Source organism: Brevundimonas sp. GW821-FHT10E09, assembly GCF_058809375.1.
In genome coordinates, this window is the sequence record NZ_JBXASO010000011.1 from 72,936 (window position 1) to 128,570 (window position 55,635).

The 55,635-nt window shown below is 68.0% G+C and carries 55 protein-coding genes and 3 tRNA genes (2 of these 58 running past the window's edge); 34 read left to right on the forward strand and 24 right to left on the reverse strand.

From position 1 onward, the window contains the following. On the reverse strand, positions 1–517 hold the 5' portion of the coding sequence (locus AC1RSI_RS11640; protein ID WP_008259403.1) for an anthranilate synthase component II. 74 nt of this gene lie to the left of the window's left edge; 517 of the gene's 591 nt are visible here — the first part of the coding sequence; it begins with the start codon at positions 515–517; the stop codon falls past the left edge of the window. A gap of 88 nt (positions 518–605) precedes the next feature. Here AC1RSI_RS11640 and AC1RSI_RS11645 point away from each other — a divergent pair, with 88 nt between their 5' ends. Then, the gene (locus AC1RSI_RS11645) at positions 606–812 is read left to right on the forward strand and encodes a hypothetical protein (protein ID WP_035307384.1); all 207 of its coding nucleotides are present in this window, start codon (positions 606–608) and stop codon (positions 810–812) included. On the opposite strand, the gene trpE is transcribed toward AC1RSI_RS11645, so the two are convergent. Then, positions 809–2,341 (reverse strand): anthranilate synthase component I, encoded by a 1,533-nt coding sequence (trpE, locus tag AC1RSI_RS11650; RefSeq protein ID WP_154726160.1) that lies wholly within the window; start codon positions 2,339–2,341, stop codon positions 809–811. The two genes, AC1RSI_RS11645 and trpE, sit on opposite strands and share 4 nt — an antisense overlap. Beyond that, complete coding sequence (locus tag AC1RSI_RS11655; protein ID WP_008259785.1) at positions 2,338–4,245, reverse strand: peptidylprolyl isomerase; 1,908 nt, start codon at positions 4,243–4,245, stop codon at positions 2,338–2,340. Before AC1RSI_RS11655 ends, trpE begins: the two co-directional genes overlap by 4 nt. Positions 4,246–4,383: 138 nt before the next feature. On the opposite strand from AC1RSI_RS11655, the gene tpiA reads away from it, so the two are divergent. The 4 genes from tpiA (at position 4,384) to AC1RSI_RS11675 (ending at position 7,729) form a co-directional block, all read left to right on the forward strand. Beyond that, on the forward strand, positions 4,384–5,133 hold the full coding sequence (tpiA, locus tag AC1RSI_RS11660) for a triose-phosphate isomerase (protein ID WP_154726159.1): 750 nt from the start codon (positions 4,384–4,386) through the stop codon (positions 5,131–5,133). A gap of 76 nt (positions 5,134–5,209) precedes the next feature. Beyond that, on the forward strand, positions 5,210–5,674 hold the full coding sequence (gene secG, locus AC1RSI_RS11665; RefSeq protein WP_154726158.1) for a preprotein translocase subunit SecG: 465 nt from the start codon (positions 5,210–5,212) through the stop codon (positions 5,672–5,674). Between the two features lie 124 nt (positions 5,675–5,798). After that, positions 5,799–7,451, forward strand: coding sequence for a CTP synthase (gene pyrG / locus AC1RSI_RS11670; RefSeq protein WP_008263745.1), 1,653 nt, complete (start codon positions 5,799–5,801; stop codon positions 7,449–7,451). A 116-nt stretch (positions 7,452–7,567) separates the two neighbouring features. Further along, positions 7,568–7,729: a hypothetical protein gene (locus tag AC1RSI_RS11675; protein WP_196066367.1), complete on the forward strand. Its 162-nt coding sequence runs from the start codon at positions 7,568–7,570 to the stop codon at positions 7,727–7,729. Positions 7,730–7,733: 4 nt separating this feature from the next. Here AC1RSI_RS11675 and AC1RSI_RS11680 read toward each other — a convergent pair whose 3' ends face one another. The 4 genes from AC1RSI_RS11680 to hemB are packed head-to-tail and all read right to left on the reverse strand — an operon-like array spanning position 7,734 to position 11,083. Next, positions 7,734–9,071, reverse strand: a complete 1,338-nt coding sequence (locus tag AC1RSI_RS11680; protein ID WP_447941490.1) for a hypothetical protein — start codon at positions 9,069–9,071, stop codon at positions 7,734–7,736. Positions 9,072–9,122: 51 nt separating this feature from the next. Continuing rightward, complete coding sequence (locus tag AC1RSI_RS11685) at positions 9,123–9,476, reverse strand: hypothetical protein (RefSeq protein WP_008259487.1); 354 nt, start codon at positions 9,474–9,476, stop codon at positions 9,123–9,125. Positions 9,477–9,515: 39 nt separating this feature from the next. Then, positions 9,516–10,085, reverse strand: a complete 570-nt coding sequence (locus tag AC1RSI_RS11690) for a GNAT family N-acetyltransferase (RefSeq protein ID WP_154727089.1) — start codon at positions 10,083–10,085, stop codon at positions 9,516–9,518. Then, the gene (gene hemB / locus AC1RSI_RS11695) at positions 10,085–11,083 is read right to left on the reverse strand and encodes a porphobilinogen synthase (protein WP_291752367.1); all 999 of its coding nucleotides are present in this window, start codon (positions 11,081–11,083) and stop codon (positions 10,085–10,087) included. The genes AC1RSI_RS11690 and hemB overlap by 1 nt, the downstream gene beginning before the upstream one ends. Positions 11,084–11,248: 165 nt before the next feature. On the opposite strand from hemB, the gene AC1RSI_RS11700 reads away from it, so the two are divergent. Then, positions 11,249–12,049: a class I SAM-dependent methyltransferase gene (locus AC1RSI_RS11700; protein ID WP_230307744.1), complete on the forward strand. Its 801-nt coding sequence runs from the start codon at positions 11,249–11,251 to the stop codon at positions 12,047–12,049. Here AC1RSI_RS11700 and AC1RSI_RS11705 read toward each other — a convergent pair. Continuing rightward, positions 12,033–12,326 carry a hypothetical protein gene (locus AC1RSI_RS11705; protein WP_008260443.1) on the reverse strand — a complete coding sequence of 98 codons (294 nt, stop codon included), beginning with the start codon at positions 12,324–12,326 and terminating at the stop codon, positions 12,033–12,035. The genes AC1RSI_RS11700 and AC1RSI_RS11705 overlap by 17 nt on opposite strands. A 756-nt stretch (positions 12,327–13,082) precedes the next feature. After that, the gene (locus tag AC1RSI_RS11710; RefSeq protein WP_008262047.1) at positions 13,083–13,625 is read right to left on the reverse strand and encodes a DUF924 family protein; all 543 of its coding nucleotides are present in this window, start codon (positions 13,623–13,625) and stop codon (positions 13,083–13,085) included. Between AC1RSI_RS11710 and ilvC the strand changes: the two genes are divergently transcribed. Further along, positions 13,624–14,658 carry a ketol-acid reductoisomerase gene (gene ilvC / locus AC1RSI_RS11715; RefSeq protein ID WP_154726984.1) on the forward strand — a complete coding sequence of 345 codons (1,035 nt, stop codon included), beginning with the start codon at positions 13,624–13,626 and terminating at the stop codon, positions 14,656–14,658. The genes AC1RSI_RS11710 and ilvC overlap by 2 nt on opposite strands. A 67-nt stretch (positions 14,659–14,725) precedes the next feature. Here ilvC and AC1RSI_RS11720 read toward each other — a convergent pair. Then, positions 14,726–14,802 (reverse strand) — tRNA-Pro (locus AC1RSI_RS11720). Between the two features lie 199 nt (positions 14,803–15,001). On the opposite strand from AC1RSI_RS11720, the gene AC1RSI_RS11725 reads away from it, so the two are divergent. The 6 genes from AC1RSI_RS11725 (at position 15,002) to AC1RSI_RS11750 (ending at position 21,086) form a co-directional block, all read left to right on the forward strand. Beyond that, positions 15,002–15,075 (forward strand) — tRNA-Gln (locus AC1RSI_RS11725). Between the two features lie 157 nt (positions 15,076–15,232). Beyond that, positions 15,233–15,718, forward strand: coding sequence for an RNA polymerase sigma factor (locus AC1RSI_RS11730; protein WP_050771639.1), 486 nt, complete (start codon positions 15,233–15,235; stop codon positions 15,716–15,718). Then, on the forward strand, positions 15,715–16,680 hold the full coding sequence (locus AC1RSI_RS11735) for a FecR family protein (RefSeq protein WP_008263178.1): 966 nt from the start codon (positions 15,715–15,717) through the stop codon (positions 16,678–16,680). Before AC1RSI_RS11730 ends, AC1RSI_RS11735 begins: the two co-directional genes overlap by 4 nt. Before the next feature lie 137 nt (positions 16,681–16,817). Continuing rightward, positions 16,818–19,736: a TonB-dependent receptor gene (locus AC1RSI_RS11740; protein WP_198004279.1), complete on the forward strand. Its 2,919-nt coding sequence runs from the start codon at positions 16,818–16,820 to the stop codon at positions 19,734–19,736. Positions 19,737–19,743: 7 nt separating this feature from the next. Further along, positions 19,744–20,352 (forward strand): biliverdin-producing heme oxygenase, encoded by a 609-nt coding sequence (locus AC1RSI_RS11745; RefSeq protein WP_447941491.1) that lies wholly within the window; start codon positions 19,744–19,746, stop codon positions 20,350–20,352. Next, positions 20,349–21,086: an energy transducer TonB family protein gene (locus tag AC1RSI_RS11750; RefSeq protein ID WP_447941492.1), complete on the forward strand. Its 738-nt coding sequence runs from the start codon at positions 20,349–20,351 to the stop codon at positions 21,084–21,086. Before AC1RSI_RS11745 ends, AC1RSI_RS11750 begins: the two co-directional genes overlap by 4 nt. Before the next feature lie 60 nt (positions 21,087–21,146). Here AC1RSI_RS11750 and AC1RSI_RS11755 read toward each other — a convergent pair whose 3' ends face one another. The 5 genes from AC1RSI_RS11755 to AC1RSI_RS11775 form a co-directional block, all read right to left on the reverse strand. Next, a complete protein-coding gene (locus AC1RSI_RS11755; protein ID WP_447941493.1) occupies positions 21,147–22,451 on the reverse strand; it encodes an aminotransferase class V-fold PLP-dependent enzyme in 1,305 nt (434 codons plus the stop codon). A gap of 104 nt (positions 22,452–22,555) precedes the next feature. Beyond that, complete coding sequence (locus AC1RSI_RS11760) at positions 22,556–25,222, reverse strand: TonB-dependent receptor (RefSeq protein ID WP_291753272.1); 2,667 nt, start codon at positions 25,220–25,222, stop codon at positions 22,556–22,558. An 89-nt stretch (positions 25,223–25,311) separates the two neighbouring features. Beyond that, positions 25,312–26,262 (reverse strand): FecR family protein, encoded by a 951-nt coding sequence (locus AC1RSI_RS11765; RefSeq protein ID WP_008260080.1) that lies wholly within the window; start codon positions 26,260–26,262, stop codon positions 25,312–25,314. Continuing rightward, entirely contained in the window at positions 26,262–26,870 is a 609-nt protein-coding gene (locus tag AC1RSI_RS11770) for an RNA polymerase sigma factor (protein WP_052004839.1), read from the reverse strand. Before AC1RSI_RS11770 ends, AC1RSI_RS11765 begins: the two co-directional genes overlap by 1 nt. Before the next feature lie 284 nt (positions 26,871–27,154). Beyond that, positions 27,155–27,670 carry a hypothetical protein gene (locus AC1RSI_RS11775; RefSeq protein ID WP_050771635.1) on the reverse strand — a complete coding sequence of 172 codons (516 nt, stop codon included), beginning with the start codon at positions 27,668–27,670 and terminating at the stop codon, positions 27,155–27,157. Between the two features lie 179 nt (positions 27,671–27,849). Between AC1RSI_RS11775 and AC1RSI_RS11780 the strand changes: the two genes are divergently transcribed. From AC1RSI_RS11780 to AC1RSI_RS11790, 3 genes are all read left to right on the forward strand, one after another. Next, positions 27,850–28,365: a Dps family protein gene (locus AC1RSI_RS11780; protein WP_197019716.1), complete on the forward strand. Its 516-nt coding sequence runs from the start codon at positions 27,850–27,852 to the stop codon at positions 28,363–28,365. An 82-nt stretch (positions 28,366–28,447) separates the two neighbouring features. Continuing rightward, positions 28,448–28,816, forward strand: a complete 369-nt coding sequence (locus AC1RSI_RS11785) for a hypothetical protein (protein WP_008258840.1) — start codon at positions 28,448–28,450, stop codon at positions 28,814–28,816. Positions 28,817–28,876: 60 nt separating this feature from the next. Further along, a tRNA-Leu gene (locus AC1RSI_RS11790) sits at positions 28,877–28,961 on the forward strand. 146 nt (positions 28,962–29,107) lie between these two features. On the opposite strand, the gene AC1RSI_RS11795 is transcribed toward AC1RSI_RS11790, so the two are convergent. Next, positions 29,108–30,682: an amino acid permease gene (locus tag AC1RSI_RS11795; protein WP_154727009.1), complete on the reverse strand. Its 1,575-nt coding sequence runs from the start codon at positions 30,680–30,682 to the stop codon at positions 29,108–29,110. A 166-nt stretch (positions 30,683–30,848) separates the two neighbouring features. Here AC1RSI_RS11795 and hrpB point away from each other — a divergent pair, with 166 nt between their 5' ends. Together hrpB and AC1RSI_RS11805 are read left to right on the forward strand one after the other, a co-directional pair. Further along, positions 30,849–33,284 carry an ATP-dependent helicase HrpB gene (hrpB, locus tag AC1RSI_RS11800; RefSeq protein ID WP_447941494.1) on the forward strand — a complete coding sequence of 812 codons (2,436 nt, stop codon included), beginning with the start codon at positions 30,849–30,851 and terminating at the stop codon, positions 33,282–33,284. A gap of 63 nt (positions 33,285–33,347) precedes the next feature. Further along, positions 33,348–34,634, forward strand: coding sequence for an MFS transporter (locus tag AC1RSI_RS11805; RefSeq protein ID WP_291753286.1), 1,287 nt, complete (start codon positions 33,348–33,350; stop codon positions 34,632–34,634). Here AC1RSI_RS11805 and AC1RSI_RS11810 read toward each other — a convergent pair. Genes AC1RSI_RS11810 through AC1RSI_RS11820 form a run of 3 tightly spaced genes read right to left on the reverse strand, consistent with a single transcriptional unit; the run spans position 34,631 to position 37,752 of the window. Continuing rightward, positions 34,631–35,440: a TrmH family RNA methyltransferase gene (locus AC1RSI_RS11810; protein WP_035309507.1), complete on the reverse strand. Its 810-nt coding sequence runs from the start codon at positions 35,438–35,440 to the stop codon at positions 34,631–34,633. The genes AC1RSI_RS11805 and AC1RSI_RS11810 overlap by 4 nt on opposite strands. Next, on the reverse strand, positions 35,437–36,348 hold the full coding sequence (locus tag AC1RSI_RS11815; RefSeq protein WP_035309509.1) for an RsmD family RNA methyltransferase: 912 nt from the start codon (positions 36,346–36,348) through the stop codon (positions 35,437–35,439). Before AC1RSI_RS11815 ends, AC1RSI_RS11810 begins: the two co-directional genes overlap by 4 nt. An 18-nt stretch (positions 36,349–36,366) precedes the next feature. Next, positions 36,367–37,752 carry a glycosyltransferase family 2 protein gene (locus AC1RSI_RS11820; RefSeq protein ID WP_035309511.1) on the reverse strand — a complete coding sequence of 462 codons (1,386 nt, stop codon included), beginning with the start codon at positions 37,750–37,752 and terminating at the stop codon, positions 36,367–36,369. A gap of 131 nt (positions 37,753–37,883) precedes the next feature. Here AC1RSI_RS11820 and AC1RSI_RS11825 point away from each other — a divergent pair, with 131 nt between their 5' ends. From AC1RSI_RS11825 to AC1RSI_RS11840, 4 genes are read left to right on the forward strand one after another with little or no spacing between them, the layout of a single operon-like run. Beyond that, positions 37,884–38,513 (forward strand): TetR/AcrR family transcriptional regulator, encoded by a 630-nt coding sequence (locus AC1RSI_RS11825; RefSeq protein ID WP_154726183.1) that lies wholly within the window; start codon positions 37,884–37,886, stop codon positions 38,511–38,513. Further along, positions 38,510–39,310 (forward strand): ABC transporter substrate-binding protein, encoded by an 801-nt coding sequence (locus AC1RSI_RS11830; protein ID WP_419178332.1) that lies wholly within the window; start codon positions 38,510–38,512, stop codon positions 39,308–39,310. Before AC1RSI_RS11825 ends, AC1RSI_RS11830 begins: the two co-directional genes overlap by 4 nt. Further along, on the forward strand, positions 39,307–40,296 hold the full coding sequence (locus AC1RSI_RS11835) for a FecCD family ABC transporter permease (RefSeq protein ID WP_154726184.1): 990 nt from the start codon (positions 39,307–39,309) through the stop codon (positions 40,294–40,296). The genes AC1RSI_RS11830 and AC1RSI_RS11835 overlap by 4 nt, the downstream gene beginning before the upstream one ends. Further along, positions 40,296–41,051 (forward strand): ABC transporter ATP-binding protein, encoded by a 756-nt coding sequence (locus AC1RSI_RS11840; RefSeq protein ID WP_230307630.1) that lies wholly within the window; start codon positions 40,296–40,298, stop codon positions 41,049–41,051. The genes AC1RSI_RS11835 and AC1RSI_RS11840 overlap by 1 nt, the downstream gene beginning before the upstream one ends. Here AC1RSI_RS11840 and AC1RSI_RS11845 read toward each other — a convergent pair. Continuing rightward, complete coding sequence (locus tag AC1RSI_RS11845; RefSeq protein ID WP_230307627.1) at positions 41,045–43,105, reverse strand: lytic transglycosylase domain-containing protein; 2,061 nt, start codon at positions 43,103–43,105, stop codon at positions 41,045–41,047. The genes AC1RSI_RS11840 and AC1RSI_RS11845 overlap by 7 nt on opposite strands. 125 nt (positions 43,106–43,230) lie before the next feature. On the opposite strand from AC1RSI_RS11845, the gene dapA reads away from it, so the two are divergent. Together dapA and smpB are read left to right on the forward strand one after the other, a co-directional pair. Beyond that, positions 43,231–44,115, forward strand: coding sequence for a 4-hydroxy-tetrahydrodipicolinate synthase (dapA, locus tag AC1RSI_RS11850; protein ID WP_008260157.1), 885 nt, complete (start codon positions 43,231–43,233; stop codon positions 44,113–44,115). Beyond that, positions 44,115–44,588, forward strand: coding sequence for an SsrA-binding protein SmpB (gene smpB, locus AC1RSI_RS11855; protein ID WP_008259266.1), 474 nt, complete (start codon positions 44,115–44,117; stop codon positions 44,586–44,588). Before dapA ends, smpB begins: the two co-directional genes overlap by 1 nt. A 10-nt stretch (positions 44,589–44,598) precedes the next feature. On the opposite strand, the gene AC1RSI_RS11860 is transcribed toward smpB, so the two are convergent. The 3 genes from AC1RSI_RS11860 to AC1RSI_RS11870 form a co-directional block, all read right to left on the reverse strand. After that, positions 44,599–44,727 carry a hypothetical protein gene (locus AC1RSI_RS11860; RefSeq protein WP_447941495.1) on the reverse strand — a complete coding sequence of 43 codons (129 nt, stop codon included), beginning with the start codon at positions 44,725–44,727 and terminating at the stop codon, positions 44,599–44,601. Between the two features lie 166 nt (positions 44,728–44,893). Continuing rightward, positions 44,894–45,532, reverse strand: a complete 639-nt coding sequence (locus AC1RSI_RS11865) for a uracil-DNA glycosylase (RefSeq protein ID WP_154726186.1) — start codon at positions 45,530–45,532, stop codon at positions 44,894–44,896. After that, positions 45,529–46,071: a LabA-like NYN domain-containing protein gene (locus AC1RSI_RS11870; protein WP_154726187.1), complete on the reverse strand. Its 543-nt coding sequence runs from the start codon at positions 46,069–46,071 to the stop codon at positions 45,529–45,531. Before AC1RSI_RS11870 ends, AC1RSI_RS11865 begins: the two co-directional genes overlap by 4 nt. Here AC1RSI_RS11870 and folK point away from each other — a divergent pair. The 10 genes from folK to AC1RSI_RS11920 all read left to right on the forward strand — a co-directional run bounded on the left by folK (position 46,070) and on the right by AC1RSI_RS11920 (position 55,095). Continuing rightward, entirely contained in the window at positions 46,070–46,645 is a 576-nt protein-coding gene (gene folK, locus AC1RSI_RS11875; protein ID WP_154726188.1) for a 2-amino-4-hydroxy-6-hydroxymethyldihydropteridine diphosphokinase, read from the forward strand. The genes AC1RSI_RS11870 and folK overlap by 2 nt on opposite strands. An 84-nt stretch (positions 46,646–46,729) precedes the next feature. Next, entirely contained in the window at positions 46,730–47,089 is a 360-nt protein-coding gene (gene rpoZ, locus AC1RSI_RS11880; protein WP_008259724.1) for a DNA-directed RNA polymerase subunit omega, read from the forward strand. Positions 47,090–47,226: 137 nt separating this feature from the next. Next, positions 47,227–49,380, forward strand: a complete 2,154-nt coding sequence (locus AC1RSI_RS11885) for a RelA/SpoT family protein (RefSeq protein ID WP_154726189.1) — start codon at positions 47,227–47,229, stop codon at positions 49,378–49,380. 38 nt (positions 49,381–49,418) lie between these two features. Further along, positions 49,419–50,003 carry an orotate phosphoribosyltransferase gene (gene pyrE / locus AC1RSI_RS11890; RefSeq protein WP_154726190.1) on the forward strand — a complete coding sequence of 195 codons (585 nt, stop codon included), beginning with the start codon at positions 49,419–49,421 and terminating at the stop codon, positions 50,001–50,003. 24 nt (positions 50,004–50,027) lie between these two features. Next, positions 50,028–50,768, forward strand: a complete 741-nt coding sequence (locus AC1RSI_RS11895) for a pyridoxine 5'-phosphate synthase (protein ID WP_154726191.1) — start codon at positions 50,028–50,030, stop codon at positions 50,766–50,768. Further along, positions 50,765–51,166 (forward strand): holo-ACP synthase, encoded by a 402-nt coding sequence (acpS, locus tag AC1RSI_RS11900; RefSeq protein WP_492322674.1) that lies wholly within the window; start codon positions 50,765–50,767, stop codon positions 51,164–51,166. The genes AC1RSI_RS11895 and acpS overlap by 4 nt, the downstream gene beginning before the upstream one ends. Positions 51,167–51,224: 58 nt before the next feature. Beyond that, the gene (lepB, locus tag AC1RSI_RS11905; RefSeq protein ID WP_230307628.1) at positions 51,225–52,190 is read left to right on the forward strand and encodes a signal peptidase I; all 966 of its coding nucleotides are present in this window, start codon (positions 51,225–51,227) and stop codon (positions 52,188–52,190) included. Continuing rightward, positions 52,190–52,900 carry a ribonuclease III gene (gene rnc / locus AC1RSI_RS11910; RefSeq protein ID WP_008260468.1) on the forward strand — a complete coding sequence of 237 codons (711 nt, stop codon included), beginning with the start codon at positions 52,190–52,192 and terminating at the stop codon, positions 52,898–52,900. Before lepB ends, rnc begins: the two co-directional genes overlap by 1 nt. Then, positions 52,897–53,844, forward strand: coding sequence for a GTPase Era (era, locus tag AC1RSI_RS11915; RefSeq protein ID WP_008260354.1), 948 nt, complete (start codon positions 52,897–52,899; stop codon positions 53,842–53,844). Before rnc ends, era begins: the two co-directional genes overlap by 4 nt. Before the next feature lie 15 nt (positions 53,845–53,859). Then, entirely contained in the window at positions 53,860–55,095 is a 1,236-nt protein-coding gene (locus AC1RSI_RS11920; protein WP_230307629.1) for a serine hydrolase domain-containing protein, read from the forward strand. 7 nt (positions 55,096–55,102) lie between these two features. On the opposite strand, the gene scpC is transcribed toward AC1RSI_RS11920, so the two are convergent. Continuing rightward, positions 55,103–55,635: the final stretch of a succinyl-CoA:acetate CoA-transferase ScpC gene (scpC, locus tag AC1RSI_RS11925; protein WP_154726194.1), read on the reverse strand. The gene runs 979 nt beyond the window's last position; only the last 533 of its 1,512 coding nucleotides appear in the window; its start codon lies beyond the right edge, outside the window — the gene reads right to left on this strand; the stop codon is at positions 55,103–55,105.

Sequence of the window (55,635 nt, forward strand, 5' to 3'; positions counted from 1 at the left end):
CGATGGATTCCGGGTGGAACTGGACGCCATGGATCGGGCGGCTGCGGTGCTGGAGCCCCATGATCTCGCCGTCGGCGGTCCAGGCGGTCACCTCGAGGCAGTCAGGCAGGGTTTCGCGCTTCACGGCCAGCGAATGATAGCGGGTGGCGGTGAAGGGCGACGGCAGGCCGGCGAAGACGCTCTTGCCGTCGTGCAGAATCGGCGAGGTCTTGCCGTGCATCAGGGTCTTGGCGCGGATCACGTCGCCGCCGAAGGCCTGGCCGATGGCCTGGTGGCCCAGGCAGACGCCCAGGATCGGCATGGAGGCCGGGGCGCTCTCGATCAGCGGCAGGCAGATGCCGGCCTGGTCCGGCGCGCAGGGGCCGGGCGACAGCAGGACGGCGGCGGGGTTCAGCGCCCAGGCCTCGTCCGCGGTCAGGTCGTCGTTGCGCACCACATGGGTCGGCGCGCCCAACTCCGCGAGGTAGTGGACGAGGTTGTAGGTAAAGCTGTCGTAGTTATCGACGACGAGGATCATGATCTGGCTTCTAGGCGTGACAAGCCGCCGCGCCAAGCGTGCGCGGCGTTAAAGCGCATCTTAACATTGGTGCGGGCAGATGGGGGTCGTGAAACTGAGCGCCGAAAAAGACATCGCCGACAAGATCGCCGCCGCCAAGGCGAAGCTGGTCGTGGTCGAACCGAAGCCGATCAGCCCCTATGCGGCCCTAGGCGCCGCCGCCCTGGCCGCCACGGCGGCCGTGGTCATGGCCGGCGTGGTGGTGCTGGGACCGGGCGTCCGCTTTGACGAACCCCCGGCGACCTACGGGCCCTAGCGATTGCCTGTGCGGAAGCGCCAGGCGTCGTCGGCGGCCCGCATCGGCGCGCGCGCCTTGTGCTGGGTCTCGGCGTATTCAGCCGCTGGATCACTGTCAGAGACCACGCCCGCGCCGGCCTGGACGAAGATCTGGTCGTCCGCAAACAGGGCGGTGCGCAGGGTGATGCAGATGTCCGCCTCGCCGCCCGCCGAAATATAGCCGACGCCGCCGCCGTAACCGACGCCGCGCTTCTCGGTCTCCAGCTCGTCGATGACTTCCATGGCCCGCACCTTGGGCGCGCCCGACAGGGTGCCGGCGGGAAGGGCGGCCAGCAGGGTGTCGACGGCGTCCAGTTTCGGATCGGCCTTGCCGCGCACATTGGAGACGATGTGCATGACCTGGCTGTAGCGTTCGACGACGAAGCTCTCGGTCACCTCGACCGTGCCCGGCGCGGCGACGCGGCCGACGTCGTTGCGGCCCAGGTCCAGCAGCATCAGATGTTCGGCCCGCTCCTTGGGATCGGCCAGCAGCTCCGCCTCCAGGGCCTTGTCCGCCTCGGGCGTGGCGCCGCGCATACGGGTTCCCGCCAGCGGCCGGATAGTGACCTGGCCGTCCTTGAGCCGGACCAGGATCTCCGGGCTGGACCCGGCCAGCTGGAAGCCCTCGAAGTTCAGGTAGAACAGATAGGGCGACGGGTTCTGGCGACGCAGGGAGCGGTAGAAGGCGAAGGGATCTTCGGTCCAGGGGGCCGAGAAGCGGTGGCTGAGCACGACCTGGAAGATGTCGCCGGCGGCGATATAGTCCTTGGCCCTGGCCACCATCTCGCCGAAGCCGGCCTCGTCCACGGGCGAAGCGAAGGTCGGGGCGGGCGTCGGCTGCGGCGCGGCGCGCACCGGCAGGGGGTCGCGCAGGCCCGTCTCGAACGCGTCCAGCCGGGCGACGGCGGCGTCGAAAGCCTCACGCGGCGCGGCGCCAGCGTCGGGATAGGCGGCCGAGACCAGGATGATCTCCTGCCCGACGGAATCGAAGATGGCGACCAGGGACGGACGGGTGAGCACGGCGTCCGGCAGATCCAGCGGATCCGGATTGGGCTCGCCCAGCGGCTCGAGCAGGCGCACCATGTCATAGCCGAAGACGCCGAACAGACCGGCGGCCATCGGCGGGAGGTCCTGCGGCAGGTCGAACTTCGACGCGGCGATCAGGGCGCGCAGGGACTGAAGCGTGGGCAGGGGCTCGGCTATGAACCGCCCCTCGACCACCGCCGGGCCACGCGCCAGTTCCGCCGCGTTCGCCCGGCAACGCCAGACCACGTCCGGGTCCAGCGTCAGGATCGAATAGCGGCCCTTCACGGCGCCGCCTTCGACGGATTCCAGCAGACAGGCGTAGGGGCGATGGCGACCCAGCTTCAGATAGGCCGAAACCGGCGTCTCAAGGTCGTCGATGACGCGCCGGACCAGCACCTGCGGCCGACCGGCCGAAAGGCCGGCGGCGAAGGCGTCGTAGTCGGCCCCGTTGAAACCCGAGGCGTCTTGGCCGGCCGTGGTCATTGCGCCGGTGCGGCGGGAGCGGTCGGCTCGGCGGACAGGCCCAGGGCCTGACGCGCCAGGGCGACGTCGTTCTTGGCCTTGGAGCGCTGGGCGCCGGCGGTCATCTCGGTCTGGACCATGGCCTGGACCAGTTCCTGGGTGATGCGCGGACGGGCCTGTTCAGCCAGAGGACCGGCGACGGCCGGATTGGCGGCGTGGACGCCATCGACGCGGCCAACCAGATAACCGCCTTCACCCGGTTGGGAGAAGACCTGGCCCTTGGCCTGACCGAACAGGCCCTGAAGCACGCCCTGGCCCAGCGATTCCTGGGTGGCCTGGTCGCGGACCACGCCGGTGCGGACGGTCAGGGGCGCGTTCACCGAACGGGCCACGGCGGCGATGTCCTGGCCCTGGCGGACGCGGCTCGCCAGCTCTTCAGCCTTGGCGGCGAGACGGCGCGAGATTTCGCGCTGGGTCCACTGGGCGGCCAGGGGCGCGCGGACTTCGGCCAGGGTCGGCAGGGCCGAGGGACGGATGTCGTTCACACGGACGGCGAAATATTGGCCCTGGCCGGCGTCGATCACGTCGCTTTCACCGCCCTTGGTCAGGCTCCAGGCCGTCTCGAAGACTTGCGGGGGGGCGTTCAGGGCCTGGCCGTTGGGCAGTTTGCCGTCCTTGGTGAAGGGGGGCAGGTCGATGACGCGGCCGCCGGCCTCGCGGGCGGCGTCGGCCAGGTTCTTGCCGGCGGTGCGGGCGGCCTCATACTTCTCGACCTTGGCGTAGGTCTGGCCCTTGACGTCCTCGGCGCGCAGTTCCGCGACGATCTGCTCACGCGAGTTTTCCAGGGTCGCGGGCTGACCGGGCTGGATGGCGGTGACCTTGGCGACGGCGAAGCCGACGCCGGCCTGGACCGGGTCTGAGACCTGGTTGACCTGCAGGCCGAACACGGCGGCGGCGGTGGCCGCGTCGCCGACCGCGGCGCGGGGCGTGACGTTGAAACTCGCCGGCTGGATGCTGTTGGCGCGGCCGACATCGGCGGGCGACTGGCCGGCGCGCAAGGCGGCGGCGATCTTCTGGGCCACGTCGCGGCTGGGCGCGGTCAGGGTCACGAAGGTGCGGGTCTCGGGCTTGCCCAGGCTGTCTTTCTTGAACTCGAAACGTTCGCGGATACGCTCATCCGACACGACGGGGGCGGCGCCCGGGTCCGGCGTGAACAGGACGACGGACACCATGCGGAACTCCGGCGCGCGCAGACGTGCGGCGTTTTCCTGGATGAAGGCGTTCAGCTGGGCGTCGGTCGGGGCGGGGATTTCGCCGGCCATGGCGGGCGTGACCTCGAACCAGCGACCGTCGCGGGTCTCGAAGGCGGCGCCGGCCAGCAGGGCGCCGTAGATGCGCGGCGCACGGGCGCCGGCGAAGATGGCGGCGCCGAAATGCTCCGTCGCATACTGGTCGCGCAGGTCCTGCTCCAGCATGGCGGGGGTCAGGTTCTGTTGCGCCAGGGCGCTCTCATAGGCCTGCTGATCGAACTGGCCCGTGACCGAGTTGAAGAAGGCGGGGATCTGGCGGATCTGCTTGACGATCAGTTCCTTGCCGGGGCGGATGCCCGCTTTCCAGGCCCAGTTCAGGAAGCCGAACTGTTCGGTCTGGCTGTCCAGGAAGCGGGTGTGGATGTTTTCCGCGATCAGGTCCTCGTTGGTCACGGGACGACCGGCCTGTTGCTGGATGTTTTCGCGCACACGCCCGAAGGCGGCGCTGAACTCGGCCTCGTTCATCGAACGGTCGCCGGCGTCGATCACATGTTTCGGGCCCAGGTTGGCGAAGACATCCATCCGCGCGCCCACGATCACGAAACTGATGGCGATCAGGACGAGCAGGGCGGCGGCCCACTTGGAGCGCGAGAAGGCGCGGAAGGCGGTGATCATTCGAAGACCCGTAGACTTGCCGACGTTGGCGTCACCCGGCGTATAGTCGGGCCGGGCGCGCCCCCGCAAGGACGGCGTGATGGCCAGATTGCGGCGGCCCCTCTTGGCTTGCCGGTTTGAGGCCCCTAGACAGGGGGCATGAAACAATCCGTGAAGTTGATCGTCGGCAACTGGAAAATGCACGGCGTCTCCGCAGACGTATCCGAGGCCCTGGCTTTGAAGGAAGGCCTGGCGGGGGCGCCGCCCTCATGCCGCATCGCCCTGTGCCCGCCCGCCACCCTGACGGATCGGCTGCGCCGCGTCCTGGCGGACAGCGCGGTCGAAGTGGGGGGACAGGATTGCCACGAAAAGGCGTCGGGCGCCTTCACGGGGTCGGTGTCGGCGGACATGCTGGCGGACGCCGGCGCCACCCTGGTGATTCTGGGCCATTCCGAGCGACGGGCGGCCTTCGGGGAAACAGACGCAGACGTCGCCGCCAAGGTCGAGGCGGCCATGGCGGCCGGTCTGGAGCCGATCGTCTGCGTCGGCGAGACCCTGGAGCAACATGAAGCGGGCCAGGCGGTCGCCGTCGTCAGCGCCCAGATCGCAGGCTCCCTGCCGGACGGTTTGTCCGAGCGTGACTTCGCAGTCGCCTATGAGCCGGTGTGGGCCATCGGCACGGGCCTGACGCCCACTCTGGAACAGATCGCGGAGGTTCACGCCGCCATACGGACCGCCATGATCCAGCGCCTGGGCGAGCCCGCCCGCCGCGCGCCCATCCTGTACGGCGGCTCGGTCAAACCTGACAATGCGGCCGAGATTCTGGCCGTGCCGGAAGTGGGCGGCGCCCTGGTCGGGGGCGCCTCGCTGAAGGCCGATGATTTCCTGAAGATCGTCCACGCCGCCTGACGGGCCGCTTCCGGTTTGCCCCCCGGCGGCTTCGGTGATAGAGGCCGCCGCTTGATCGGCGCAGCTCCGCGCCCACATGAATGACGCCATGCTCCAGACCATCCTGCTCGTCGCCATCATCCTGGTCGCCGTCTCCCTGACGGGCGTCGTGCTGCTGCAGCGGTCCGAGGGCGGCGCCCTGGGCATGGGCGGCGGTCCTTCGGGCTTCATGACGGCGCGGGGCGCCGGCAATCTGCTCACCAAGATCACCTGGGTGCTGGCGGCCCTGCTGTTCGGCCTGACCATCATCCTGACGGTCGTCGGCAATATGGACCGCGCCTCGGTCTCGGTGATCGACGCCGACGCCGTGGGCTCTCTGGCCACGACGCCGCAGACCCAGACGCAACAACCGGCCCAGCAACAGCAGCCGGCCGCGCCCGCCCAGCCGGCCGCGCCCGCCCAGCCGACCGCGCCGTCGCTGGACGACCTGGAAGCCAGCCTGCCGTCCGCCTCGGCGGCCCGGTCGCCGGCGTCCGCTCCGGCCCAGCAGCCCGCCCAGTAACGGGCAGGCGACCGACCCGACTTCCCGAAAGCGCGCCGCAGGGCGCGCTTTCTTCTTTTGATCAACAGTTCGATTCGCGGCGGCCCATGCGTCGTTCGCGAATCATGGAGTAAGGTGTCCGCCCATGGCTCGCTATGTGTTCATCACCGGCGGCGTGGTTTCCTCGCTAGGAAAAGGCCTCGCCTCCGCCGCTCTCGGCGCTCTTTTGCAAGCGCGCGGCTACAAGGTCCGGCTTCGCAAGCTCGATCCCTATCTGAACGTCGATCCGGGCACGATGAGCCCGTACCAGCACGGCGAGGTCTTCGTGACCGACGACGGCGCCGAGACCGACCTGGACCTGGGTCACTACGAGCGGTTCACCGGGGTGTCGGCGGCCAAGTCCGACAATATCACCACCGGCCGGATCTATTCGACCATCCTGGAGAAGGAGCGTCGCGGCGACTATCTGGGCGCGACCGTCCAGGTGATTCCGCACGTCACGGACCAGATCAAGTCCTTCTGCCTGACCCCGGCCCTGACTGACGACGGCGAGGATGTGGACTTCGTCCTGGTCGAGATCGGCGGCACGGTCGGCGACATCGAGGGGCTGCCCTTCTTCGAGGCCATCCGCCAGCTGGGCCAGGATCTGCCGCGCGGTCGGTCCTGCTTCGTCCATCTGACCCTGCTGCCTTTCATCAAGACGGCCGGCGAGATGAAGACCAAGCCGACCCAGCACTCGGTCAAGGAACTGCGCTCCATCGGCATCCAGCCGGACATCCTGCTGTGCCGCTGTGAATTCCCGATCCCGCCCGAGGAAAAGCGCAAGATCGGCCTGTTCTGCAATGTGCGCGAAAGCGGCGTGATCCAGGCGATGGACTCGGCCGACATCTACGCCGTCCCGCTGGACTACCATCGCGAAGGCCTGGACCGCGAAGTCCTGGCCCATTTCGGCATAGAGGATGCGCCGGAACCCGACCTGACGCGCTGGCAGGAGATCGCGCGCCGCCGTCTGCACCCGGACGGCGAGGTCACCATCGCGGTGGTCGGCAAGTACACGGTTCTGAAGGACGCCTATAAGTCCCTGATCGAGGCCCTGCACCACGGCGGGGTCGCCAATAACGTCAAGGTCAATATCGACTGGGTCGAGGCCGACACCTTCGAGGGCGACCCGGAGGCCTGCGAGGAGCGGCTGCAGGGCGCCCACGCCGTTCTGGTGCCGGGCGGCTTCGGCGAGCGGGGCTCGGAAGGCAAGATCGAGGCGGCGCGGTTCGCCCGCGAGCGAAACATTCCCTATTTCGGCATCTGTTTCGGCATGCAGATGGCGGTGATCGAGGCGGCGCGGAACCTAGCCGGCTATCCCAAGGCCTCGTCCACGGAGTTCGGTCCGACCGCCGAGCCGGTCGTGGGCCTGATGACCGAATGGACGCAAGGCAATCAGCGCGTCCTGCGCCAGCAGGGCGGCGACCTGGGCGGCACCATGCGGCTGGGCGCCTATGATTCGACCCTGGCCGAAGGCTCCAAGATCGCCGAGATCTACGGTTCCACCGCCATCAGCGAGCGGCACCGCCACCGTTACGAGGTCAATATCAACTATCGAGAGGCGATCGAGCAGAAGGCCGGCCTGGTCTTCGCCGGACTGTCGCCGGACGGGGTTCTGCCCGAGACGGTGGAGCGGCCGGACCATCCCTGGTTCATCGGCGTCCAGTATCACCCCGAACTGAAGAGCCGACCGTTCGCGCCGCACCCGCTGTTCGCCAGCTTCATCGGCGCCGCCGTGGTTCAGAGCCGTCTGGTCTGATCAAGGCCTGGGATCAAACCGTGTTCACGGACCTGCGATTACTATGGGTCCGCCTTTTGCAGTAAACTGTCCTGAACGGATCGAATTGGCACGACCTGACGGGACACGAACGATCGATGATCGGCGAGTTGCTCTATCATCTGCACCGGCATTTTCGCCTGCTGCTGATCGCAGGGGGGCTCGTGATCGCCGTGTCTGCAGTCGCGCTCGGCTACGAGGCCGTGCGGCACATGGGTACGCCGTCGCCGGCCCGCCCGGCCGAAACCGGACGGGCCTGAGCCGTCAGTCGATCTTCAGGCGCATGAAGATCATTCCGCCGTCCGGATCGCCGCCGTAGATAGGCTCCAGCGCGTCCGGCACGCGGTTCACTGCATAGAGGGCGCCGAGGCCCAAGCGGACGCGGGGGGCGATCCGCCAGTCGCGGACGGCGCCCAGCGAGGCCTTGCCGACGGTGTAGAGCGGGCCGTGGCCGCCATGGTCGCCGGGGACCAGTTCGTCCGTCTCGATCCACTCGGCGCGGGCGAAGACGGTCCAGCGGTCGTTCGGATGGACGGCGGATTCCAGCAGCCAGCCGTCCTTGGATTCGTCGTGACTGTTGGTCTTGCGCCCCCAGGCCAGGGTCGAGGACCACCAGCCGGTCTCGCCCAGGCGGCGGGTATGGATCGCGCTGGCCGACCATTTGGTCTCGTCCTCGTCGGGCTCCAGCTGTTCCGGGGCCGAGACGTCGGCGTAGGAGGCCTGGAAGGACCAGTCGGCCGTCGGGTTCCACGAGCCCCGCACCGACCAGCTGTCCAGTTTGGGCTTATCGATGCCCCAGCGTTCCTCGTCGGGTTCACGCCCCTTGAAGGCCGAGGTCTCGATCTTGAACCGGTCGTGGGCCCAGCCCAGGGTGGTGACGCCGAAGACGATATGGGTCGAATCCAGCCAGTGGTGGGTGATGGGCGCCTCTGGACTGTCCATCGCGCTCATCCGGTGCATGAAGGCGGGCGGGCCGAAGGCCGGCTCGCCGGGCAGGCCGATGTAGCCGTAGAGGCTGTCCTTGTCCGACAGGCGTTTCGAATAGCTGGCCGACAGCTCCATGAAGAAGTCGTGCGGATGCTGGCGATCGACCAGGGGATCGACGCCGTTCGCCGTCTCGCCGGCCGCCAGCAGCAGGGGGTAGCCGGACTTGCCCATCAGGGGGTCGGGGCTGAGCATGGCGCGCAGGTTCAGGGTTGAACCGTCGTCGAAGTCGCGGCGAGCCGTGCTCATCAGCATGCCCGAGACGAAGGTCTTGTCGCCGCCGCGGGGCCCGGACTGGGTGTCATAGGTCAGGTTCAGCAGGGCGTGGGTCATCACCGTCCAGTCGCCTCGGACGGTGTGGATCCCGGCGTGTTCGCCGGAGTCGGGCTGCCAGCTGGTGCCCGAGGCGTCCCGGCTCATGGGCCAGGGGCCGTAGGGGCTGGTCATGGCGTGTGCCGGGGCGTGTGAGGCGGCCGGCATGTCGGCCATGTCGTGGCCGGCGTGAGGATCGGCGGCCGGTGCGGCCGAGTGGTGGGAATGGTCCTGCGCCGTCGCCACCTGAGCGAGGGCGAGCAGGGAGACGCCGGCGAGGGCGCCGACGAGGGTATGGGGAGCCATGATGGCCTCCTGGAATGATCGTGACTGAAGGCGCCGCGAACGGCGCAGGGCTCAGGCGATCAGGAGGCGGGGCGGGCCGGGTTCGGGCGAGAGCAAAAGTCCGGCCGGGACATCGAACAGGGGGGCGGTGAGGCGGGCCGGGGCGACGGTCGGGCCGGGACGGGAAACGGGCTCCAGCGCCGGCGCCGTGACGCAAGCGGCGCAGCAGGCCATGGCCTTCATCGCCTTGTTCTGGTGAGCGGGCGTCTGGTCCGGCGCGGCGTGACGGGCGTCGGGGCGGGCCTCGGCGCTCGTTTCGTGGCAGGGCGCCTCGGCCATGGCCGGTCCTGCCGAGACGCCGAGGGCGCCCAGGGTCAGCACCGCCAGGGCGCCGATCAGCAGCAGAAGGGACGAGACGATCTTCACCGCGTCAGGATAGGGGCGGGCGCGGAGCGCGGCAATGGATCATCGCGCCGGCTTCTTGTCGACCAGCGGCAGGCCCGGGGCGTCCGGCGGCGTCTGCCCGCCGGCGCCCAGTTCGCGCTGCATGAAGACGACGTCGCGCCAGTCGTCATGTTTCCAGCCGGCCGCCTTGAAGACCCCGGCGTCGGCGAAGCCGCGTGCGCGGTGCAGGGCGATGGAGCCGGCGTTGTCGGAATCGCCGATCACGGCGACCATCTGGCGCAGGCCCAGGGCTTCGCAAGCGACGATCAAGGCGTCCAGCAGGGCGCCGGCGACGCCGCGGCCGCGGGCTTCGGGGGCGACATAGATCGAGTCCTCGACCATGTAGCGATAGGCCTGGCGGGTGCGGAACGGGCCGGCGTAGGCGTAGCCGACCACGGCGCCGTCGATCTCGGCGACCAGCCGGGGCAGGCCCAGGGCCTGGACGGCGGCGAAGCGGGCCGTCATCTCGATCTCGTCGGGCGGCTCCAGTTCGAAGGTGCCGCGTCCGTTGGCGACGCTTTCGGCATAGATGGCGGTGATGGCCGCCATGTCGGCCGGGGTCGCCGCGCGGATCTGGACGGCGGCGCTCATCAGCCCAGCAGCCGCGCGGCCTGGGGCGCGAAATAGGTCAGGACGCCCGCGCAACCGGCGCGCTTGAACCCGTGCAGGGTCTCCAGCACGGCGCGGTCGTGATCCAGCCAGCCGTTGGCGATGGAGGCCTGCATCATCGCGTACTCGCCCGACACCTGATAGGCGAAGGTCGGGACGCGGAAGGTCTCGGACACGCGGCGGACGATGTCGAGATAGGGCATGCCCGGCTTGACCATGACCGCGTCGGCGCCTTCCGACAGGTCCATGGCGACCTCCTTCAGGGCCTCGTCCGAGTTGGCGTAGTCCATCTGATAGGTCTTCTTGTCGCCCTTCAGCGCGGTCGAGGAGCCGACGGCGTCGCGATAGGGGCCGTAGAAGGCCGAGGCGAACTTGGCCGCATAGGACAGGATCAGGGTGTCGTGGAAGCCGTTGGCCTCCAGCGCCTCGCGCACCGCCTGGATACGGCCGTCCATCATGTCCGACGGAGCGACCACGTCGGCGCCGGCGTGGGCGTGGATGAAGGCCTGTTCGGCCAGCCGATCCAGCGAGGCGTCGTTGACGATCCGGTCGCCTTCCAGCACCCCGTCGTGGCCGTGGTCGGTGTAGCAGTCCAGCGCGACGTCGGTCATGACGCCGATCTCCGGCGCGGCGTCCTTTATGGCCTTGATGCAGTCGGGGATCAGGCCGTCGGGATCGGTCGCCCCCGTGCCGACCGCGTCCTTGATGGCGCCGTCCACGTTCGGGAAGAGGGCCAGCATCGGAATGCCCAGGTCGCGCGCCTCAACCGCCGCTGCGGCGGCCGCCTTGGGCGACAGGCGGAAGACGCCGGGCATGGAGGCGACGGGGACGCGGTCCTCGGCGCCGTCGTGGACGATAAGGGGCCAGATCAGGTCGGCGGGGGTCAGGACGGTCTCGGCGACCAGACGACGCACCCAGGGGCTGGCGCGCAGACGCCGGGGACGGGCGAGCGGGAAGGGGGCGGGTTGGTAGGGAAGCATGGACGGATGACCTTGAAAACCTGGCGACGGACTAGCGCCGCCGGGGCGGAGGCGCAAATCGCGTGATGCGTCAGATCGTTTCGCGCGTGATACCGGCTTGCGCGGAGCGACGAAATGCGAGCCTATCGCAACGAAATCAGGCGCGACGAAATCAGGGAGACGGCGATGATGAAGCGGTTGGCGGCGGGCGCGGCGGTTCTGGCCCTGGCGGCGGGGCTGTCCGGCTGCATCATCATCGCGTCGGAGGGCGGCGAGCGGACGGTGGTCGTGGACAGCGCGCCTCTGGCCGCCCCGGCCTATGTCTCGCTTTATACGGACGCGGTGGCTGATCCGAAACGCCCGGCCGAAGAAGTGGCGCGCGATCCCCTGCGTCATCCGGCCGAGATCCTGGCCTTCGCCCAGCTGGCGCCGGGCGACAAGGTGGCCGATGTGCGCCCCGGCGCCGGCTATTTCACCCGGCTGTTCTCGGACGTGGTCGGGCCGACGGGGCGGGTCTACGCCTTCGTGCCCGAGCGGACCATGGCGCGGGAGAACCCGATGGCCGACGCCCTGGTCGCCGCCTATCCCAATGTGACGCGGGTCAACGGCCTGCTGGACGCCATGACCTATGACCAGCCGTTGGACATGGTCTTCATGAGCCAGGAATATCACGACTTCCATATCCCCGGTTTCAACACCGATGTGGCCCGGATGAACGCGGCCGTGTTCGCGGCCCTGAAGCCCGGGGGGCGCTATATCCTGATCGACCACCAGGCGGCGGCGGGGACCGGCATTTCGGCGGTCCAGACCCTGCACCGGATCGAGGGCGATTATCTGAAGCGCGAGGTCGAGGCGGCGGGCTTCGTCTTTGAGGGCGAGAGCGCGGCCGTGGCCAATCCGGCCGACGACCACAGCCTGAACGTCTTCGACGCCGCCATTCGCGGCAAGACCGATCAATTCGTCTATCGCTTCAGAAAGCCGGGCTGAGGTCTTCAGGTTCGGGAGCGTCGGTCGAGCGGGCGCTCGCCTCCCGCGCCTCCCGCGCCCGTCTGAGGGCGCCGGTCTCGGCCCGGAGAAGCGGGCCGGGGACGATATAGTCGGCATAGGCCGGACGGCGACGGGCCTTGACCTGCCGCAGGAACAGGCGTTCGCGCTCCGTCAGGGGTTCGGCCTCGCCCGAGGCGATCAGCTCCAGCCGATGTCGCTGAAGCGTATAGACGAAGGCGTCGTCATGGCGGGCGCTGGACGGACGGCGAGGGCGCATCGGAGGCTCCTTCCGGGGCTCGGGTGAATTGGCTCTGTCTTCGCGGCGGACCAGCGAAGTTCGGGGAGGGCTCGGGACGCCGGGACTGCGCCCGGAGTGGATATGTTTTTACCGTTTCGGCGCAGGCGTCGTCCCGAGAGGCCGTTTTCCACACGCGCTCCGGCTGGCGGCCCTATTCTTCGAGCCTTGCCGGATCGGCGGGCCGCCTTGCGACGGTTTCGCCGGGGCGGACATGCCGACAAGGATCGACAGCGGTCCGCTTTCCTAAGCGTGCGGCGAGCAGGAGACGGCATCCATCGCCGCCCCTAAGGACCCCGGCGGTCTCCTTCCCGCCGGCTTCATCGCTCGACCACAGCCCCGCCGCCGTCAGGGCGCTGGATCCGACGCCCTCCCCATCGGCGGGGATGAGAGGATGATACGGGCGCCGGCGGGTATGGCGGGGAAGTTGGGGTGAGAATCTTTTAGGGCGTTGAAATCGTTCGATTCAGACCAGCGTCATTGTGACAGTTGGCCTAGGTTGTCGATCATCACTTTCGTCATTCCGGGCGGAGGGCCGCTTGGCCCGCAGACCCGGAACCCAGCGGCGCGCGAGAGCGCGAACCTGTCGCGGATTAGGTCGTCCGGCATTGTGCGGCGGATGGATTTCGCCTTTGGCGCCGCTGGGTTCCGGGTCTCCGCTGCGCTTCGCCCGGAATGACGAAAGAGGGAGGGCGGCGTCACCTCTCCGCGCGCGAAGGCGCGTGGGGAGGTGAGACGTCAGCCGCCGAAGCCGCCGTCGTCGAGGAAGGCCTGTTCCTCGGGCGTGGTGGCGCGGCCCAGGGCGGGGTTGCGGTGGGGGAAGCGGCCGAAGCGGACGATGATGTCGCGGTGGAGGCGGCCCCATTTCTCGAGCTCGGCGTCGCCGGCGACCAGGGCCATGTAGCGGTCCTGATCCTCAAGCCGTTCGGAATGTTCGAAGGGGAGGAGGAGGAAGTTCTTCAGTTCCGGCGCGACCCGGAGATGGTGGCCGCGCGCCACGGCCTGGTTCGCGAACATCAGGGCCAGAGGATCGGTGGCGAACTGGTGCGCCGTGCCGCGGAAACTGTTCCTCGGATACTGATCGAGCAGGATCAGCAGGGCGAGGGCGGTCTCCGCCGTCTCGATCCAGTCGTCGCGCTCGCGCCGGGCGGCGGACAGGTGCAGATCATGGCCCCGCGTGCGAAACGCGGCGTCGAAAGCCTCGTCCTTGGCGAACCACTTGTCGGGACCGGCCGCTTTCCAGAAGGCGACGACGTCGGATGGGGCTATGAAGGCGGTCATGACACAGATCTTAGCCAATCCGTTGCCCGTCTTCCATGACCGCGACTGCGACCTTTCGATCATTCGCGGCAAGCGCGTGGCCATGATCGGCTACGGCAGCCAGGGGCGGACCCATGCGCTGAACCTGCGCGATTCGGGCGTGACCGACATCGTGGTGGGCCTGAAGGCCGGGTCGAAGACGCGGGAACGGGCCAAGGCCGACGGATTCGCCGTGATGACCGCGGGCAAAGCGGCGGCGGGCGCGGATGTGGTCGCCGTCATGACCTCGGACGAGGCGCACCGCGACCTGTGGCGCGACGAACTGGCGCCGAACGTGCGGCCAGGGGCGGCCTTGGTCTTCGCCCACGGCCTGTCGGTGCGGTTCGGCCTGGTGGAGCCGCGCGCCGACCTGGACGTGATCCTGGCCTCGCCCAAGGGGATCGGGCCGCGCATCCGCGACCTGTACGAGGCCGGGGAGGGGGTCTTCTGCCTGTTCGGGGTGCATCAGGACGCCACGGGCGGCGCCCACGCCCTGGGCCTGTCCTATGCGGCCGCCCTGGGGTGCGGGCGCAAGGGCATCCTCGAGACGACGATGAGGGACGAGTGCGAGAGCGATCTGTTCGGCGAACAGGTGGTGCTGTGCGGCGGGATCGCCGAACTGATCGATTCGGCCTTCATGAAACTGGTCGAGGCCGGCTATCCGCCCGAGGTGGCCTGGTTCGAATGTTTCTACGAGGCCAAGCTGGTCACCGACCTGATGTACGAACGCGGCATAGCCGGCGCCTTCGCCAAGATTTCCAATACGGCGGAGTACGGGGCCTATCTGACCGGGCCGCGCATCATCAACGCCGCCTCGCGCGCGGCGATGGACCAGGTGCTGGCCGAGGTGCAGGGCGGGGGGTTCGTGCGCGCCCTGATGGCGGATTACGACGCCGGCTCGCCCGACCTGCTGGCGCGGCGCAGCGCCCTGGGCCGGCGGCCGATCGAGGCGGTGGGGGCGCATCTGAACGAAGTGGCGCGGCTGGCCCGCGAGTCGGCGGCGAACGACGACTGACGTCTGGCCGCGCGGGGGGAGGCGGGTCTGAAACCCGCCGTCCTGCCGTCGATGTCAAAAGAGAAGATGGTCGGAGTGAGAGGATTCGAACCTCCGACCCCTGCGTCCCGAACGCAGTGCTCTACCAGGCTGAGCCACACTCCGACCGTGGGGGCTGGCCTGGCGGCGTCGCCCCGAAGTGAGGACGCGGCTTATAGCCATGGGTTTCGGACCCCGCAAGCATCCATTTCGACCTTCTTCGCACGGGGCGAAAATAGTCCTGAAAGAGGGTGTTGCATCCGAAAACGGTTTGGCCTATCTGACCGCCTCCGCCGCGCGAGAGCGCTGCGGTCGCCGGACCTGCTGGGGAATGGTGTAATGGTAACACTCCGGTTTTTGGTACCGTCATTCTAGGTTCGAGTCCTAGTTCCCCAGCCATCCGCCCCATAAGGGTTTAAGCCCTTTCGGCGCCGAGTCACCTTGGCAGGGCGAGTTCGACCCACGCGCCTCACGCTGTTGCGAGCAATTCGCAGGGCGTGTATCGCGCTGGACAATGGCACAGTCAGACTCACAGCCGGGGCAGAGTTTCGCGCAATTGCTGATGATCGAACGTCCGTCGCTGGTGCGGCTGGCGCGACGTATTCTGGGCGACTCCAGCTTGGCCGAGGACATCGCCCAGACCCTGTGGCTGCGTGTGCAACGGATCGCCGACCCTGCGGCGATCCAGGACAAGCGCGCCTATCTCTATCGATTGGCCCTCAACCTGGCCTCGGACCAGATGCGCCGCCGCAAGCGTGGCGCGGTCCTCTTCGAGGGCCAGATCGAGGATCCCGGCGTGATCGACGCCGCCCCCACGACCGAGGCCCGGATCATGCATCGGCAAAGGCTGGACCTCCTGGCGGAAGCCATCGACGAGTTGCCGCCGCGTTGCCGCGAGGTCTTCCTGCTGCGGCGTATCGAGGAGCTGTCGCCGGCCGAGGTCGCCGAACGGTTGGGCATCACGCCGAACGCCGTAGCCAAACACGTCCGCCACGCCTTGCACCACTGCCAAACGCGACTGGCGGAACGGGAGGCTGGATGATGTCGCGAGCGCCCAGACACGTCGCCCCCATAGACCGGGAGGCCGCACGCTGGCTGGCTGAGCAGGACGGCGGCCTGCTGGACGCCGTCGGCGAGGACCGGCTGAAGACATGGCTGGAAACGCCGGCGAACGCCCGCGCCTTCGCACGTGCGCAGTCCCTTTGGCGGGACATGGGCCAGGCGGCTCGCCCCGCCGCGCCCGCATGGCGCGCGAGGTCGGAACGGCGTTCGCGACGCACAGCGATTCCGCGCATCGGCCGGTCAGGACTACCGATCGCAACCGGGCTGGCGGCCGCCGTGGTTCTGGCCTGCATGATGCTGGACGTTCCGACCCGTCTGCACGCCGACGTGCTCACCCGGCCGGGGGAGCAAAGGACGGTGAGGCTGGACGACGGCTCGGTCGTGCAGGTGAACACCGACAGCGCCATCGACGTGGCCTATGCGCCTGACCGCCGAACGGTTCGACTGCTGCGCGGAGAAGCCGCCTTCACGGTCGCGCCCGACGCCCAGCGGCCCTTCACGGTCGAGGCCGGCGGCGGCTCCGCCACAGCCCTGGGCACGCGGTTCGTCGTTCGCCGTCGCGCCGCCATGACCCAGGTCTCGGTGACCGAACACAGGGTTCGAATTGCGACCCGCTCGGGATCGGTGACGACGCCCGAGACCATGACCTCGACCTACCGTCCGGATCAGGCGCCGTCCGCCCCGACGCCGTCGTCGCCGGACGTCGACGCCTGGACCCAGGGCTGGCTGGTGTTCGAAGATCGCCCCCTGGCCGAGGTGGTCGAGGAGATCGCCCGCTACTCGCCGACGCCGATCACGGTGTTTGGACGCGCCGTTCGAAACCGTCGCGTCAGCGGCGCCTTCGGGATCGATCAGCCGTCCCGCACCCTCGCGCGATTGGAACAGACCCTGGGTGTTCGCGCCACGCGCCTGCCCGGCGGCGCGGTGATCATTCACGGCTGAGCGGATCTCCAGGATTTTTTTTGAATTCGGACAGTCCCGGTTCGGCCTCCTAGTGCGTCTATCTAAAGAGAACCATTCTCATTCGCATGGCTTGCGAACCAACCGGACCGGCGCGGAGCGCGCCACGAGAGACGAAATTGACTAAGGCGAGACACGAACTGGGGGCCCTGCGTCTCTTCCTCATGGCCACGGCCGCCGTGGTTCCGGCCATCATCCTCGCACCGGCCGCCCAGGCGCAGTCTGCAGCGACGCAGTTCGACATACCGGCCGGCCCCCTGTCGCCGGCCCTGGCCGCCTTCGCCCGCCAGGCTGATATCGAAATGGCCTACGACGCCGGCCTGACGCGCGGCGTTTCGACACGCGGACTGCGGGGGCGATACGGCGCGTCAGAGGGGCTGTCGCGTCTGCTGTCCGGCACCGGCGTGACCTATCGTCTGTCGGGCCGCACGGCGACCCTGTCCGCCGCCCCCGCCATCGCCGACGGAACCCTCGCCCTGGGTCCGATCAGGGTGCAGGGCGCGACCGAAGGCGGCGCAGGCGGGCTCAGCGCCACCGGCGCCGGCGAGGCGGGCGATCCTGTGGAAGCGCCCTACCGCACGACCGGATCCAGCGCCTATATCGCGCAGGACACCATCGAACGGTTTCGCGGCGCCTCGACCGCCGACATCATCAAGGGCGTGGCGGGCGTGACCGCCGGCGACCCGCGCGTCGCCAACGCTCTGGACGTCAATATCCGCGGCATTCAGGGCCAGAGCCGGGTGCCGATCATCATCGACGGCGGCCAGTCGACCATGGACGCCTACCGCGGCTACGCCGGTCAGTCGCAGTGGACCTATCTGGATCCCGATCTGATCTCCAGCATCACCATCAACAAGGGCCCCAGCCTGGAGGCCAACGCCTCTGGCGGCATCGGCGGCGTGGTCGTTATGGAGACGCTGAACGTCGACGACGTCCTGAGCGAAGGCCGCGACCTGGGCCTGCGCGTCCGCACCGGCGTGTCCGACGCCAGCGCCCGCAGCCTTCCGGCCTATAGCGACAAGTCGCGGACCGACCGGGGCGACCTGACCCGTCCGGGCGGGCAATTCTTCAACATCGCCGGCGCGGGACGCTGGGATCGGTTCGACCTGGTCGCCGCCTACGCCTGGCGCGACACGGGCAACTATTTCTCGGGCCACCGGAACTACAACGACTTCCCCCAGGGACGGCGGGTCCTGGCGACGCTGAACCCCACGAACGCTGAGGTTTTCAACACCTCGTCCCAGTCGGAATCCCTGCTGCTGAAGGGAACCTGGCGCGTCACCGATCACCAGACGCTGGAGGCCGGCTATCGCCGCTATCAGGGCGAGCAGGGCGAGATCATGGCCTCGCAGATCATTCGGGTAGATCGCGACCAGGTCCCGCAATGGGACCTGGGGACCGTCGATATGGACGCCTATAGTCTGCGTTACCGCTACAAGCCCCAGGGCGATCTGATCGATCTCAAGGTCAACGCCTGGTACACCCACGCCGACAGCCTGATGTACAACGGCCTGACCGGCATCACTCCCTGGTATTATGACCGCCGCACCGAATGGTACGACGGCCCCTCCTTCAACACCGACCCGGGGTACAAGGAGGCCTATCGCAACGAACTGACCCAGAAACGGTTCGGCGGCGACCTCACCAATACCTCGCTCCTGTTCACCGGCGCGGGCAAGTTCACCTTGAACTACGGCCTGTCCTTCAGCGACGAGGACATCGCTCCCGGTCCGAACTCGCCGATCATGCACGACGATCTGGTGAACAACCGCTTCCTGCGCAACGCCGAACGTCAGGAATACAGCGCCGTCGCCTCGGTGAAGTGGGAGCCCGACACACACTGGGAGCTGATGGCCGGCGGGCGCTTCAACCGTGTCGAGGTCAAGGACCGCAACCGTCTGGCCACGCCCGCCACCTACGAGGTGATCGGTCAGTATCGCTATACCGAACTGCTGAACGGCGACCCGAGCCGCCCCGCCTACCTGGCGAAACGGATCGCCCTGCTGAACTGGTATCCCGACGCCAGCGGCCAGTTCACCAAGGCCTCGCTGCTGGCCTCGCCCTACGAACACGGTACGGTGGCCGATATCGTCGGCTGGAACTTCTACGACGCCGACGCGCCCGAAGATCTCAAGGTCCCGGCCACCTGGACCTGGTCCGACCCCATCCGGCGCACCGACGACGCCTTCATGCCGACCGGCAGCGTCACCTACCACTTCGACGAGGACACCCTCGTCTATGTGAAATACGCCGAGGGTGTGAAGCTGCCCAGCCTGTTCGAAACCACCCTGGGCCTGTTCAGCGCCGCGCGTCCGACCGAGGGCATGAAGCCTGAGCGCGGCCGAACATGGGAAGTCGGCGCCAGCGCCATCCGCCGCGACCTGCTCACCGGCGGCGACCGCACCGCCTTCAAGGTCGCCTATTTCAACACCGTGATCGACGATCTGATCACCCGCGACTACCGGAGCATTTCGGCGGGCCTGATCCGCAACATCGACACGTTCAAGGTGTCGGGCGTCGAACTCCAGTCGAACTACGACAACGGCGTCGTCTTCGGCGACCTGTCGGCCCACTATTATTTCGAGGCCAAGACCTGCGCGCCCGACATCGCCGCCGAACGCCGCGCCTATGGCGCCAGCCGCAAGAACGCCGAACTGATGGCCACGCCCGACTGCGTCGACGGCGGCTTCGTCGGCGCCTACACCAACACCCAGAACCCGCCGCGCTTCAATCTGAACCTGACTCTGGGCGCGCACCTGTTCGACGACCGCCTGACCCTCGGCGGTCGGGCGGTCCACAACTCGGGTCCGATCAGCAAGCTGGACAAGGCCTGGAACGTCGGCCTGTCGGCGATCCAGCAACTGTATCTTGAGACGACCGTCTATGACGCCTTCGCAAGCCTGAAGGTGACGGACCAGACGGCGCTGGACCTCAACATCGACAATGTGATGGACGAATACTACCTCGACCCGCTGGCTCTGGGCGTCATGCCCGCGCCCGGCCGCACCGTTCGCCTCGCCCTGACCTATCGTTACTGAGGCCGCCATGATCCAAGTCGAAACAAGCCGCGCGAAACGTCTGAAGTCCGCCAGCCATGGCGTCCACGAAGGGCTGGACAAGGCCATCATGGCCGCCAAGCCGTTCAGCAGCCGCGAGACCTATGCCGTGTTCCTGCGTATCCAGCAGATGTTCCACCGCGACATCGCCGCCCTGTACGCGGCGCCGGAATTGGCGGCCCTGTTCCCGGATCTGTCCGGACGCCGCCGCTACGAACAGGTGAAGGCCGATCTCGCCGATCTGGGCGCTGCGCCGGCCGATGAAACGCCGGTCCCGCGCTTCGTGGCGGGCGCATCGGTGGATCTGCCGACGGCCCTGGGCTGGCTCTACGTCGCCGAAGGGTCGAACCTGGGCGCCGCCTTCCTGAGCAAGGCGGCGGCGGCGCTGGGCCTGTCGGCCCAATTCGGCGCCCGCCATCTGGCCGCCTCGCCCGAAGGCCGCGCCAACCACTGGCGCAGATTCACCGCCGCCCTCGACGCCCCGGATCTGACAGACGAGGAAGAGGCCCGCGTCATGGCCGGCGCCTCGGCCGCCTTCACCCGCGTGCGCGGCCTGGTCGATGTCGGCTTTCGCCATGGAGCCGCCGACCCGGCATGACAGCCGTGCCGCGCGCCACGATCCTGAACGACGTCGGGGGCCTTGCCCCCCGGCGTCCCAGGGCGCGCGCCCGTCGCGCCCTGGCCCTGGGCGCCGCCCTGGCCCTTCACGCCGCGCCCCTGCTGCTTCTGATCCATTTCGTCGTCCCGGCGCCCATGCCGCTGGAGGAGCCGCCCGTAATCGTCGTGGCTCTGGTCCGCAGCAACGCCGCACCGCCCCGACCGCCATCCGAACAGGTCGATGGTCCCAAGCAGATCCAGGCCGCGTCCAGCCGCCCCCTCCCGCGCCCGCCAGTCCCGCTCCGCGTTCACGCCGAGGCGCCCGAAGCCGTGGCCATCCCGGTCGCGCCTCCCGTCCCGCGCGCAGCCGAACGCCAGACGCCGGCGCCCGCCACCACGGCCCCCGTCTCGCGCCCTGCGCCGCCTTCGCCCAGCGCCTCGACCGCCCCGCAAGACTGGAAAGCCCGCCTCCTGGCCCATCTGGACAGCAAGAAGCGCTATCCGCCCGGCGCCCAGCGCCTGCGTCAGGAGGGCGTGGTCCATGTGCGTTTCACGATGGACCGCGCCGGCCGCGTCCTGGCCTCAAGCATTGAACGCAGTTCCGGCCGCGCCCTGCTCGACCGCGAGGCCCTCGCCATGCTGGCGCGGGCCCAACCTCTGCCCGCGCCCCCGCCTGAAATCTCCGGCGCCACGATCGAGCTCACGACCCCGGTCGAGTTCTTCCTGTCGCGCTGAGCGGCAGCCCCAAGACGTGTCCCGCGCCTGGACATCTTTCGACAACGCGCCAGTTCATCTTCAACCCTTGGAGTCCCGCGACGCTTTCGGAGTTGGCAAGTCGGGAAGGGTGCGAACGACATTGGCGATCGCGCCTGCCAGGAAGTCCATCTCCTGCATGGTGTTGAACAGGTTGGGGGTCACCCGGACGCAGCCGCCTCGATCGACGCCTCCTCGAGCCACGGTGAAGATGCGGTGGCGATCCAGCAGCTGGCGCGCGATGGCCTCATTGGCGCGCATCGAGGTCTGTCCTGTGATTCTGAAGGCTGTGATCGCGCCATACAGGCCGGGCTCGTCAGGGGTGAGAATTTCGATTCCTGGAATAGCCCGTGCGGGTTCGACCCAGCGATCGCGCAGGGCGCGCAGGCGCGCGCTCTTGCGGTCCAGGCCGATGCGGGTCTCGAACGCGAGGGCCGATGGCACGGTCAGGAAGGCGGCGGCGTTCAGCGTGCCGGTATGGATCCGTTCGCTGATGACGTCCGGAGCGTCGGACGCTGTCGCCAGGTCATGGTCGATGCGATCAAGGGCGCTCTTGCGAATGTGCAGGACGCCGACGCCCAGGGGCGCGGCCAGCCATTTGTGCCCGTTCAGGCCGACGAAGTCGCAATCCAGGTCCGGCAGGGCGAAGTCGAGTTGACGCCAGCTGTGGGCGGCGTCGACGATCACATCGATGCCGCGTTCACGCGCCAGGGCCGCTATTTCCCGGACAGGCAGGACGAGACCGGTTCTGTGACTGACATGGGTCAACAGCACCAGGCGCACGTGCGGATGTCTGTCGAAGGCCTCGGCATAGGCGTCGATCAGCCGCATTCTTGTGGCCGGTTCGGGCAGGGCGATCCTCACGACCTCGGCCCGCTCGCGCAGGGCCAGTCGATCCATGCAGTGCTGCATGCTGTCGTAGTCCAGATCCGCATAGAGGACCGCGTCGCCGGGGGTGAGACGGTTGTAGCCGCCGATCAGCGCCTTCAGCGCCTCTGTCGCATTCCGCGTGAAGGCGATCTCGTCGTCGGGGACCCCCAGGGTCTCGGCGAGGCGGCTTCTGACGTCCATCAGATCCCGCCCCATGCCGCGGCGGGCGTAGTAGCTCGTCTCGCGGTTCACACGGGACAGGACCTCGACATAGTGCGCGTGGACCGGCCTGGGCATCATGCCCCAGTTGCCGTTCTCGAGCTGGATGACGTCCCGGGTGACGTCGTACTCGGCGGCGATGTCGCGCCAGAAGGCGTCGTCGTCGGAGGCTGCGCGGGCCGGCGTGGGCGTCAGTGCGGCTCCGGCGGGGAGGACGACGCCGCCAGCCAGCAGCGCACGACGGTTGAGCTCAAGCATGGAAATCTCGGCGATGGCCCGGACGCTGCTGCAACGTCGGGAAGAGCGGGAAGGGCGTGGCGGTCCAGCCGCCACGCCCCATGGGATCCTGATCGGGATCTGCGTCAGAAATTATAGCCCAGACGCATCCAGTATTGCCCGCCGTCGGTGTCGAACGGGGCGTTACGCGAGTAGAGCAGGCCGCGATTGGCGTCGAGCGTCGCCCGGTCGGGATAGGAATCGAAGATATTCTCCCCCCCGACTTTGACATTCACGCCGTTGGCGAAATCGTACGAGACACTGAGATTGGCCAGCACCATCGGATCGAATTCCTGCCACAGGCGGTCGGCGTCGTCCGGGTCGGTGCCCATGTCGATCCAGGTCCCGTAGTAGCGGATGCGCGACGAGACCGAGAGCGAACCCAGGTCATAGCCGAATCCAGCAGAGACGCCCGCGCCAGGCCGCGAACGGCGGGCGAACAACTCCTTGTTGAGCGGGTTCAGCGGCGCGAGACGGTCATCGAGGATCTCGGTCTCATTCTGATTGTAGGACAGGCTGGTGTTGAACCGACCCGGACCGATGTCGCGGCGGTAGGCGGCGACGATGTCCACGCCCTGGGTGCGCGCTTCATAGGCGTTCATGAAGTAGCTGAGGGACGTGAAGTTCTGGGGGTTCGGCGTGCCCGCCGGAACCGACATCGAACGGGTCGTGAGGCGGTCCTTGGAGTCGACACGATAGACGTCGATGCTGAGCGTCAGCCCGTGGTTGTTGTAGACGACGCCCAGGGCGCTGTTCTTCGAAGTCTCGGGCTTCAGCGGCTGGGCGCCGAGCGAGATCGCCAGCGGATCGTTGACGTTCAGGCGGCCGCTGTTGTTCACCGAACCGTTGGTCAGGTTCAGGCTCTGGGTAAAGGCCGACGAATACAGGTCGAACGGCTTCGGGGCGCGGAACCCGGTGGAGTAGGTGCCGCGGACCGCCAGACCGACCGGCAGTTCATAGCGGGCGGCCAGACGGTAGTCGAAATTGCCGCCGAACGAATCGTGGTCCTCGTAGCGGCCGGCGGCCCCGAGCGTCAGCGCTTCGACAGGCCGCCATTCCAGGTCCACATAGGCGGCGTAGCTGCGGGCGTCCCATTCCCCGGCGCGCGCCGGGCTGTAGCCCGGCATGCCGTTGGATCCCACGGCCAGACCGTAGGCGGCCCCCGGTCCGATCTCCCACGAGGCCTTGTCGCCGACCTGTACGCCATAGGTCACGACGCGGGCCTCGGCGCCGAAGGCGATGTTCAGCGGCTCGCTGCCGCCAACCGGAAGCCGATAGACGAAGTCGGCGTTGGCGACGAAGTCGTCCTGATACTCGCGGCCGAGGAAGAAACTGGTCGGGCTCTTCGGACCGAGCGAGGCGTTGACCGTGTCGTCCAGGCTGAAGGCGACGCGGCTGGTGCCCCAGGTCAGGGCGAGGTCATAGGTCAGGCGATCCGACAGGTCGCCCCGGACGCCGCCTGACAGATGGTAGTCCTCGATCTTCGACCCGAACTGGGGCGTGAAGCCGCCCGGGAAGATCGACAGGAAGGAGAAGCCCGGGAAGGCGGCCGTCGCCTTGTAGACGTTGCTGGTGGCGTCCGGATTGCGCCAGTTGAAATCCGTCATCCCCTCGCTGTCGTTGAACAGGCCGAACGCGTAGAGTTCGTGGTTGCCGGACAGGCGATAGTTGGCGTTGAGCGAGCCCTTGAGCCGTTCCTCTTCCGGCTGGCCCCACTTCTGCACCGGATCGCGCAATTCAACGCCGGGGTGGGCGAGTTCAAAGGCGAGGGCGTCCGGCCGCTGGACCTGCCGGCCCGTGCGGCCCTGCCGGTTGTACTCGAGAGCGCCGCTGATCGAGCCATTTTCGCCGAGCGCGAGACCGCCGCCGAGACCGAAGCGATACTCTTCGCCGTCCCCCTGATAGTAGCGCGAGAACTGGCTGAAGGCGCGCAGCCCCGGGCGGTCGTCGAGGATGATGTTGATCACGCCGGCGATGGCGTCCGAGCCGTACTGGGCGGACGCGCCGTCACGGAGGATTTCCGTGCGACGGATCGAGGCGGAGGGGATGGTGGACAGGTCGGGGGCCTGACCCTGCGCGGAGTTGTGGTAACGCCGGCCGTTCACCAGCGCGAGGACGTATTTGCCCGGCATGCCGCGCATGGTCGTCGGGCGCACGAAGGCCGGCGGGTCGGCGTGCATGCGCTGCACGTTGAAGGACGGGGCGAGCAGGGTCAGCGTGTCCTGAAGATCGCCGGACACGCTCTCGCGGATCTCTTCCTGGGACAGGACGTCGACGGGCGACAGGGTCTCGGCGGCCGTGCGCGAGGCTTGTCGGGTGCCGGTCACGATCACTTCGTCCAGCGCGTCCACGCCGCCCGGGGTTCCCAGCGGGGGCGGCGCAGACCGGGTCGCGGCGTTCGCAGCCGGTCTGGCGGGTGCCGCGCGGACCGGCGCCGAGGGAGCGGCTTCGATCAGCACAGCGTCGCCGACGATGCGGGCGGTCAGTCCACTGCCGCCGACCAGTCGGGCGAGGGCGTCAGCCTGGCTGAAACGACCTTCGACGGCCTGGCTGCGGCGACCCTGGAGCAGGGCGGGGCGCGCCGCGACCTGAAGGCCGGTGGCGCGCGAATAGGCCGTCAGCGCCCGGCCCAGATCCTGGGCGGGAATAGAGAAGGCCTGGTGCGCGGCCTGGGCCGTGGCCACGGCCGGCGTCACGGCCAGAGCGGCCGCGAGCGCGAAAACGGAGGCGCTGAGCGCCCGTGTGGAAGTCATGTCGGTATCCCCCGGTGAATCGTCGACTTCGGTCGACATCGGTTCGATGTCCGGCCAGGGCCGAACCCGACATTTCTTTTTGTGAAACCTTAGCGACGGTCCGGCTGGCGAGATCCGCTGCGGACGACGATCGTCTCTCCCGTCGTGTCAATGCGCACGTCATAGGCTCTCTCGATCAGCGCCAGCGTGGCAGGCGGATCCGTCAGGCGGAAGCGTCCGCTGACCGGGATACGGCTGGCCTGGCCATCAATGACGACGGGCGTTCTCGAGAAGCGGTCGATTTCGGCCACGAGGCGTCCCAGGGTCGTTTCCTCCGCGTCGAACCAGCCGTCGGTCCAGTCGGGCCGGGTCGAGAGACTGTGTGTCGTCGGGCGGATACGGCCGTGTTCCAACATCGCGCGGTCTCCAGGCTCCAGGTCGAGGATCTGGCCTCCGCGCGTACGCAGTCGGACCGCGCCTCGATAGAGAGTGACTTCCGCCCGACCGCAGGCCATCCGATCCACATTGAAAGCGGTCCCCATGACCCGTACCTCGCCTTCGCCCGCGTCGATGACGAACGGCCGACCGTCGTGCCGCACTTCGAACCAGGCCTCGCCGCGCTCGAGCGTCGCGGCGCGCCAGAGAGGGCTCTGCCGGATCGACAGGCGGGCGTCGCCATTCAGCCGGATCGAGGTGCCGTCCGCCAGCGCCACCGTCCGGGTCTCGCCGCGCCGGGTCTCCAGGGTTCGGTGGTCCATCCAGGGCGCGACAAGCACGGCGGCGATGCAGACGGCCGCCATCGCCAGGGCGGAGGGCGCCGCCAGACGCCACGGAACCCGAAGGGGGCGCCGGAGATCGGCCCGCTGCTCCACCTCAGCCGCCGCCTGGCTCAAGGCGTCGGAGCGCCACAAGCCGATCATCTCGGCGAAGGCCGCGCGGTGAGCGGGACTCGCGTTCATCCAGCTCTCGAACGCTGCGGCGTCATCGAGATCCGCATCCGGGTGCGAGGCTCGGTCCGCCCAGGCGGCGGCCTCCGCCATGATGCGTTTGTCATTCGTCATCAGAGCGCCGTCCTCCGCCCGCGCCGCTTCTGACCGCAGGCCTCATTCAGGTCCAGCAGACCTCGGGTCACATGTTTCTCCACCGCCTTGACGCTCAGGCCAAGGTCCTCGGCGATGGCGGCGCAACCCTGGCGGTGGATGCGTCGCCGGATTATGATCTCTCGACGCAGGCGCGGCATGCGCTTGAGCGCGCGTTTCAGGACCTCCACGGCCTCGCGGCCCTCCACAACCCTTTCGGGCGAAGGTTGGCCGCTGGCGAGCGTTTCGCTCAACCCTTCGACCCTCCAACGTCGCTCACGCCGATACTCCTCGTTCACGAGATTCTCCGCGATGCGCGTGGCGAGGCCGTACAGGTTGTCGATCCGGCCGCCGCGTTGGTACTCGATAAGCCGCAGCAAGGTTTCCTGCGCCACATCGTCCGCCATATCCGCGCGCCCCAGCCGTCGATGGGCCAGTCGACGGACGAAGTCGCGGACCGGCGACCACGTAACCGTCGCCAGCTTCTGATCCCCGTCGTACGCCACGTCCGCGCCCCCGCCGAAAGGCGTGCCTGCTGTCTGTTCGGCGCGGTGTAGCGGGGTCCTGTGAAGCTTGAGTGTCCCGGACATGTCCTGTTGGCGACACACCGCAGCGCCCACGAGATCTCCTGCTGGTTCAGCTGGCGTCGAACAACGCCAGGCGCGCCGCTGGCCTGTTCCGTTGCGTGAACCGGTCGATCGGCGTCAGCAGGGGAAGCGCCGGCACATACCGCTCCAGCGATAACCGAGCCGACTGGTCGATTGGTCGGTCGTCCATCATCGCGGCCCGCCGGCTCCCCGCCGCGGCTCTAGGTTCAGGACTTGGGACCAACGGCTGCTAGGAGCAGAACCCGGCGAAGCTTGTGAGCGGCGGGTCAGGCCTTTCCGTATTTCCCCAAAGGCGTATGGATCAGTTTGCCGGACGCCGGCCAGTATTCCACCTTGCATCCGGAACGCCCGCCGCAGATCGAATCGACGATCTCTATGCCCCGGTCAGCGAGGAAACCCTCGGCGAAGGCCACATTGTGCGCCCCCACATTGTAGAACGAATCGCCGGGACTGGCGCCGCCGAACACCATGGCTTCGAGACAGTGGGGATTGGCTCCGGCTTCCAGCAGGCCATCGACCAGACGCTGCATGAGGTAGGAGCCGTAGCGCGACGGGTCGTCCTGTTCCGAAAGCGGCGTCGGAGATTCGGGGAGAACGAAATGGTTCATGCCGCCCACGCCTCGCTTGGGATCGCGAATACAGGCTGCGACACACGAGCCGAGGACCGTCGTGATCACCGCGTCCGGGTCGTCGCTGATGCTGTATTGGCCCTGCGATATGGAGGTAAGGTGGACGGGCCGCTCGCCCTGGTCCCAGGTGCGACTGCAAATATTGTATCTCATGACGATCTGAGCCGGGATCTGGACCCAGTCCGGGGTCGTGTCTGAAGTCGCAAGATTTCGACTGTAGCGAACATTGGTATACGGACAATGTACGCAACGGTAAAAATGAAGGGCGCCGGGACTTTCGCTGGGACCTCACGCTCCCTAGCTAAGCAGTGCTTCAGCTGAGGAGAATGACCATGGCCACCGCCCACGAGAAACGTCTGGCGCCGTTGAAAACCCCCACCAGCCTGTCGGAGGCCGCGACGCGGGATATTTCCGCCGCTCTGACGACCCTGCTGGCGGATGTCTTTGCTCTCTATATCAAGACCAAGAATTTCCACTGGCACGTGTCCGGCCCGCATTTCCGCGACTATCACCTGATGCTGGACGAACAATCGGCCGAGATCCTGGCCATGACCGATCTGATCGCCGAACGGGCGCGCAAGATCGGCGGGACCACTCTGCGCTCTGTCGGTCAGATCGCCCGCGAATCGCGCGTTCTCGACAATGACGCCGAGTTCGTGGATGCGCTCGACATGCTGGCCGAACTGCGGGACGACAACAACGACCTTGTCGGGCGTATGCGCGAGGTCCACGATCTTTGCGACGAGCACAACGACGTGGCGACCGCCAGCCTGCTGGAGAACTGGATCGACGAGAGCGAGAAGCGCGTCTGGTTCCTGTTCGAATCGAGCCGCCGCGGCAACGTCTGATCCGACGCACGGACCGTCCGGAACCCTCCGGCTTGCAAAGTCTTAACGATCGGTAATATCTGGTCGGAAAGACGCGGAGGGGATGATGCGGACGGTCCTGATCGGTTGCGGCCTGGCGCTGGGCGTCGTCGTCGCCTCTACGGCCCCGGCGCGGGCCGATATGGCGGAGGCCTTTGGCAACACCATCGTGTCTCACTATCCCAACGGCCAGTGGGTGAAGCATTTTTTCGAGCCGGACGGCCGCTATGTATCCCAGTTCTCGGACGGGCGTCAGTTGAGCGCGCGCTGGAGCCGGGAGGGCGACAAGATCTGTTTGACCGGGTTCAGGCCACGCCAGATTCTGCCACGCTTCTGTAGCCGCATGGTCGAGGCCGACATCGGTCAAAGCTGGCAGGCTCGCGATCCCCTGGGACGGACGATCCGCAACGAACTGGTCGCCGGACGCCGCTGAAGGCCGCTGGAGGCTCTTGTCAGGCGACGTCCGGCCCTCTAGAGCCCACCACCTGCCCAAGCGGATGTGGCGGAACTGGTAGACGCACTGGATTTAGGTTCCAGCGCCGCAAGGCGTGGAGGTTCGAGTCCTCTCATCCGCACCAAAGCAAAAAGGCCCCGGATCGCTCCGGGGCCTTTTCTTGTTTTGGCCTATCGCCCTCGCGGGCCTACTTGAGGCCGGTTTTGGGCTGGTCGCCCTCAGGACTTATGGCCGTTTTGGTTGGCCTGCCTGAGGACATCAGCGCGTGTCTCAGCTGATCGGCGGGACAGGCGGCGGCGGCAGGTCGCTGTCGGTCTCGTGGACCTCGATCAGGCCACGGCCCAGGTGGCTCTTGCGATAGCCATACAGGAAATAGATCAACAGGCCGAAGCCGCCCCAGATCGGCAGCACCATCTTGGCGTCGTGCGGCAGGTTCCAGAACAGGAAGGCGCAACCGAAGGCGGACAGGGGCGCGAAGAGCCAGATCAGCGGCGTCCGGAACGGACGTTTGCGGTTCGGTTCCTTGACCCGCAAGATCAGCACCGCGATCGACACCATGAAGAAGGCGAACAGGGTGCCGGAGTTCGAGATGTCCGCCAGTTTGCCGACCGGGAACAGGGCGGCGCCGATGGCCACGGCGATGCCTGTGAAGGCGGTGACGATATAGGGCGTCTTCCACTTGGGGTGCATCTTGGTCAGGCCTTCCGGCAGCAGGCCGTCGCGCGCCATGACGAAGAAGATACGGGTCTGGCCGTAGATCATCATCAGGATGACCGAGGGGAGGGCCAGCAGGGCGGCGGTGCCGAGGGCGTTGCCGATCTGGGGATGACCGATCACGCGCAGGACGTGGGCCAGGGCCTCGTTGGAGCACACCAGGGCTTCGGCGTTGGCCGGCAGGGCGCAGGCGGCGACGAAGGCGGGCGAACCGGGTTGGACGGCTTCGCCGGCGGCGCCGAGCACCGGCTGTGCGCCGATGGCGCCGGCCGCACCAAGCGCGACCAGAAGATAGAAGACCGTGCAGATGGCCAGCGAGCCGATCAGACCGATCGGTACGTTGCGTTGCGGGTTCTTGGTCTCTTCAGCCGCCGTCGAGACGGCGTCGAAGCCGACATAGGCGAAGAAGATCGAGGCGGCGGCGCCGACGATTCCCATGCCGGAAGACGCGCCGAACAGCCCGTTGGGGGCGAAGGGCGACAGGTTGGCCGTCTTGATCACCGGCAGGGTGATGACGATGAAGACGGTCAGGGCGGCGACCTTGATCAGGACCAAGACCGCGTTGACCCGGGCTGATTCCGTCGTGCCCAGCATCAGCAGGCCGGTGACCAGCAGGGCCACGACGATGGCCGGGATGTTGACGATCCCCGCCGAAAAGTCGGGCATCGGAATGAAGCCGTTCATGGCCCAGGTCGGTCCGGCGGATAGGAGGTCAGGGAAATCGAACCCGAGCCCCTGTTCTATCAGTCCGAGGACATAGCCCGACCAGCCGACCGAGACGGCTGCAGCCGCGACGGCGTATTCCAGGATCAGGGCCCAGCCCACGCACCAGGCCAGAAGCTCGCCCATGACGGCGTAGGTGTAGGTATAGGCCGAGCCCGAGACCGGGGCCATGGCGGCCAGTTCCGAATAGCAGAGCGCCGCGACGGCGCAGACCGCGCCGGCGATGACGAAGCTGACCATCATGCCGGGGCCGGCCTTCTGCGAGGCGGCGGCCGTCAGCACGAAGATGCCGGTGCCGATGATGGCGCCGATGCCCAGCAAGGTCAGTTGAACAGGTCCGAGCGACCGATGAAGCGATTTCTTCTCGGCCGTGGCCAGAATCGCGTCGAGCGACTTAACGCGCCACATAGAATACCCCCACGTTTACAGCGGCCCCTCGGCCGCGTTGGGCGGACGCTAGCGGCGGATCGAATGGCGCGCAACGCGCATGACGAGGCGGTAAAGCCCTCACGACGCTTTCGTGATCACGGCGCATCGGTGGCGCATCGGGGGCGCATCGGGTTAGAGGCGGGTGATGTTGCCGATCCACGCTGTTCTCGAACCCCTGAAAGCCGTCCTTGCGGCCGGAAATACGGCGGTGCTGGCCGCGCCGCCGGGGGCGGGCAAGACCACGGTCGTGCCCCTGGCGCTGCTGGATCAGGCCTGGCTGGGCGAGGGGAAGATCCTGGTGCTGGAGCCGCGCCGTATCGCCGCACGGGCGGCGGCGGACCGGATGGCCAGCACCCTTGGGGAGACGGCGGGCGGGACCGTCGGCTATCGCACCCGGCTGCAAAGCCGGATCGGACCGAAGACGCGGATCGAGGTGATCACCGAGGGCGTCTTCACCCGGATGATCCTGGACGACCCGGGTCTGGAGGGGGTGGGCGCCGTCCTGTTCGACGAATTCCACGAGCGCAGCCTGGACGCCGACCTGGGGCTGGCCCTGGCGCGGGAGACGCAAGGGGTGCTGCGGGAGGACCTGCGGCTGCTGGTCATGTCGGCGACGCTGGACGTGGCGGGGGTGTCGCGTCTGCTGGACGGCGCGCCGGTGATCGAGGCGGAGGGGCGGGCCTATCCGGTCGAGACCCGCTATCTGGGGCGCAATCCGGCCGAACGGTTCGAAGAGGCGATGGCGCGGGCCTGTCTGACGGCGCTGGGCGAAGAGACCGGCTCGGTGCTGGCCTTCCTGCCGGGGCAGGGGGAGATCCACCGGGTCGCGCGGCTCGTCAGCGAGCGGCTGCGGCTGCCGAACGTCGATGTGGTTCCGCTGTACGGCGGGCTGGACCGGGCGGAGCAGGATCGGGCCATTGAGCCGGCGGCGGCGGGGCGGCGCAAGCTGGTGCTGGCGACATCGGTGGCGGAGACCAGTCTGACCATCGACGGGGTGCGGGTGGTGCTGGACGGCGGTCTGTCGCGCGTGCCCCGGTTCGAGCCGTCCAGCGGCCTGACGCGGTTGGCGACGGTGCGGGTCAGCCGGTCCTCGGCCGAACAGCGGCGGGGGCGGGCGGGACGGACCGAACCGGGCGTCTGCTATCGCCTGTGGGACGAGGAACAGACGCGGGGTCTGGTTCCGCATCAACGGCCGGAGATCCAGGAGGCGGACCTGACCGGTCTGGCGCTGGACCTGGCGCGCTGGGGCGCGCGGTCGGTCGAGGGGCTGGCCCTGCTGGACCCGCCCCCGGCCGGGGCCATGGCGGAGGCGCGCAAGGTGTTGAGCCGTCTGGGGGCGCTGGACGCCGAAGGCGGCCTGTCGGATCATGGACGACGTCTGACGCGCATCCCGCTGTCGCCGCGGCTGGCCCATATGGTCGCCGTGGCCTCGGACGCCGGGGACGCCATGACCGGCGCGCGGATCGCGGCGGTGCTGAGCGAACCGGGCCTGGGCGGGTCGGGGGTGGATCTGGCGGATCGTCTGGTCGGGCTGGAACGGGATCGGTCGCCGCGCGCGCGGGATGCGCTGAAACTGGCCGACCGCTGGGCGAAGGCGGCGGGCGGCGGCAAGGGCGAGACGGTCGAACCGGGCCTGTTGCTGGCCGAGGCCTTTCCCGAACGCATCGCCAAGGCGCGCGGCAAGACGGGCGAACTGTTGCTGGCCAGCGGGCGCGGGGCGGTGCTGGACGCGACCGATCATCTGGCGCGAGAATCCTGGCTGGCGGTGGCGGAGCTGGGCGGAGGCGAGGCGCGCGACCGGGTGCGGCTGGCGGCGGCGCTGGACGGGACGCGGATCGAGGCGGACCTGGGGCGGTTGATCGAGATCGAGGATCGGCTGGTCAAGGAGCCGTCGGGCCGGATGGTGATCCGACGCGCGCGCCGCATCGGCGCCCTGGTGCTGGACGAAAAGGTGATCGGGGCGCCGGACGCCAAGACCATGACGGCGGCCCTGCGCGCCGAGATCGAGGCCGAGGGCCTAGGCGCCCTGCGTTGGGGCGAACAGGCGACGGGGTTGCGGGCGCGGCTGGCATTTCTGCACGGGTTGGATGCTGGCTGGCCGGATGTTTCGGACGCCGCTCTGCTGGAGGCGCGGGCGGACTGGCTGTGGCCGGTGTTGGAGGGGGCGAAGTCGCTGGAGACGATCAGCGACGGGCGGCTGGCCGAGGCGTTGCGGGGGCTGGTTCCCTGGGATCTGCAGCGCAAGCTGGATGAGCTGGCGCCCAGTCGGCTGGACACGCCCCTGGGGTCGGCGGGGATCGACTATGGCGCCGAAGGCGGGCCGCGCGTGGAGATCCGGGTGCAGGAACTGTTCGGCGTCGTCACCCATCCGACCGTCGGCGGCGGACGGGTTCCCCTGACCCTGTCGCTGCTGTCCCCGGCGCGGCGACCCGTTCAGGTGACGAAGGATCTGCCGGGGTTCTGGGCCGGGTCCTGGGCGGCGGTGCGGTCGGACATGCGGGGCCGTTATCCGCGCCATCCCTGGCCCGAGAACCCGGCCGAGGCCCAGCCCACCAACCGGGTCAAGCCGCGCGGGACCTGAGCGCCGGACTTGACCGCGCGGGACGGGCAAAGCATTGGCTTTGCTCCCAAGCAGGATTTCACCGTGTCTGACGCAAAGATTGTTTCGCCGACCGCCCGGAAGGGGCGGGTTCTTTTCGCCAGCCTGATCGGCACCACGATCGAATTCTTTGACTTCTACATCTACGCGACGGCGGCGGTGCTGGTGTTTCCGAAGCTGTTCTTCCCCGGCGCCGATCCGACGACGGCCATGCTGTCGTCCTTCGCCACCTTCTCCATCGCCTTCTTCGCGCGGCCGGTCGGCGCCCTGGCCTTCGGGCATTTCGGGGACCGGGTCGGGCGCAAGGCGACGCTGGTGGCGGCCCTGATGACCATGGGCGTGTCGACCGTGGCCATCGGTCTGTTGCCGACCCATGCCTCGGTCGGGATCATCGCGCCCCTGTTGCTGGCCCTGTGCCGGTTCGGGCAGGGGCTGGGTCTGGGCGGCGAATGGGGCGGGGCCGTGCTGCTGGCGACCGAGAACGCCCCTCCGGGCAAGAAGGCCTGGTTCGGCATGTTCCCGCAGTTGGGCGCGCCGATCGGATTCATCCTGTCGACCGCCTCCTTCATCGTCCTGACCTCGACCATGAGCGAGACCCAGTTCGAGGCCTGGGGGTGGCGCATCCCCTTCCTGGCCAGCGCCATCCTGGTGTTCGTCGGTCTGTGGGTGCGGTTGAAGATCACCGAGACGCCCGAGTTCCAGAAGGCGGTGGATCGCAACGAGCGGGTCAAGGCGCCGGCCGTCACCCTGTTCGCTCATCACAAGATGGCGCTGTTTCTGGGGACGTTCAGCGGGGTGACGACCTTCTCGCTGTTCTATCTGATGACCGTCTTCGCCCTGGGCTGGGCCACGACGGGCATGGGGTACGAGCGGGCGGACATCCTGCCGATCCAGTTGATCGGGGTGCTGTTCTTCGCCGCCTTCATTCCGGTGACGGCCCTGCTGGCGGACAGGTACGGGCAGGTGAAGGTGCTGATCGCCTCGTCAGTCGGGATCGGCCTGTTCGGCGCCCTGTTCGCGCCCCTGTTCGGCGCCGGTCTGACCGGACTGCTGATCTTCTTCGCCCTGGGGTTCGGGCTGATGGGCTGCACCTATGGCCCCATCGGCGCGGCCATGGCGCGGCCCTTCCCGACGACGGTCCGCTATACGGGGGCGTCCATGGCCTTTAATCTGGCGGGCATCGTCGGGGCGTCGCTGGCGCCCTATCTGGCGACCTGGCTGGCGCAGAACTATGGGCTGGCGGCGGTCGGCGGTTATCTGGCCCTGTCGGCGGTGGTGACCATCCTGGCCCTGTGGGGCATGGGACGGGTCAGCCCGGAGACCGAGCTTTAAGCCTCGTCCGTGGCGGCGTAGACCATGATGCCCGTGGCGATGGCCAGGTTCAGGCTGTCGGCCCGGCCGCGCATTGGGATCTTGACGTTGACGTCGCAGGCGGCGGCCAGTTGGTCGGTCAGGCCCGCCTGTTCATTGCCCATCAGGATCAGCGACGGCTTTTGCATCACCGCAGAGCGGTGGCTGACGGTCGCGTCCAGGCGGGTGCCGACGACGCTGCCGGGCCAGGTCTTGCGCCAGGCCAGGAAGGCCTCGGGGTCGGTCCTGGTGATCGAGACGGCGAAGACCGAGCCCATGGTCGCGCGAACGGCCTCGACCGAATAGGGATCGACGCAGTCGCCGATCAGGATGACGCCGCCGCAGCCGGCCGCGTCGGCGGTGCGGATGATGGTGCCCAGATTGCCGGGATCGCGCACCTGTTCCAGGGCCACCCAGCAGGGCGCCGAGGCCGGATCCAGGCTGTCCAGCGGGGCATAGGCCTGATCGAACACGCCCAGCACGGTCTGCGGATTGTCGCGGCGGCTGATCTTTTCGAGAATGGCGTGGGTGACGATGATGATGTCGCCGCCGGCCTTGCGCGTCTCGGCCTTGGCCCGGTCCAGCAGGGGGTGGGGGCGAGCCTCCTCGCCGACCAGCAGCATGCGCGGCGCGCGGCCCAGGTCCAGGGCCTCGCCGATAAACTTCAAGCCCTCGGCCAGGAAGGCGCCGGTGAGGTCGCGTTCCTTGCGCATATGCAAGGCGCGGACGCTCTTGATCGTGTCGTTCGTCAGGGAGGTGATGACGCGATATTCGTCTCGGGCGCTCATCGGCTCCACCGCGCGAAGAAGGACAGGCCGATGGCGCGGGCGTCCGGGCCGTCTTCGGACAGGGCCAGTTCGCCCCAGTCGATGCGGCCGCCGCGATCATGCGTCGCCTCGGCCATCAGATGGGCCAGGGACAGGCCCGAGACCCGGGCGGCATAGGCGTTCAGCAACAGGAAGTCTGCGTCGTCTGCCAGCAGGGCGGCGCAGTCCTTCAGCAGGAGCGGCATGTCCTCGAACAGGCGCCAGACCTCGCCGGTCGGGCCGCGCCCGTATTTTGGCGGGTCCAGGATGACGCCGTCGTACTTGGAGCCGCGACGAACCTCGCGGGCGACATATTTGCGGGCGTCTTCGACGATCCAGCGGATCGGGTGCTGGGACAGGCCGGACTGTTCGGCGTTTTCGCGGGCGTAGGCGACCGATTTCTTCGAGGCGTCGACGTGGGTAACTTCCGCACCGGCGGCCGCAGCCGCCAGGCTGGCGACGCCGGTGTAGCCGAACAGGTTGAGGATCTTCGGGGCTCTGCCGGCTTCGCGCGAGAAGGCGCGCACCCGGTTGTCCAGCCATTCCCAGTTGGCGGCCTGCTCGGGGAAGAAGGCCAGATGGCGGAAAGGGGTGAAGCGGCCGGTGAATTTCACGTCGCGCCATTTCAGGGGGAAGGCGTCGACGGGGCCGTGCTGGTCGAACTTCCAGCGGCCGGAGTCTTCCTCCTCCTGCTGGGGATCGAAGGTGGCCGTGGCCTTGTCAAAGGCGGTCGGATCGCGCGGGGACCAGAAACACTGGGGCTCGGGGCGGACCACGGTGTAGCGGCCGTAGCGCTCCAGCTTCTTGCCGTCGCCACTGTCCAACAGGGCGTAGTCGGACCAGCCGCGGGTCACGAGGGTTTCGGGGGTGGGGGAGAGCAGGGGCGCCATTGTGCGGCTGATAGGCGGTCAGGCGGCCTCGCGTCCAGCGTCCACCGTCATCACGGACGTGCATTCGGCGTCGATCTCGGCGTCGTGGGCCGTCTTGTCCCATGCATAGGGGGCGACGATCAGCCGCCAAAGGGCATGGATGAAGGCCAGGCTGAGCAGGGACCAATAGGCGGGCGCGGCCAACATGTCGGTCAGCCTATAGTCCTGCCCGGCCCGTTTTGCGCCCGCCGCACAGCCCATCCAGGCGGCGATGACGCCCACGGCCAGGACGGCGAAGGAGGCTAAAGGCACGACTGGAGCCATGCCGATGTTCAGGGCGACCATCAGGGCCACAATGAGCCAGGCCAGGGTGGGCGCGTGGGAAGCGGCCGAGACGATGGCCGCGCCCAGCGTCATGACCAGCGACAGCTGGCCGCGCCGGCCCAGGGCCCGAGGCGCACGCGTGTGGACGCCCCAGGTCTGCATATAGCCTTTCAGCCAACGGGTGCGTTGCGGCAGCCAGCGTTCCAGCGCCCCCGGCGGGGCTTCCCAGGTCGGGCTTTCGAGCACCCCCAGCCGCCATCCCGCGGACCAGAGCCTGAAGCCCAGATCGGCGTCTTCCGTGACGTTGTAGGCGTCCCAGCCCCCGACCCGACGAAGGGCGGCGGTTCGCAGGTGATTGCTGGTGCCCCCCAGGGGGAAGGGCAGGTTCAGCTTCGCCATGCCGGGAAGATTGACCTCGAACAGGGCGGCGTATTCGAAGGCGAACTGACGGTCGAGGAAGGTCGAGAGTTCGGCGTTGCGCCGGCGAATCCGCAGGGGGGCCTGAAGGCAACCCAATTGCGGCTGGCCGGCGAAACGCGAGGCCGCCTCGCGCAATTGGCCGGGATCCGGTTCGTCCTCGGCGTCATAGATGGTCAGGAGCTCGCCTGTCGCGAAAGCCAGGGCGTGGTTCAGCGCGCGGGGTTTGGTCTGCGGAGCGCCCGGCGGGACCACGAGGATCCGGAGCCAGCCCGGCCGGCGCGCGGCCTTGGCCGCATTTATGGTGGCCTGATCATGGGCTTCCAGCACGAGAAAACCTTCGAGCTGGCGCCGCGGATAGTCGATTTTCGACAGGCGCTGGATAAGCTGGGGCACGACGGCCGCCTCGTCATGAAGGGCGGCCAGAATTGTGTAACGCGGCCACCGGGAGGGTTTGGGCGACGACGGGGTAGGACGAAGACTGGCGATGACCAGGGCCGCGCGCCACAGGGCCGAGGCGACGAAGCCCATCTGAATCCCGATGAACGACGCCGAAAGCGTCGAGCGGGGCCAGACGATTCCTGCGGCCACAAGCGCCGTCGCCAGGCTCGCGACCATGATCGCCTGCCCCAAGGTCGGCATTCGCCGCGCCGCGCCGGTTTGCGCCGCATCCCTCGTCGTCATGTCCGTTCGCCCCCGCGCCCGGCGTAACACAACTAGAAATACGCATTTCGCGCAACCGTGTTCTGTGAGGCGTCGATTGGCGTCGATGACAGATTGTCGCTATTCAGGACGGGACAGATCCGGAGTCGCCGTTGCCCATCGTTTCGCCATCCTCGCGTTCCAGCCGCAAACCCAAGGGCGAGGGCCATTCACGGCGTGGCGAGATCCTCGCCGCAGCCGAACGCATCTTCGTCGAGTACGGCTATGAAGGGGCGACGATCCGCAAGATCGCCGACGAGGTCGGCCTGTCTTCGACCGCCCTCTATATGCATTTCTCCGACAAGGGCGCGATCCTGCAGGAAATCTGCCGCCACGCGTTCGGTGAGCTGATCACGGCGGCTGAATCCCTGTCCGCCCTCGATGGGCCGCCCGAGGTTCGCCTTCGACGCATGATCGAGGTCTACGTCGATTTCGGATTCGCCAATCCGAACGCCTATCGCCTGATCTATCTGACCCGCCCCGTCGAGGCCCGGGACGGCGCCCAGAGCCTGTCGCAGGAACTGGGGGCGGGGGTCTTCGCGGCCTTCGAGACCCTGGTCGGTGAAACCGTGGCCGCAGGGCGGATGGAAGGGGATCCCCGCACGATCGCCCAATCGATCTGGGCCTCGGCCCATGGCGTCGTCTCCCTGATGATCACCAAACCCTATTTCCCTTGGGCGGAGCGCGAGGTGTTGGTGAAGACCACCCTGGACGCCGTCTTTTCCGGCCTGCTGAAATCGTGAACCGTGCTTGGGGGCTGGCGGCGACGGTCGTGGCCATGGCCGTCGCCCAGGGCGCGCAGGCGCGTCCTTTGCGGGTCATGGCCCTGGACCAGTGCGCCGACCAGTACGTGCTGGCCCTGGCGCCGGACGCCGATCTGGCCCTGTCGCCGCGCGCCGACGATCCCGACGCCTGGTTAAGGCGCGAAGCGGCGGGCCACAGGCGTCTGCGGCCGACGCTGGAGGCGGCCGTGGGGTTCAGGCCGGATGTGGTCGTGCGCTACTGGGGCGGGGAGCCCAGGCTGCTGAGCTTTCTGCAAACACGGGGCGTCACGGTGGTCACCATCGCGGACGCGACCGATATGGACGGGGTCCGGGCCAATATCCGCACCGCGGCCCGGGAATTGGGCCAGGTGGAACGCGGCGCACGGCTGGAGCGGACCATGCAGGCCAAACTTGACCGGGCGGCGGCGCCGGACCGCCCCCGGCCGGGCGCGGTCTATCTGACCTCGGGCGGGTTCACCTCCGGACCCGGCACCCTGATGGATGCGATGATCCGGGCCGCCGGGTTTCGCAATCTGACGGCGGCGCCGGGGTTCGGCGCCATCAGCGTCGAGCGGATCGCGATGGAGCCGCCGATCCGGTTCGTGCTGGGCTTCTTTGATCAGTTGCGGGCCGACTGGCGCGGGGCGGGGCGGCATCCGGTGGTGCGGCGCGCGGCCCAGGGACGGACGGCGGCGAAACTGCCGGCGGCGGTGCTGACCTGTCCGGCCTGGTTCGCGGCCGACGGGGTCGAGATGATGGCGAGAGGGCGGCCATGAGCCGGATGTTGAGGCTTTGCCTGATCCTGGGACTGGTCATCCTCGCGGCCCTGGCGGCGGCTGTGATGATCGGCGAAACGCCCTTCGACGCCGCCCAGTATGCGGCGGCCTTCAGTGATCCGTCGTCCGGTCCATGGGTGGTCCTGTGGCAGGTGCGCGCGCCGCGCGCGGTCTGCGCCCTGGCGGTCGGCGCCGCGCTGGGTCTGGCCGGGGCGGTGATGCAGGGATTGTTGCGCAATCCGCTGGCGGATCCCGGCGTTCTGGGCGTGTCGGCGACAGCGGCCCTGGGGGCGGCCCTGGCCATTGTCCTGGGCGGCGCCGGGGTGGCGGGCGTGGTCGAGATGTCCGCCCTGGTCGGGGCGGCGGCGGCGGGCGGTCTGCTGATCGTCGCCTCGGGCCTGATGCGGGCGCCGGAGGCTCTGATCCTGTTCGGGGTGGCCCTGTCCAGTTTTGCAGGGGCGGCCACCGCGCTGATCTTCAACCTGTCTCCGTCGCCCATCGCCCAGGCCGAGGTCATGTCCTGGCTGCTCGGGTCGGTGCAGAACCGCAGCTGGGTCGATGTAGCCTGGGTCACGCCGGCGGTGGTCGTCGCGGCGGTCTTCGCCGGCCTGTCGGCGGGAGGGCTGCGGATGCTGACACTGGGCGACGAGGCGGCGGCCGCGTCGGGCCTGTCCATGGGACGGGTTCGCGCCTTGGCTCTGATCGCGGCGGCCGTGGCGACGGGGGCGGCGGTGGCCGTGGCCGGCGTGATCGGCTTCGTCGGTCTGGCGGCGCCCCATCTGGTGCGGGCGGCGGTGCGGGGCGATCCGGGGCGGATCCTGGCGCCCTCGGCCCTGGCCGGTGGCTTGATGCTGGTGGTCGCCGACCTGCTGGCGCGGTTGACGCCGACGGATCAGGAACTGAAGCTGGGGGTGTTCACCGCCCTGATCGGCGCGCCCCTGTTCGCCCTGATCGCCTGGCGGGCGGCGCGGGAGTGGCGGCTGTGATCGCGCCCCTGACGATGTGGGACGCCGACGCGACCCTTGGGGGGCGCAAGGTGCTGGACGGTGCGGATGTGCAGGTCGAGTATGGCCAGCTTGTCGCCCTGGTCGGTCCCAATGGGGCGGGCAAGTCCAGCCTGATCAAGGCGTTCGCCGGACTTCTGGCGCTGGACGGCGGCGTGGCGCGGCTGAACGGCGACGACGTCACGACCCTGTCCCCGCGAGAACGGGCCCGTCGCGTCACCTATCTACCGCAGGAGCGGCGGATCGCCTGGAACCTGCCGGCGGTGGAGGTGGCGGCCCTGGGGGCACCCTTCCTGTCGGGAGCCGAAGCCCTGGCGCGAGCCCATGCGGCGCTGGCCGAAGTCGGCGTCGCCCATCTGGCGGATCGAGGCGTGGCGGAGATGTCGGGCGGGGAGCGGGCGCGGGTGTTGCTGGCGCGCGCCTTGACCAACGAGACGCCCCTGCTGCTGGCGGACGAACCGATCGCGGGGCTTGATCCGGACGCCCAACGCCTGGTGCTGGAGCGGTTGCGCGCCCGCGCCGACGACGGGTCGGCAGTCCTCGTCAGCCTGCACGACCTGACCCTGGCGGCGGCCTTCGCTGACGGCGTGGCGGTTATGGATCAGGGTCATGTCGTGGCTCAGGCGTCGCCGATGGAGGCCTTGGAGCCGGAGGTGCTGCGCCAGGTCTTCGGTCTCGACGGTCAGTGGATCGAAGGGCCGAACGGGCCGCTGCTGGCGGCCCGCCGGGCTCAGTAGGCGGCGTAGGGACGGGGACCGGAGGCCGCGCCGCGCGCGATGTCGGCCGAGGTCGTCAGCGGGGCCGATCCCCCGTTCAGCCGGGCCTTGTAGACCGCCATATTCTCCATCACCCGCATCATATAGTTGCGCGTCTCGGTGAAGGGCGCGCATTCGATGAAGTCGATGGCCGCATTGGAATCGCCGCGCGGGTCGCCACAGCGGGCGATCCACTGGCTCGGACGGGCCGGGCCGGCGTTGTAGCCGACCGTCGCCAGCAGCATGGAGCCGTTGTTGGCCGCCATAAGCTCGCCCAGGTGATAGCTGCCCAGGGTCATGTTGTAGTCCGGATCCCACAGCTGCTCGGCCGAGAAGCCCATGCCCAGGCGACGGGCGACGCCCGAACCCGTGGCGGGCAGGAACTGCATCATGCCGCGCGCATCGGCGCCGGAGCGGGCGCGCGGGTCGAAGCTGGATTCCTGGCGGGTGATGGCCTGGGTGAATTCCAGCGGCGCGGCGCCGGCGACCTGGGGCGGGACGCGCACGGGGTACATGCGTTCGGGCAGGACGAAGCCGCGCTGGCTGGCGGCGCGGCCGACCATCATGGCGGTGAAGCCTTCGCCATAGCTGCGGGTCAGGTCCATCAGCAGGGCCAGGTCCTCGATGGTCGGCAGGTCGTTGTCCAGCTGATAGGCGAAGACCCGCAGCAGGCTGGTCTCGCCGGTCTCGCCCAGGATTCGCGTGGCGCGGACGAGCTCGTTGGATTCGAACCGGGCGACGTCGGCCTGGGTCGGGGCCGGTTCGCCGGGCAGGGTCAGGGTGGTCATCCCGGCTTTCTCGGCCGCCAGTTGGCCGTAGAAGGTCTGCCAATGCTGGGCGCCGTTGCGGTAATAGCCGAGTGCGGCGTCGCGCTCGCCCCGCGCCTCGGCGGCCCGGCCCAGCCAGTAATAGGCCCGACCCTGGGTGATCGGGGTGGAGGAGGCGGTGCGCAGGGCCTCGAAATGCCGCGCGGCGATCTCAGGCTGGTTCAGCTTGGTCAGGGCGACCCAGCCGGCGAAGAACTCCGCGTCCACCATCCGGTCGCCGGAGGTGAAGCCGTGGCCGTTCATGGCGTCATAGGCGGCGCGCCAATTCCCCTGTTGCAGGGCGTCGAGGTAATAGTTGCGGCGCTCGGTCCACAGGGTGTTGTCGCCTGCGGTATGAGCCGGGGCGGGCGGCAGGTTGGCCAGCAGGGGGAAGGCTTCCGACTGGCGGTTCTGAGAGCGCAGGATTCGCACCCGTTCCAGCGTCACCGCCGGATCGGCGGCCTGGGCGGGCGTCAGGGCGGCGACCACGGCGTCCGGGCTGTAGGCGGTGCGCAGGCTCATGACCGCATTGGCGACGGCCACCTGTTCCGGCGAGACAAGATCGAGCATGGCGCGCGTCGCCGGGCCGTGCGGACCGAGCAACAGCATGTTCAGCCGCGCCTCGTGATCGGCCGGGGTCAGTTCCCCGCCCCAGCGCGCGAGGATGCGCGATTGCGGCTCGGCGTCGAAGGATCGGGTCCGCCACCAGTCGCGAATCAGGGCGCGGGCCTCGCGGTGACGCCCGCGCTGTTCGAGCGCCGAGGCGTTGGCGATGGCGCCTTGTACGGTTTCGGGCGGGTGGTCGGAGAAGAGGGCCATGACGGCGTCCGGCGTGGCGCCGACGCGGTCCAGAACCGCTTCTGCGGCGGCGCGACGTGATTCGGCGCGCGGCCAGCCCTTCAAGGCCGTCTGGGCCTGGGCGAGTTCGGCGTAGGAGAGTTGTTCGCCCGAGGTGTCGATCAGGGCCCACTCGATCAGCTTGCGCGCCGTGGGGTCGCGCATCTGCGAGATCGCAGCCTGGGCGCCGGGTATGTCGCGCGCCCGCGCCGCCGCCAGGCCCTGACGGAACAGGGCCGTGTCCTGGTCATCGAGCACGCGGCCCTGATAGGTGGGGCTGTAACCCGGCACGGATTGTGAAACGGCGGAATAGGGAACAGGTTGGCCGGGAAGGGCGTCCTGCGGGGTCGGGGCGATGACGGCGAGGGCCGCAGCCAGACTGGTCGCGATCATGATATTTCCTGTTCTCATTCATCCCGGTTGCGGCGAGGCCGCTGGCGACCTAACGTCCCGCGCTCTCAAGACAGAGGTTCTGGACATCCGTCCATCGCCCCTCCCCACGCAGGCTAGCTAGTCCCATGACCGCCCCCTTGTTCAAGGGCGTGATCACCGCCCTGATCACACCACTTCATGACGGAAACGTGGACGAAGCCGCATTCGCCACGCTCATCGAGCGGCAGATCGCCGCAGGAGTCGACGGGCTGGTGCCCGTCGGCACGACGGGCGAGGGCGCCAGCATGGACCTGGACGAGCACAAGCATGTGATCGACCTGTGCGTGCGGCTGGTGGCGGGACGCGTCAGCGTCATCGCTGGAACCGGATCGCCCTACACCAAGGAAGCCATCGACCTGACCCGGCACGCCAAGGCGGTGGGTGCGGATGGGGCGTTGATCGTCACCCCCTATTACATCCGCCCCTCGCAGGCGGGCATGGCGGCGCATTTCGAGGCTATCGCCGACGCCGTTCAGCTGCCGATCCTGCTCTACAACGTCCCGTCGCGTACGGGAGTCGATCTGGCCAATGAGACGGTAGCGCGGCTGGCGGCCCATCCGAACATCGTCGGCGTCAAGGACGCCACCGGCGACATGAGCCGGGTCAGCTGGATGCGCGCCAATATCGACGGCCAATTCGACCTGATCTCGGGCGATGATTCCAGCTATCTGGGTTATCACGCCTGTGGCGGGGTCGGACTGATCTCGGTGGCGTCCAATGTCGCGCCCGAGGCCATGGTCGCCCTGCACAATGCGGCGGCGGCCGGCGACTACGCCACCGCCCGCGACTGGCAGAATCGACTGATCGGCCTGTGCAAGGCGCTGTTCCTCGACAATTCTCCGGCTCCGACCAAATACGCCCTGGCCCGGTTGGGCCTGTGCAGCGAGGAGGCGCGGCTGCCGTTGTCGCCGACGTCGGAAGGGGTCAAGCCGCTGATCGACCGCGCCATGGCGGATGCGGGCGTCGTCTGATGGCGCCGCAGCCGCAGTCGAAGTCCAAGGTCATCGCCGAGAACCGCCGCGCGCGGTTCGACTATTTCCTAGAGGACAATATCGAGGCGGGCATTCAACTGCTCGGCACCGAGATCAAGGCGCTGCGGGACGGACGGGCCAATATCGCCGAAAGCTATGCGGCGGTGGAGGGGCGCGAGATCGTCCTGATCAACGCCGACATCCCGCCGTACAAGCAGGCCAACCGCTTCAATCACGAGCCGCGCCGGCCACGCAAACTGCTGCTGCACAGAAAGCAGATCGACCGGTTGATCGGGGCGGTGCAGCGCGACGGTCAGACGATCATTCCGCTGAAGCTGTATCTGAACGACGCGGGCAAGGCGAAGCTGGAGATCGCCCTGGCCAAGGGCAAGAAGCTGCACGACAAGCGCGAGGCCTCGGCCGAACGGGACTGGCAGCGCGACAAGGCCCGTCTGATGCGCGACAAGGGCTGAGGTCCGAGCACTACCCCAGCGGCCGGGCGTCCGTGACGCCCGGCAGATCGGCGAAACCATAGCCGCCCGCGCCTCCGGTCCCTGTGGACGGATGGAAAAGGCCGCCTGTGATCAGGGCCAGGGCCGTGATGACAATCACGAGGACCGCGGCCAGGATCGCGATCCTGCGCTCGCGTCGCGTGAATAATCCGTCAGTGCGTCGCATCGTCCAGCCTCCCGCTGGGAGACGAACGCCGAACGCTCGCCTCTGTTCCGCCTTATTTCAACATGGCAGAGTCGTGCGACACGCACGCAACAGTAGAGGGTTAGCGGGCGATGATCTCGCGCGCCCGATCAAACACCGCCTCGAACATGGCCGGGGTCAGCCGGCCGGTGTTCGTGTTCAATCGGGAGCAGTGATACGAGTTCAGGATGACGTATCCGCCGGCTTCGCCCTCGGCGCCATGGCCGGCCGGCATGGCCGAGGCCGGCCGGCCGAACGCCTTGAGGATGTTGCGGCGAGAGACGTCGCCCAGGGTCACGATGACCTTCAGATTGGGCAGCAAGGCCAGGCGGTCGATCAGGAAGGGGCGGCAGGTCGTCTCTTCGATCGGCAGCGGCTTGTTGCCGGGCGGGGCGCAGCGGACCGCGTTGGTGATCATGCAGTCCACCAGGCTCAGGTCGTCGTCGCCGTTCGGATCATAGTGGCCCTGGGCGAAGCCGGCTTTTTTCAGGGTGTCGTACAGCAGCCAGCCGGCGTGATCGCCGGTGAAGGGCCGCCCCGTGCGATTGGCGCCGGTGCGGCCCGGCGCCAGGCCGGCGACCAGCAGCCGGGCGTTCGGATCGCCGAAGGACGGGGCGGGGCCGTTCCACCAGTCGGGGTTCTGGCGGGCGTTCTCCTGGCGATACTCGACCAGGCGCGGGCACAGGGGGCAGTCGCGGGGGGGCTCGGGTTTCAGGCTCATTGACCGGCGCCGGTCTTGGGGCGGCCGAACTCGGCCATCAGGTCGTTCAGGTCGAGGAAGGCGTCGGCCTGGCGACGCAGTTCGTCGGCGATATGCGGCGGCTGGGTCTTCTGGGTCGAGACGACAGTGACGCGCACGCCTTGCGCCTGCACCGCCTGCACCAGTCGCCGAAAGTCCCCGTCGCCGGAAAACAGCACGGCGTGATCCAGGCGGGGGGCCAGTTCCAGCATGTCCACCGCGATCTCAATATCCATATTTCCCTTGATCCGGCTGTGGCCCTGGCCGTCGGTGAAGCGCTTCACCGGCTTGGTCACGACCGAAAAGCCGTTGTAGTCCAGCCAGTCCACCAGAGGCTTCACCGGCGAGAACTCTTCGCCCTCGACCACCGCCGTGTAATAATAGGCGCGCGTCAGGATGGATTTCTCGCGGAACCAGTCCAGCATCCGCTTGAAGTCCATATCGTGCTGCAAGGCGCGGGCGGCGGAATACAGGTTCGAGCCGTCGATGAAGATCGCCAGGCGGTCGGTGGAATGAAACATGGTCGAGGCCGTCAAAAGAAATGAAGAAAATGGCGCCCGGCCGGACGCTGCGGTCGATGTGGGAATCGACGGCGCGCCCGATCTGGACGCTGCAGTCATCGTGGCGCTGGGCTGCAATGACAAGGGGGTCTGGGCCTCCTCCCGCGAGGCGCTGGAAGCCGCCTTGGCGCGTTTTCGCAGCGAGGGGATTGATGTGGTGGCGCGGTCGTCCTGGTGGTCGTCCATGGCCTGGCCCGATCCGCAGGACCCGCCGTTCCTGAACGGGGTGGTCATCGTCGCCACGCGCCACGATCCCCACGCGCTGATGGCGGCCCTGGGGCGGATCGAGGATGTCTTCGGCCGTCAGCGGTCGGTCCGCAACGCCCCGCGCACGCTGGATCTGGACCTGATCGCCTATGGTCGACTGAGCGGGGACCTGGACGGGCTGATCCTGCCGCACCCCCGCGCGGCCGAGCGCCGCTTCGTGATGGGGCCGATTGCGGAGATCGCGCCGGACTGGGTCCATCCCCACGGCGGGGTCGCCCAGGCCCTGGCGGCTTCGGCGACGGTGGGGCGCGACGCCCATCCGGTCTGAGGCCGCACTTTCGCCGCTCTGGCGTTGCAAAAGTCAGTCCCTATCTGTATTTCACGCGGTTCTCCCCCGCGTTCGAGGAATTTCATGGCCCGCGTCACCGTCGAAGACTGCATCGAAAAGGTACCGAACCGCTTTGGTCTGGTGCTGATGGCCGGCCACCGCGCCCGCAGCATCGCCAACGGCGCCGCCCTGACGATCGACCGCGACAACGACAAGAACCCGGTCGTCGCCCTGCGCGAGATCGCCGACGACACCGTCGTGCCGGATGAACTGCGCGAAACCATCATCACCACCCTGCAACGCGTCGATGAGCGCACCGAAGCCGAGGACGAGGCGGAAACCGTCGCCCTGCTGGCCGAACCGCAACACATGAACATGGCCGAGGCCGAGCTGATCCGCGCGCTGCAAAGCGACCGCGACGGCGGTCAGGAGGAGCGGTACTGACGCCCGAGGGAGCCCCTGGCGTCACTATCCTGCCGGCGCGGACCGAGACGGTTCCGCCGGCGCCCCAAACTGCAAACAAAAACGAACCTGTTTCGACAGCATCCGAACCTGAGCCTGCCCCCAAGCGTGCGCCCGTTCTGCGTCAGTTCGAACTGATCGAGGCCGTCAAGGCCTATGACCCTACCGCCGACGAAGCGCTGCTGAACCGCGCCTATGTCTATGCGATGAAGATGCACGGCTCGCAGATGCGGGCCTCGGGCGATCCCTATTTCGCCCACCCGATCCAGGTCGCGGGCATACTGACCGACTACAAGCTCGACACAGCCACCATCGTCACAGCCCTGCTGCACGATGTGGTCGAGGACACCTCGGCGACGCGCGACGACATCGCCCAGATGTTCGGCGAGGAGGTCGCGGTCCTGGTCGAAGGCGTGACCAAGCTGAGCCGGCTGGAGCTTCAGGCGGAACACACCCGCCAGGCGGAGAACCTGCGGAAATTCATCCTGGCCATCAGCCGGGACGTCCGGGTGCTGCTGGTCAAGCTGGCGGACCGTCTGCACAACATGCGCACGCTCCAGTACGTCAAGCCGGAGAAGCGCGAACGGATCAGCCGCGAGACGCTGGAAGTCTATGCCCCGCTGGGACGGTCGATCGGCATCCACTCGATTGCGTCCGAGTTGGAAGAACTGGCCTTCACCTATCTGAATCCGACGGCGAAGACGGCCATCGAACGGCGGCTGGAGGCGCTGAAGCTGGAGCATGGCCGCGCCATCGAAGGCGTGTCCGGCGAGGTCGAGCGGGTTCTGTCCGAGGCGGGCGTGGGCGCCCATGTGTTCGGGCGGCAAAAGACCCCCTATTCGATCTGGCGCAAGCTGCAGCGCAAGTCGGTCGGGTTTTCGTCCCTGTCGGACATCTATGGTTTCCGCGTGATCGTTGAAGCGGAAGACGACTGCTACCGCGCCCTGGGCGTCATCCATCGCGAATGGCCGATGGTGCCGGAGCGGTTCAAGGATTTCATCTCGACGCCCAAGTCGAACAACTATCGCTCGCTTCACACCACTGTGGTCGGGCCGCGCGGCCTCCGGATCGAGATGCAGATCCGCACAGAGGCGATGGATCGCGTGGCGGAAGACGGCGTGGCGGCCCATTGGCGCTACAAGAACCAGTCCTATGGATTCGACCACGAGGCCATGGCCAAGGGCGGCGGACGCGATCCGCTGCAGAACCTGCGCCATCTCGTTCAGGTGATCGAGCACGGCGAGGGCGGCGAAGATTGGGTCGAGCACGCCAAGCTCGAAATGTATCTGGACCAGGTGTTCGTCTTCACGCCCAAGGGGCGGCTGGTGACCTTGCCGCGCGGCGGCATGCCGCTGGACTTCGCCTATGCGGTCCACACCGAGGTCGGGGACACGGCCGTGGGGGTCAAGGTCAATGGCGAACTGAAGCCGATGCGGACGCCGCTTCAGAACGGCGACGTGATCGAGATCATCCGCGGGGCCAAACGCGAAGTGCCCGCCGACTGGCGCAGCCTGACGGTCACGGGCCGGGCCCGTTCAGCCATCCGCCGCCACATCCGGACTTCGGAACGCGAGGAGTTCGTCAAACTGGGCCGGATCGCCCTGCAGCAGACCCTGGCCCGAATAGACAAGACCCTGGCCGAGGTGTCGCTGAAGCCGATTCTGGAGACCCTGGCGGTCGCGGGTGACGATGACGTGTTCGAAAGCCTGGGTCGCGGCCGACTGTCGCCGACGACGGTGGCGGAGACCCTGTTCCCCGCCATGAAGGGGCGGCTGAAGGCCGGACCAGAGAAACAACGGATCGAAAGCGACACCGCCCGTCTGTTCGTGCGCGGCGGCGGACTGACTCCGGGCGTCAGCGTTCACTTCGGGCAGTGCTGCACCCCGGTGCCGGGCGATCGGATCGTCGGCATCCTGGAGCCGGAGATCGGCCTGACGGTCCATACGATCGACTGCCAGTCCCTGGCGGCCTTCGCCGATGACGACTCGGTCTGGCACGACCTGCAATGGACGCCCCAGGCCGAGACAGACGCCGTTGCGGCGGTTCGTCTGAACGCGACCATTCGCAACGCGCCGGGCGTGTTGGGCCAGGTGACGACCCTGATCGGCGAGGCGGGCGGCAATATCATCAACCTGTCCATGGCCTATCGCCAGCAGGACTTCTTCGATGTGACCATCGACGTCGAGGTCGAAGACGCCAAACATGCGACCATGCTCATGGCGGCGCTGCGGGCCAATCCGTCCGTCGACAACGTCGATCGCGGTCGAGGCTGAGCCTTTGACTCGAGGGGCCGAGGCGCTAAGACCGCGCCATGAACACCCAAGACGTCCTCAACGAATTCCGTGACGCCGGCGCCCTGCGCGAAGGCCATTTCGTCCTGTCGTCCGGCCTGCACAGCCCGGTCTTCCTGCAGAAGAACCTGGTCTTCATGCAGACCGACCGCTGCGAACGCCTGTGCAAGGCGCTGGCGGACAAGATCGTCGCGACTGTGGGGCCGGTGGATGTCGCCATTTCGCCGGCCGTGGGCGGGATTATCCCCGGATATGAGACCGCACGTCACCTGGGCGTGCCGTCGATGTATGTCGAGCGGGAAGGCGGGCAGTTCAAGCTGCGGCGCGGGTTCTCGGTCGAGCCGGGGCAGAAGGTGGTGATGGTCGAGGACATCGTCACCACGGGCCTGTCGTCGCGCGAATGTATCGCCGCCATCCAGGCGGCCGGGGGCGAGGTCGTCGCGGCCGCCTGTATCGTCGATCGGTCGGGCGGCAAGGCGGACGTCGGCGTGCCCCTGATCGCCCTGGCCTCGCTGGAAGTGCCGGCCTATCCGGCCGACGCCTTGCCGCCGGAATTGGCGGCTCTGCCGATTGAAGATCCGGGCAGCCGCAGACTTTCGAAGTGATATTCGGTTTGGCGAGGAGCTGAGATGCGCGAACGGGTCAGGCTGGGCGTCAACATCGATCATGTCGCCACCGTGCGGAACGCGCGGGGCGGGACGCATCCCGATCCGGCCCGTGCCGCCGAGGCGGCGCTGGCCGCCGGCGCCGACGGCATCACGGCCCATCTGCGCGAGGACCGTCGCCACATCACCGACGCCGACATCGATGTTCTGAGCGCCCTGTGCGCCCGGGCGGGCAAGCCCCTGAATTTCGAGATGGCGGTGACGGAGGAGATGCTGGCCATCGCCCTGCGCCATCGGCCCCACGCCGCCTGTCTGGTGCCCGAACGGCGCGAGGAGGTCACGACCGAGGGTGGTCTGGCCGTGGCGGGGCATGAGGCGCGGATCGCGCCGGTGGCCCAGGCCCTGGCCGAGGCTGGCATCCGGGTGTCGCTGTTCATCGAACCGTCCGAAGACCAGGTCGAGGCCGCCGCCGCCGTCGGCGCTCAGGTGGTCGAGTTCCACACGGGTCGCTATTGCCTGCGGACCGATCCCGGCGAGCGGGAGGTCGAGTTCGAACGGATCGCCGCCGCCGCCGCTCAGGCCGACATCCTGGGGCTTGAGGTCCATGCCGGCCATGGGCTGGACTACGACACGGCGCCGCGCATGCTGGCGATCCCCGAAGTGCGTGAGTTGAATATCGGCCATTTCCTGATCGGCGAATCCATCTTCGTCGGCCTGGATTCCGCCATCCGCCGCATGCGGGCGGCGATGGACGCCGCCTTGTGATCCTGGGCGTCGGGGCGGACCTGTCGGATATTCGGAGAATCCAGGCCTCGCTGGATCGGTTCGGCGAGCGGTTCAAACAGCGCTGTTTCACCGATCTGGAGCGGACGCGATCGGACCGCAAGCCCGATCCCGCCTGGAGTTACGCCAAGCGGTTCGCCGCCAAGGAGGCCTGCGCCAAGGCCCTGGGCACCGGGATGAGAACCGATGTCTACTGGCGCGACATGGGGGTGGTGAATCTGCGCTCCGGCCAGCCGACCCTGGCCCTGACGGGCCACGCCGCCGACCATCTGGCGCGACTGACGCCGGCGGGTCATGAGGCGAGGATTCACCTGACCCTCAGCGATGAACACCCCTATGCACTCGCCTTCGTGGTGATCGAAGCCTTGCCGCTGTCGTAATCGCGATATACCCGTCACGAGACGACCGCGCAGACGCGGCAAGGGGATGCTTGATCGCATGAGCGAAGACCAGAAGCCGCACGACGCCGATGCTGCCCAGACCAACGCGACCGACGCCACGCCGGAGGAAGTCTTCGCCGCGTCCGAGGCCGATGCGCCTGTGGAGGCGGTGAAGGATCCCGCCGCCGAAAAGCGCCCGGTCTGGAGCGACAAGGGGGATGCGCCGTTCGAGGACGAGCCGACCACTCCGGTCTATGCGCGCAAGCCTGCCAAGAAGGCCAAGGGCGAACAGAGCGCCGGCGACGAAACGGTCGAGATCGTCAAGACGATCTTCTTCGCCCTGCTGATCGCCATGGTGCTGCGGATCTTCCTGTTCCAGCCCTTCACCATCCCGTCGGCCTCGATGGAGCCGAACCTGTACGAAGGCGACTATATCGTCGTGTCGAAATGGTCCTACGGCTATTCGAAACACTCGATCCCGTTCAGCCCGCCGCTGTTCGACGGCCGCATCATGGGGTCCGCGCCCAAGCGCGGCGATATCGTGGTGTTCAAGCTGCCGCGTGACGACAAGACCGACTTCATCAAGCGAGTGATCGGCCTGCCGGGCGACCGCATCCAGATGATCGCCAACAAGCTGTATATCAACGACAAGCCGGTTCAGGACGTCGTCGTCAGCCAGGGTGAGATCGACGACATCTTCGGCGCGCACCCGATCGCCGAGGTCCGCGAGACCCTGCCGGAAGGCAAGAGCTTCATGACCCAGGACTTCGGCCCCGGCAACGACCTGGACGACACCCCGGTCTATGAGGTGCCGGTCGGCCACTACTTCATGATGGGCGACAACCGCGACAACTCGATCGACAGCCGTGTCGAACAGTCCAGCGGCGTGGGCATGGTCCCGGCCGAGAACTTGGTCGGCAAGGCGCAGATCATCCTGTTCTCGTGGAAGCCCGGATCGTCGCTGTGGAACCCCGTCAGCTGGTTCAACGTGCGGCTCGACCGGTTCTTCAACGTCCTGCACTGATGGCCAATTTACGGGCCGAGGCGGTCGCGGCGCTTCAGACACGCATTGGTCATGCCTTTAGGGATGCGGCCTTGCTGGAACGCGCCCTGACCCACGCCAGCGTGGGCGAGGGCGCGCCGGTCGGCGTGCATGGCCCCCGCGACAACGAGCGGCTGGAGTTCCTGGGCGACCGGGTGCTGGGCCTGCTGGTGGCCGAGAAGCTGTCGCGGGACTATCCCACCGCCAACGAGGGTCAGCTCTCGTCCAGCCTGCACGCCCTGGTCGACAAGACCGCCTGCGCACGGGTGGGAGAGGCCCTGGGCGTCGGCGCTGCGCTGCGGCTGTCGCCGGGCGAGACCAAGACGGGGGGGCGCCGCAAGGCCGGGGTGATCGCCGACGCGGTCGAGGCCATCCTGGCGGCCGTCTATCTGGACGGCGGGCTGGAGGCGGCGCGAGCCTTCTTCGACAAGGCCTGGGCGGAAGAGTTTTCCGCCCCGCCGTCACGGACCGTGACCAACCCCAAGTCGGCGCTGCAGGAGTGGGCCCAGGCCAAGGGCCGACCGCTTCCGACCTATCGCGTCGCGGATCGGACGGGTTCGGATCATGCGCCGACATTCACCATCGAGGTGTCCGTCGAGGGCGTGGAGCCCTTGACCGCACAGGGGCGTTCGCGTCAGGAGGCGGAGAAGGCGGCCGCAACGGCTCTCCTCAAACGTGAAGGCGTCATTTGACCGATATCGAAAACCAGCGCGCGGGCTTCGCCGCCATCATCGGCGCGCCGAACGCCGGCAAGTCCACGCTGGTCAACCGGCTGACCGGATCCAAGGTCTCCATCGTCACCCAGAAGGTGCAGACGACACGGTTCCCGGTGCGCGGCATCGCCATGGAAGGCGACGCCCAGATCGTTCTGGTGGACACCCCCGGCATCTTCACCCCGCGCCGTCGGCTGGACCGGGCCATGGTCGCCTCGGCCTGGGGCGGAGCGCAGGACGCGGACGTGGTCGTCCACCTGATCGACGCCCAGTCGCACATCAACGCCGAGGGCCGTGAAGGCACGGCGGCGGACCGCCGCTCGGCCGAGGACACCGAGACCATCATCGCCAATCTTCAGTCCACCGGGACGAAGGTGATTCTGGCGCTGAACAAGATCGACGGCATGCGCCGCGACACCCTGCTGGCCCTGTCGCAGACACTGTTCGAGAGCGGCGTCTATGACGAGGTCTATATGATCTCCGCCGCCAACGGCGACGGGGTCGAGGACCTGAAGCAGCGTCTGGCGCGGTCGATGCCCAAGGGGCCGTGGCTGTATCCAGAGGACCAGGCGGCGGACGTGCCGGTGCGGGTTCTGGCGGCCGAGATCACGCGCGAGAAGGTCTATCTGCGCGTCCACGAGGAACTGCCCTATTCGGCGGCGGTGGAGACCACCAGTTTCGAGGACCGCGCCGACGGCTCGGCCCGGATCGAACAGACCATCTATGTCGAGCGCGAGAGCCAGCGGCCCATCGTCCTGGGCAAGGGGGGCCAGACGCTGAAATGGATCGGCCAGAAGGCGCGCGAGGAGCTGAACGAGATCCTCGGCCGCCAGGTCCACCTGTTCCTGACCGTCAAGGTTGATCCGAAGTGGCAGGATTCGCGGGCGCTTTACGCCCAGTTCGGTCTGGATTTCGACGTCTGAGTTCCCGTGTTTGAAGTGCCGCGTACCCCTGGGGGCCATCCCCGGCTCGTTCTGGGCGTCCTTGGGGCGCTGATCCTCGGCGGCGCGGTCTGGGCGGGCTTCTCCACGGCCGTGAAACCCGCCAGCGATGCGGTTCTGGCCTCCATACGTCCCGACACGCCGCCGCGTCCGCCCCTGGTGGTGGTCGAGGACTTGCCGCAACTGGCCGCACGGCTGGACCGTGAGGCCGCCGCCGGGCGTTTCATGGGGGCGGTGCTGGTGGCCAAGGGCGACCGGGTGCTGTTCCGTCAGGTCTATGGCGAGGCGAACTATGAGCAGGATCGGCCGCTGAAGCTGGATTCCCGGTTTCGCCTGGCCTCGATCTCCAAACAGTTCACCGCCACGGCCATCCTGCGTCTTCAGGACGAGGGAAGGCTGCGCATCTCCGACCCCGTGTGCAAATGGATCCAGCCGTGCCCGAAGGCGTGGGAGCCGGTGCGGATCAGCCACCTGCTGTCGCACACCTCGGGGATACCGGACCTGATGGCGCGGCCGGGCTGGGGCATGCGTCGGACCACGCCGGCGACCCTGAACGAGCTGACCGAGGATTCGAAACGTTTCGGCCTGCAGTTCGCGCCGGGAACCAAGGTCCGTTACGACAATGCGGGCTTCAACCTGGCGGCGGCCATCGTCGAGCAGGCCAGCGGCCGGCCCTATGACGCCTATATGCGCGAGACCTTCTTCGGCCCCTTGGGCATGAAGGACAGCGGGCTGGACCTGGACGGCGGCGACCATGGGGTGATCATGGGCTACGCCAACTTCCCGGCCGGGCTGGCGGCCCAGCCGAACGCCAACACCTCCATCGTCGCCGGGGCGGGTGCGGTCTATTCGACCCTGGACGATCTGCTGGTCTGGCAAAGGGCGCTGCACCGGGGAGCGCTGCTGAAGCCGTTCAGCTATCAGCAGATGCTGGCCGACCACGCCCCGGCCGACACGCCCAAGGAGCGGGGCCGTCCGCGCCGCGACTGGGGTTACGGGATCTTCTCGAACCGGCTGGGCGATCAGGTTCGGCCCAGTTTCCAGGATCGCCAGATCTATCACACCGGCAGCTGGGGCGGGTTCCGCAACCTGATGCTCTATCAGCCCGAGGCCGATGTGACGGTGATCGTGCTGTCGAACAATTATCACCTCCGCGACCAGGTCTTCCTGATCAGCCAACAGGCGATGGCCGAGGCCCTGGGCCGGGAATTCCCCACGACCCTGGCCCGCTGACCGCCCGTCAGGTCGGCAGCATGGACCCCGTGTCGATGTAGCGCTGGTGCCAGGACAGGGCCTCGTTCAGCAGGTGCGGCGACTGGAGGCCGTAGGAGCCCTTCAGCGCACGGTCGTAATAGTCGTTCAGCGCATCGCGGTATCTGGGGTGGGCGCAGTGGGCGATGATCAGCTTGGCCCGCTGTTTCGGCGACAGGCCGCGCAGGTCGGCAAGGCCCTGTTCGGTGACGATGACCTGGACGTCCTGGGTGATGTGGTCGACGTGGCTTGCCATGGGCACGATGGCCGAGATGGCGCCGCCCTTGGCCGTTGAAGGCGTCACGAAGCAGGAGATGAAGGCGTTGCGCGAGAAGTCCCCGGAACCGCCGATGCCGTTCTGAATCCGCGATCCCATCACCTGGGTCGAGTTGACGTTGCCGTAGATGTCGGCCTCGATCAGGCCGTTCATGGCGATACAGCCCAGGCGGCGGATCAGTTCGGGATGATTCGAGATTTCCTGCGGGCGCAGGATGATCTTGCCGCGGAACTGCTCCATGCGAC

Bases quoted from the DNA above. Each gene is read 5' to 3' on its own strand.
- trpE (WP_154726160.1), bottom strand. From the start codon at position 2,341: ATGACCACGGCCGGCCAAGACGCCTCGGGTTTCAACGGGGCCGACTAC.
- AC1RSI_RS11655 (WP_008259785.1), bottom strand. From the start codon at position 4,245: ATGATCACCGCCTTCCGCGCCTTCTCGCGCTCCAAGTGGGCCGCCGCC.
- tpiA (WP_154726159.1), top strand. From the start codon at position 4,384: ATGAAACAATCCGTGAAGTTGATCGTCGGCAACTGGAAAATGCACGGC.
- secG (WP_154726158.1), top strand. From the start codon at position 5,210: ATGAATGACGCCATGCTCCAGACCATCCTGCTCGTCGCCATCATCCTG.
- pyrG (WP_008263745.1), top strand. From the start codon at position 5,799: ATGGCTCGCTATGTGTTCATCACCGGCGGCGTGGTTTCCTCGCTAGGA.
- AC1RSI_RS11675 (WP_196066367.1), top strand. From the start codon at position 7,568: ATGATCGGCGAGTTGCTCTATCATCTGCACCGGCATTTTCGCCTGCTG.
- AC1RSI_RS11680 (WP_447941490.1), bottom strand. From the start codon at position 9,071: ATGGCTCCCCATACCCTCGTCGGCGCCCTCGCCGGCGTCTCCCTGCTC.
- AC1RSI_RS11690 (WP_154727089.1), bottom strand. From the start codon at position 10,085: ATGAGCGCCGCCGTCCAGATCCGCGCGGCGACCCCGGCCGACATGGCG.
- hemB (WP_291752367.1), bottom strand. From the start codon at position 11,083: ATGCTTCCCTACCAACCCGCCCCCTTCCCGCTCGCCCGTCCCCGGCGT.
- AC1RSI_RS11700 (WP_230307744.1), top strand. From the start codon at position 11,249: ATGATGAAGCGGTTGGCGGCGGGCGCGGCGGTTCTGGCCCTGGCGGCG.
- AC1RSI_RS11705 (WP_008260443.1), bottom strand. From the start codon at position 12,326: ATGCGCCCTCGCCGTCCGTCCAGCGCCCGCCATGACGACGCCTTCGTC.
- ilvC (WP_154726984.1), top strand. From the start codon at position 13,624: ATGACACAGATCTTAGCCAATCCGTTGCCCGTCTTCCATGACCGCGAC.
- AC1RSI_RS11710 (WP_008262047.1), bottom strand. From the start codon at position 13,625: ATGACCGCCTTCATAGCCCCATCCGACGTCGTCGCCTTCTGGAAAGCG.
- AC1RSI_RS11735 (WP_008263178.1), top strand. From the start codon at position 15,715: ATGATGTCGCGAGCGCCCAGACACGTCGCCCCCATAGACCGGGAGGCC.
- AC1RSI_RS11745 (WP_447941491.1), top strand. From the start codon at position 19,744: ATGATCCAAGTCGAAACAAGCCGCGCGAAACGTCTGAAGTCCGCCAGC.
- AC1RSI_RS11750 (WP_447941492.1), top strand. From the start codon at position 20,349: ATGACAGCCGTGCCGCGCGCCACGATCCTGAACGACGTCGGGGGCCTT.
- AC1RSI_RS11755 (WP_447941493.1), bottom strand. From the start codon at position 22,451: ATGCTTGAGCTCAACCGTCGTGCGCTGCTGGCTGGCGGCGTCGTCCTC.
- AC1RSI_RS11760 (WP_291753272.1), bottom strand. From the start codon at position 25,222: ATGACTTCCACACGGGCGCTCAGCGCCTCCGTTTTCGCGCTCGCGGCC.
- AC1RSI_RS11765 (WP_008260080.1), bottom strand. From the start codon at position 26,262: ATGACGAATGACAAACGCATCATGGCGGAGGCCGCCGCCTGGGCGGAC.
- AC1RSI_RS11770 (WP_052004839.1), bottom strand. From the start codon at position 26,870: ATGTCCGGGACACTCAAGCTTCACAGGACCCCGCTACACCGCGCCGAA.
- AC1RSI_RS11775 (WP_050771635.1), bottom strand. From the start codon at position 27,670: ATGAGATACAATATTTGCAGTCGCACCTGGGACCAGGGCGAGCGGCCC.
- AC1RSI_RS11780 (WP_197019716.1), top strand. From the start codon at position 27,850: ATGGCCACCGCCCACGAGAAACGTCTGGCGCCGTTGAAAACCCCCACC.
- AC1RSI_RS11785 (WP_008258840.1), top strand. From the start codon at position 28,448: ATGATGCGGACGGTCCTGATCGGTTGCGGCCTGGCGCTGGGCGTCGTC.
- AC1RSI_RS11795 (WP_154727009.1), bottom strand. From the start codon at position 30,682: ATGTGGCGCGTTAAGTCGCTCGACGCGATTCTGGCCACGGCCGAGAAG.
- hrpB (WP_447941494.1), top strand. From the start codon at position 30,849: ATGTTGCCGATCCACGCTGTTCTCGAACCCCTGAAAGCCGTCCTTGCG.
- AC1RSI_RS11810 (WP_035309507.1), bottom strand. From the start codon at position 35,440: ATGAGCGCCCGAGACGAATATCGCGTCATCACCTCCCTGACGAACGAC.
- AC1RSI_RS11815 (WP_035309509.1), bottom strand. From the start codon at position 36,348: ATGGCGCCCCTGCTCTCCCCCACCCCCGAAACCCTCGTGACCCGCGGC.
- AC1RSI_RS11820 (WP_035309511.1), bottom strand. From the start codon at position 37,752: ATGACGACGAGGGATGCGGCGCAAACCGGCGCGGCGCGGCGAATGCCG.
- AC1RSI_RS11835 (WP_154726184.1), top strand. From the start codon at position 39,307: ATGAGCCGGATGTTGAGGCTTTGCCTGATCCTGGGACTGGTCATCCTC.
- AC1RSI_RS11845 (WP_230307627.1), bottom strand. From the start codon at position 43,105: ATGATCGCGACCAGTCTGGCTGCGGCCCTCGCCGTCATCGCCCCGACC.
- dapA (WP_008260157.1), top strand. From the start codon at position 43,231: ATGACCGCCCCCTTGTTCAAGGGCGTGATCACCGCCCTGATCACACCA.
- smpB (WP_008259266.1), top strand. From the start codon at position 44,115: ATGGCGCCGCAGCCGCAGTCGAAGTCCAAGGTCATCGCCGAGAACCGC.
- AC1RSI_RS11865 (WP_154726186.1), bottom strand. From the start codon at position 45,532: ATGAGCCTGAAACCCGAGCCCCCCCGCGACTGCCCCCTGTGCCCGCGC.
- folK (WP_154726188.1), top strand. From the start codon at position 46,070: ATGGTCGAGGCCGTCAAAAGAAATGAAGAAAATGGCGCCCGGCCGGAC.
- AC1RSI_RS11870 (WP_154726187.1), bottom strand. From the start codon at position 46,071: ATGTTTCATTCCACCGACCGCCTGGCGATCTTCATCGACGGCTCGAAC.
- rpoZ (WP_008259724.1), top strand. From the start codon at position 46,730: ATGGCCCGCGTCACCGTCGAAGACTGCATCGAAAAGGTACCGAACCGC.
- pyrE (WP_154726190.1), top strand. From the start codon at position 49,419: ATGAACACCCAAGACGTCCTCAACGAATTCCGTGACGCCGGCGCCCTG.
- AC1RSI_RS11895 (WP_154726191.1), top strand. From the start codon at position 50,028: ATGCGCGAACGGGTCAGGCTGGGCGTCAACATCGATCATGTCGCCACC.
- lepB (WP_230307628.1), top strand. From the start codon at position 51,225: ATGAGCGAAGACCAGAAGCCGCACGACGCCGATGCTGCCCAGACCAAC.
- rnc (WP_008260468.1), top strand. From the start codon at position 52,190: ATGGCCAATTTACGGGCCGAGGCGGTCGCGGCGCTTCAGACACGCATT.